The sequence below is a fragment of the Streptomyces sp. NPDC018693 genome (genome assembly GCF_044391385.1).
Taxonomy (GTDB): Bacteria; Actinomycetota; Actinomycetes; order Streptomycetales; family Streptomycetaceae; genus Streptomyces.
In genome coordinates this window covers 1-41,052 of sequence record NZ_JBIRZZ010000029.1, presented here as the reverse complement: position 1 = coordinate 41,052, position 41,052 = coordinate 1, and the positions used below count along the sequence as shown (strand labels likewise).

58 protein-coding genes are annotated in these 41,052 nt (G+C 71.4%); 4 read left to right on the top strand and 54 right to left on the bottom strand.

The genetic code is table 11. From position 1 onward, the window contains the following. On the top strand, positions 1-1,596 hold a 1,596-nt coding region (locus ACH5AC_RS37535; RefSeq protein WP_398866855.1), incomplete at its 5' end, for a recombinase family protein. 432 nt (positions 1,597-2,028) lie between these two features. After that, positions 2,029-2,268, top strand: coding sequence for a helix-turn-helix transcriptional regulator (locus ACH5AC_RS37530; RefSeq protein WP_398866854.1), 240 nt, complete (start codon positions 2,029-2,031; stop codon positions 2,266-2,268). 95 nt (positions 2,269-2,363) lie between these two features. Here ACH5AC_RS37530 and ACH5AC_RS37525 read toward each other — a convergent pair whose 3' ends face one another. From ACH5AC_RS37525 to ACH5AC_RS37385, 29 genes are all read right to left on the bottom strand, one after another. Beyond that, a complete protein-coding gene (locus ACH5AC_RS37525) occupies positions 2,364-2,528 on the bottom strand; it encodes a hypothetical protein (protein WP_398866853.1) in 165 nt (54 codons plus the stop codon). Then, positions 2,525-3,154: a hypothetical protein gene (locus tag ACH5AC_RS37520; protein ID WP_398866852.1), complete on the bottom strand. Its 630-nt coding sequence runs from the start codon at positions 3,152-3,154 to the stop codon at positions 2,525-2,527. The genes ACH5AC_RS37525 and ACH5AC_RS37520 overlap by 4 nt, the downstream gene beginning before the upstream one ends. A gap of 169 nt (positions 3,155-3,323) precedes the next feature. Beyond that, complete coding sequence (locus tag ACH5AC_RS37515; RefSeq protein ID WP_398866851.1) at positions 3,324-4,580, bottom strand: multiprotein-bridging factor 1 family protein; 1,257 nt, start codon at positions 4,578-4,580, stop codon at positions 3,324-3,326. 143 nt (positions 4,581-4,723) lie between these two features. Next, positions 4,724-5,017: a hypothetical protein gene (locus tag ACH5AC_RS37510; protein ID WP_398866850.1), complete on the bottom strand. Its 294-nt coding sequence runs from the start codon at positions 5,015-5,017 to the stop codon at positions 4,724-4,726. Further along, positions 5,014-5,385, bottom strand: coding sequence for a hypothetical protein (locus tag ACH5AC_RS37505; protein ID WP_398866849.1), 372 nt, complete (start codon positions 5,383-5,385; stop codon positions 5,014-5,016). The genes ACH5AC_RS37510 and ACH5AC_RS37505 overlap by 4 nt, the downstream gene beginning before the upstream one ends. A gap of 19 nt (positions 5,386-5,404) precedes the next feature. Next, positions 5,405-5,557, bottom strand: a complete 153-nt coding sequence (locus ACH5AC_RS37500) for a hypothetical protein (protein WP_398866848.1) — start codon at positions 5,555-5,557, stop codon at positions 5,405-5,407. Continuing rightward, positions 5,558-6,469: an N-acetylmuramoyl-L-alanine amidase gene (locus ACH5AC_RS37495; protein WP_398866847.1), complete on the bottom strand. Its 912-nt coding sequence runs from the start codon at positions 6,467-6,469 to the stop codon at positions 5,558-5,560. 68 nt (positions 6,470-6,537) lie between these two features. Then, entirely contained in the window at positions 6,538-7,041 is a 504-nt protein-coding gene (locus tag ACH5AC_RS37490; protein WP_398866846.1) for a hypothetical protein, read from the bottom strand. A 9-nt stretch (positions 7,042-7,050) separates the two neighbouring features. After that, the gene (locus ACH5AC_RS37485) at positions 7,051-9,837 is read right to left on the bottom strand and encodes a hypothetical protein (protein ID WP_398866845.1); all 2,787 of its coding nucleotides are present in this window, start codon (positions 9,835-9,837) and stop codon (positions 7,051-7,053) included. A gap of 5 nt (positions 9,838-9,842) precedes the next feature. Further along, positions 9,843-12,122, bottom strand: a complete 2,280-nt coding sequence (locus ACH5AC_RS37480; RefSeq protein ID WP_398866844.1) for a phage tail tape measure protein — start codon at positions 12,120-12,122, stop codon at positions 9,843-9,845. Between the two features lie 170 nt (positions 12,123-12,292). Next, on the bottom strand, positions 12,293-12,682 hold the full coding sequence (locus ACH5AC_RS37475) for a hypothetical protein (protein WP_398866843.1): 390 nt from the start codon (positions 12,680-12,682) through the stop codon (positions 12,293-12,295). Positions 12,683-12,704: 22 nt separating this feature from the next. After that, a complete protein-coding gene (locus ACH5AC_RS37470) occupies positions 12,705-13,211 on the bottom strand; it encodes a hypothetical protein (RefSeq protein WP_398866842.1) in 507 nt (168 codons plus the stop codon). Further along, a complete protein-coding gene (locus tag ACH5AC_RS37465) occupies positions 13,211-13,621 on the bottom strand; it encodes a hypothetical protein (RefSeq protein WP_398866841.1) in 411 nt (136 codons plus the stop codon). The genes ACH5AC_RS37470 and ACH5AC_RS37465 overlap by 1 nt, the downstream gene beginning before the upstream one ends. 34 nt (positions 13,622-13,655) lie before the next feature. Then, positions 13,656-14,393 (bottom strand): hypothetical protein, encoded by a 738-nt coding sequence (locus ACH5AC_RS37460; protein WP_398866840.1) that lies wholly within the window; start codon positions 14,391-14,393, stop codon positions 13,656-13,658. Continuing rightward, entirely contained in the window at positions 14,393-14,836 is a 444-nt protein-coding gene (locus ACH5AC_RS37455; RefSeq protein ID WP_398866839.1) for a hypothetical protein, read from the bottom strand. Before ACH5AC_RS37455 ends, ACH5AC_RS37460 begins: the two co-directional genes overlap by 1 nt. A gap of 13 nt (positions 14,837-14,849) precedes the next feature. Next, positions 14,850-15,710, bottom strand: coding sequence for a phage head-tail connector protein (locus ACH5AC_RS37450; RefSeq protein WP_398866838.1), 861 nt, complete (start codon positions 15,708-15,710; stop codon positions 14,850-14,852). Continuing rightward, entirely contained in the window at positions 15,707-16,597 is an 891-nt protein-coding gene (locus tag ACH5AC_RS37445; RefSeq protein WP_398866837.1) for an NAD-dependent epimerase/dehydratase family protein, read from the bottom strand. Before ACH5AC_RS37445 ends, ACH5AC_RS37450 begins: the two co-directional genes overlap by 4 nt. Further along, positions 16,594-17,223, bottom strand: coding sequence for a methyltransferase domain-containing protein (locus ACH5AC_RS37440; protein ID WP_398866836.1), 630 nt, complete (start codon positions 17,221-17,223; stop codon positions 16,594-16,596). Before ACH5AC_RS37440 ends, ACH5AC_RS37445 begins: the two co-directional genes overlap by 4 nt. Continuing rightward, complete coding sequence (locus tag ACH5AC_RS37435; RefSeq protein WP_398866835.1) at positions 17,216-17,941, bottom strand: hypothetical protein; 726 nt, start codon at positions 17,939-17,941, stop codon at positions 17,216-17,218. The genes ACH5AC_RS37440 and ACH5AC_RS37435 overlap by 8 nt, the downstream gene beginning before the upstream one ends. Then, on the bottom strand, positions 17,934-18,740 hold the full coding sequence (locus tag ACH5AC_RS37430; RefSeq protein WP_398866834.1) for a hypothetical protein: 807 nt from the start codon (positions 18,738-18,740) through the stop codon (positions 17,934-17,936). The genes ACH5AC_RS37435 and ACH5AC_RS37430 overlap by 8 nt, the downstream gene beginning before the upstream one ends. Continuing rightward, positions 18,733-19,068 carry a hypothetical protein gene (locus ACH5AC_RS37425; RefSeq protein WP_398866833.1) on the bottom strand — a complete coding sequence of 112 codons (336 nt, stop codon included), beginning with the start codon at positions 19,066-19,068 and terminating at the stop codon, positions 18,733-18,735. The genes ACH5AC_RS37430 and ACH5AC_RS37425 overlap by 8 nt, the downstream gene beginning before the upstream one ends. Positions 19,069-19,150: 82 nt before the next feature. After that, positions 19,151-20,608 carry a phage major capsid protein gene (locus ACH5AC_RS37420; RefSeq protein WP_398866832.1) on the bottom strand — a complete coding sequence of 486 codons (1,458 nt, stop codon included), beginning with the start codon at positions 20,606-20,608 and terminating at the stop codon, positions 19,151-19,153. Between the two features lie 6 nt (positions 20,609-20,614). Beyond that, positions 20,615-21,445, bottom strand: coding sequence for an HK97 family phage prohead protease (locus ACH5AC_RS37415; RefSeq protein WP_398866831.1), 831 nt, complete (start codon positions 21,443-21,445; stop codon positions 20,615-20,617). Between the two features lie 2 nt (positions 21,446-21,447). Next, the gene (locus ACH5AC_RS37410; RefSeq protein WP_398866830.1) at positions 21,448-22,632 is read right to left on the bottom strand and encodes a phage portal protein; all 1,185 of its coding nucleotides are present in this window, start codon (positions 22,630-22,632) and stop codon (positions 21,448-21,450) included. Then, a complete protein-coding gene (locus tag ACH5AC_RS37405) occupies positions 22,629-22,868 on the bottom strand; it encodes a hypothetical protein (RefSeq protein WP_398866829.1) in 240 nt (79 codons plus the stop codon). The genes ACH5AC_RS37410 and ACH5AC_RS37405 overlap by 4 nt, the downstream gene beginning before the upstream one ends. 47 nt (positions 22,869-22,915) lie before the next feature. Further along, the gene (locus ACH5AC_RS37400; protein WP_398866828.1) at positions 22,916-23,884 is read right to left on the bottom strand and encodes a hypothetical protein; all 969 of its coding nucleotides are present in this window, start codon (positions 23,882-23,884) and stop codon (positions 22,916-22,918) included. Between the two features lie 15 nt (positions 23,885-23,899). Continuing rightward, entirely contained in the window at positions 23,900-25,444 is a 1,545-nt protein-coding gene (locus ACH5AC_RS37395) for a terminase (RefSeq protein WP_398866827.1), read from the bottom strand. Beyond that, on the bottom strand, positions 25,407-25,958 hold the full coding sequence (locus ACH5AC_RS37390) for a helix-turn-helix domain-containing protein (protein ID WP_398866826.1): 552 nt from the start codon (positions 25,956-25,958) through the stop codon (positions 25,407-25,409). Before ACH5AC_RS37390 ends, ACH5AC_RS37395 begins: the two co-directional genes overlap by 38 nt. A gap of 166 nt (positions 25,959-26,124) precedes the next feature. Further along, on the bottom strand, positions 26,125-26,871 hold the full coding sequence (locus ACH5AC_RS37385; RefSeq protein WP_398866825.1) for a hypothetical protein: 747 nt from the start codon (positions 26,869-26,871) through the stop codon (positions 26,125-26,127). A gap of 48 nt (positions 26,872-26,919) precedes the next feature. Here ACH5AC_RS37385 and ACH5AC_RS37380 point away from each other — a divergent pair, with 48 nt between their 5' ends. Further along, positions 26,920-27,246 carry a hypothetical protein gene (locus tag ACH5AC_RS37380; RefSeq protein WP_398866823.1) on the top strand — a complete coding sequence of 109 codons (327 nt, stop codon included), beginning with the start codon at positions 26,920-26,922 and terminating at the stop codon, positions 27,244-27,246. A gap of 2 nt (positions 27,247-27,248) precedes the next feature. Here the strand turns inward: ACH5AC_RS37380 and ACH5AC_RS37375 are convergent, their stop codons facing one another. The 25 genes from ACH5AC_RS37375 to ACH5AC_RS37255 form a co-directional block, all read right to left on the bottom strand. After that, positions 27,249-27,542: an HNH endonuclease gene (locus tag ACH5AC_RS37375; RefSeq protein ID WP_398866822.1), complete on the bottom strand. Its 294-nt coding sequence runs from the start codon at positions 27,540-27,542 to the stop codon at positions 27,249-27,251. Positions 27,543-27,783: 241 nt separating this feature from the next. Next, positions 27,784-28,293, bottom strand: coding sequence for a hypothetical protein (locus ACH5AC_RS37370; RefSeq protein ID WP_398866821.1), 510 nt, complete (start codon positions 28,291-28,293; stop codon positions 27,784-27,786). Positions 28,294-28,449: 156 nt separating this feature from the next. Continuing rightward, entirely contained in the window at positions 28,450-28,713 is a 264-nt protein-coding gene (locus ACH5AC_RS37365) for a MerR family transcriptional regulator (protein WP_398866820.1), read from the bottom strand. A 140-nt stretch (positions 28,714-28,853) separates the two neighbouring features. Further along, positions 28,854-29,567, bottom strand: a complete 714-nt coding sequence (locus ACH5AC_RS37360; protein ID WP_398866819.1) for a hypothetical protein — start codon at positions 29,565-29,567, stop codon at positions 28,854-28,856. Further along, positions 29,564-30,292, bottom strand: coding sequence for a hypothetical protein (locus tag ACH5AC_RS37355; protein WP_398866818.1), 729 nt, complete (start codon positions 30,290-30,292; stop codon positions 29,564-29,566). Before ACH5AC_RS37355 ends, ACH5AC_RS37360 begins: the two co-directional genes overlap by 4 nt. After that, positions 30,289-30,411 carry a hypothetical protein gene (locus ACH5AC_RS37350; protein ID WP_398866817.1) on the bottom strand — a complete coding sequence of 41 codons (123 nt, stop codon included), beginning with the start codon at positions 30,409-30,411 and terminating at the stop codon, positions 30,289-30,291. The genes ACH5AC_RS37355 and ACH5AC_RS37350 overlap by 4 nt, the downstream gene beginning before the upstream one ends. Further along, positions 30,408-30,965 carry a histone-like nucleoid-structuring protein Lsr2 gene (locus tag ACH5AC_RS37345; RefSeq protein ID WP_398866816.1) on the bottom strand — a complete coding sequence of 186 codons (558 nt, stop codon included), beginning with the start codon at positions 30,963-30,965 and terminating at the stop codon, positions 30,408-30,410. Before ACH5AC_RS37345 ends, ACH5AC_RS37350 begins: the two co-directional genes overlap by 4 nt. Then, the gene (locus tag ACH5AC_RS37340) at positions 30,962-31,441 is read right to left on the bottom strand and encodes a hypothetical protein (RefSeq protein ID WP_398866815.1); all 480 of its coding nucleotides are present in this window, start codon (positions 31,439-31,441) and stop codon (positions 30,962-30,964) included. The genes ACH5AC_RS37345 and ACH5AC_RS37340 overlap by 4 nt, the downstream gene beginning before the upstream one ends. Further along, on the bottom strand, positions 31,438-32,055 hold the full coding sequence (locus ACH5AC_RS37335; protein ID WP_398866814.1) for a hypothetical protein: 618 nt from the start codon (positions 32,053-32,055) through the stop codon (positions 31,438-31,440). Before ACH5AC_RS37335 ends, ACH5AC_RS37340 begins: the two co-directional genes overlap by 4 nt. Further along, positions 32,052-32,399: a hypothetical protein gene (locus tag ACH5AC_RS37330; protein ID WP_398866813.1), complete on the bottom strand. Its 348-nt coding sequence runs from the start codon at positions 32,397-32,399 to the stop codon at positions 32,052-32,054. The genes ACH5AC_RS37335 and ACH5AC_RS37330 overlap by 4 nt, the downstream gene beginning before the upstream one ends. 25 nt (positions 32,400-32,424) lie before the next feature. Beyond that, positions 32,425-33,792: a hypothetical protein gene (locus ACH5AC_RS37325; protein WP_398866812.1), complete on the bottom strand. Its 1,368-nt coding sequence runs from the start codon at positions 33,790-33,792 to the stop codon at positions 32,425-32,427. 6 nt (positions 33,793-33,798) lie between these two features. Beyond that, a complete protein-coding gene (locus ACH5AC_RS37320) occupies positions 33,799-34,191 on the bottom strand; it encodes a hypothetical protein (RefSeq protein WP_398866811.1) in 393 nt (130 codons plus the stop codon). After that, on the bottom strand, positions 34,184-34,414 hold the full coding sequence (locus tag ACH5AC_RS37315) for a hypothetical protein (protein ID WP_398866810.1): 231 nt from the start codon (positions 34,412-34,414) through the stop codon (positions 34,184-34,186). The genes ACH5AC_RS37320 and ACH5AC_RS37315 overlap by 8 nt, the downstream gene beginning before the upstream one ends. A 7-nt stretch (positions 34,415-34,421) precedes the next feature. Next, positions 34,422-34,574 carry a hypothetical protein gene (locus ACH5AC_RS37310; RefSeq protein WP_398866809.1) on the bottom strand — a complete coding sequence of 51 codons (153 nt, stop codon included), beginning with the start codon at positions 34,572-34,574 and terminating at the stop codon, positions 34,422-34,424. A gap of 98 nt (positions 34,575-34,672) precedes the next feature. Beyond that, complete coding sequence (locus ACH5AC_RS37305) at positions 34,673-35,215, bottom strand: hypothetical protein (protein WP_398866808.1); 543 nt, start codon at positions 35,213-35,215, stop codon at positions 34,673-34,675. Then, entirely contained in the window at positions 35,212-35,478 is a 267-nt protein-coding gene (locus ACH5AC_RS37300; RefSeq protein WP_398866807.1) for a hypothetical protein, read from the bottom strand. Before ACH5AC_RS37300 ends, ACH5AC_RS37305 begins: the two co-directional genes overlap by 4 nt. After that, positions 35,475-36,692: a hypothetical protein gene (locus tag ACH5AC_RS37295; RefSeq protein WP_398866806.1), complete on the bottom strand. Its 1,218-nt coding sequence runs from the start codon at positions 36,690-36,692 to the stop codon at positions 35,475-35,477. Before ACH5AC_RS37295 ends, ACH5AC_RS37300 begins: the two co-directional genes overlap by 4 nt. 79 nt (positions 36,693-36,771) lie before the next feature. Then, the gene (locus ACH5AC_RS37290) at positions 36,772-37,149 is read right to left on the bottom strand and encodes a hypothetical protein (protein ID WP_398866805.1); all 378 of its coding nucleotides are present in this window, start codon (positions 37,147-37,149) and stop codon (positions 36,772-36,774) included. Further along, positions 37,146-37,523, bottom strand: a complete 378-nt coding sequence (locus ACH5AC_RS37285; protein WP_398866804.1) for a hypothetical protein — start codon at positions 37,521-37,523, stop codon at positions 37,146-37,148. The genes ACH5AC_RS37290 and ACH5AC_RS37285 overlap by 4 nt, the downstream gene beginning before the upstream one ends. Next, entirely contained in the window at positions 37,520-37,738 is a 219-nt protein-coding gene (locus tag ACH5AC_RS37280) for a hypothetical protein (RefSeq protein ID WP_398866803.1), read from the bottom strand. Before ACH5AC_RS37280 ends, ACH5AC_RS37285 begins: the two co-directional genes overlap by 4 nt. Further along, the gene (locus ACH5AC_RS37275; RefSeq protein WP_398866802.1) at positions 37,735-38,208 is read right to left on the bottom strand and encodes a hypothetical protein; all 474 of its coding nucleotides are present in this window, start codon (positions 38,206-38,208) and stop codon (positions 37,735-37,737) included. The genes ACH5AC_RS37280 and ACH5AC_RS37275 overlap by 4 nt, the downstream gene beginning before the upstream one ends. Next, entirely contained in the window at positions 38,205-38,867 is a 663-nt protein-coding gene (locus ACH5AC_RS37270; RefSeq protein WP_398866801.1) for a hypothetical protein, read from the bottom strand. Before ACH5AC_RS37270 ends, ACH5AC_RS37275 begins: the two co-directional genes overlap by 4 nt. Beyond that, positions 38,864-39,943: a hypothetical protein gene (locus ACH5AC_RS37265; RefSeq protein WP_398866800.1), complete on the bottom strand. Its 1,080-nt coding sequence runs from the start codon at positions 39,941-39,943 to the stop codon at positions 38,864-38,866. The genes ACH5AC_RS37270 and ACH5AC_RS37265 overlap by 4 nt, the downstream gene beginning before the upstream one ends. Before the next feature lie 89 nt (positions 39,944-40,032). After that, positions 40,033-40,224, bottom strand: a complete 192-nt coding sequence (locus ACH5AC_RS37260; protein ID WP_398866799.1) for a hypothetical protein — start codon at positions 40,222-40,224, stop codon at positions 40,033-40,035. After that, positions 40,221-40,451, bottom strand: a complete 231-nt coding sequence (locus ACH5AC_RS37255; protein ID WP_398866798.1) for a helix-turn-helix domain-containing protein — start codon at positions 40,449-40,451, stop codon at positions 40,221-40,223. Before ACH5AC_RS37255 ends, ACH5AC_RS37260 begins: the two co-directional genes overlap by 4 nt. A gap of 135 nt (positions 40,452-40,586) precedes the next feature. Here ACH5AC_RS37255 and ACH5AC_RS37250 point away from each other — a divergent pair, with 135 nt between their 5' ends. Continuing rightward, positions 40,587-40,985: a helix-turn-helix domain-containing protein gene (locus ACH5AC_RS37250; protein ID WP_398866797.1), complete on the top strand. Its 399-nt coding sequence runs from the start codon at positions 40,587-40,589 to the stop codon at positions 40,983-40,985. Positions 40,986-41,052 lie beyond the last annotated feature (67 nt).

The following is a 41,052-nucleotide window of genomic DNA, read 5'->3' as shown; positions in this document are numbered from 1 at the left end:
TCGCTCAATCTCCGGTACGCACCTACACTCTTCGGCATGGTGGTGAAGCCGAAGCAGGCAGCTGTGTACTGCCGTCTGTCGTACGCCCCGGACGGGTCGCTGGAAAAGGTGGAGCGGCAGGAAGCGGACTGCCGGGAGCTCGCGGCGCGGCTGGGCTGGAAGGTGTCCGAGCGGCACGTGTTCGTCGACAACTCACGGTCGGCGTGGCAGCGGCGCAGGAAGAGGCCGGCGTGGGATCAGCTCCTGGCGGCGGTGGAGGCCGGGGAGATCGACGGCATCGTCGTGTATCACGGCGACCGGATGATCCGGCAGCCGTTCGACCTCGAGACCCTGATCAACCTCGCGGACAACAAGGGGCTGCGGATCTCGTCTCCGTCGGGCACACGGAACCTCGACAGCCCCGACGACAGGTTCATCCTGCGGATTGAGGCCGCCCAGGCGTGCCGGGAGTCGGACAACATCAGCCGGCGCGTGACGCGCGGTGTGAAGGCCCGGGTGGCGAAGGGGAAGCCGGGCACGGCGGGCGGGAAACGCCCGTACGGGTGGGGTGTGCAGACGGGCACGCGGACGAAGACGGACCGGGCCGGCAAGGAGATCCGCGTGCCGGTGTTCGACACCTCCCTGCCGGTCGAGCGGGAGATCAAGTTCATCCGCAAAGGGGTCGAGCGGATGCTGGCCGGGATGGGCCACGCTGCGGTGGTGCGGTGGCTGAACAGCCAGGGCGCGGTGACGACCGAGGGCAATCCGTGGACGGCGAAGTCGTGGAGGAATGTCGTGCTGGCCCCGCGGGTGGCGGGGCTGATCGAGCACGACGGGAAGCTCCACAAGGCGGCATGGGACGGCGCCGTGTCGGTGGAGGTGTGGGAGGCCGTCAAGGCCCTGTACGCGGCGAGCGCGGCTGAGTCCCCCTACCAGGGGCGGGAGCGCAAGTACCTGCTGACGGGCATCGGGGAGTGCTTCCGGTGCCACAAGGGCGCTGAGGGGGCCTGCAGGGGTGAGCCTTGTCCCGGTCCGCATCACACCGTGAGGTCGAAGCCCACGGGCGGCCGCAACCGCAAGGACTCGCGGATCTACTTCTGCCCGGTGTGCAAGGGCGTCGGCCGTAACCTCGAGCTGCTGGACGCGTACGTCGAGGGCCGCGTCCTGAGGTTGCTGTCGAGCGACGGCTTCAAGGAGGAGCTGGCCCGGGTGACCGCGGCAGAGAGCGGCGCGGACGTGCAGACGCAGATCGCGGCGCTGAGGGCGCGGCGCAAGGCGGTGGCGGCCCAGTTGGAGGAGCTGGCCGACCATCCGGACGTGGATGCGACGCTGTCCACGCTGGCGGTGGCGTCGTTCGACCGGAAGATCGCAGAGCTTGAGGCCCAGCTGGCGGTGCCGGCGCGGCTGCGCAGGATCGCGGACCTGGTCGGGATCGGGCGGGACGAGTGGAAGGCCCGGCCGGTGGATGTGCGGTCGACTGTGGTGCGGGACCTGTTCCGGGTGGTCATCCTGCCGACCTCGTGGCGTGGTCCTGGGTTCGACCCGTCCAGCGTGCGCCTCGAGCGGCGTCCCCTGGGTGCTCCCAGCCCGGAGGAGGGCAGCCGGAGCCGGGGATGAGACGGAAGGCAGAACGTTTCTGCTCTGCGGCTTCGGCCGCTTCGGCCTCTTCGTAGTCCGTCCGCGCGGCTACCGTGGCCCGTTCCAGGACTCTGAGCATCCTCCCGCGTTGCTCAGAGTCGGATTCACCCAGGGCGGTGGAGAGAGCGGTTTCCAGCACGCTGAGGCGTGCCATGAGACGTGTGTCGGGCTGCATAGGCATCCTTACGCCGGTAGCGCTTACCTGCCGTCGTTGAACGGTGACCGATTGTGCCACTGGCACGTGTTTTCGGTCTACAAAATGGCTCGAAACATGCCCCGCACCCCGTTTAGCGGCGCCGAAGCCGTACCCACACCTGCAGCGGTGAGCATCCCGGAAGCCCCCCTCCAAGATCGAAAAAAGCGGAATAAATTCCGCTGACTCATGCTCACCCAGGTCACAGCGTTTGTCGAGTGCCCCGCGACCTGCCCACTGACGACGACTGGATCACCGAGCGCCTCATAGCCGCAGGCCGGAGGATCCAGGAGGAGCGGGCCCGCCAGAATCTGACCCAAGAGGCGGTCTACCTGGCCGCCCGCGTAGACCGGCGAACGTTTCAAGCCGTCGAGGCGGGCCAGGGCAACCCCACTGCCACCACGCTCCTCAAGCTCGCGTACGTGCTCGGGATACCGCCGGAAGATCTCTTCAGGTGAGCGGCCGCCCCACGACGGGGGCGCAGGGCGGCCGCGTTCATCCCGCTGCCGGCGCGGTCGGCGTCGCGGCCGGCAGCGGGGGCTGTGAGAGCCCGTCAGCCGCGCGGCGCGGGCGTCTGGTTGGTCTGCCGCGGGGGCTGCCGGCAAAGGTCCTTGTGCTGGTACACGGTGGCGGCTACGCCGGTTCCCACCTCGGGGATGTACGTGTCGTACGGCTCGTCGGGATCGATCGGCTCGTCGCAGCGACCGCAGTACCTCATACGGGCCTCACCACCCGGTGCGCGCGGGACATCGCCTTACGCAGGCCCTCGAGCGTGCCCGGGCACGCCGGACCGGTACCCGTGGGCTTGCAGTTCGGGCACAGCACGGAATGGTCCAGGAGAGCCGCGAACGCCGCGCGCTCGATCAGCCGCGCCACCAGAGTCGGCTCACACAGCACGCCCATCGACGGCATCGGCACCGCCCAGTACGGCGAGAACGAGTCCGGGCCCGTGCAGTCCGCCCGGGGCACGCCGAGGTGGGCGTCACGCCCGAGGACACCGACCTCAAGGGGCGCCCACGCGGGCGTAGCGTCCTGCCAGGCGTGGGGGGTGCCGGCGGGGACGAGGCAGTAGTACGCGAGGCTGCGCGGGTCACAGATGACCGGCCCCCCGCCGAGGACCTCGGCGAGGAACGCGTCCACGTCGCGCGACGGCGCCGTGTCCGCGTCCGTGAGCGGCAGCACCAGGCGGCCAGGCAGCCGTACGGCGGACATGATGCCGCCGAGGGACAGCAGCGCCACCCCCCTGTCGGTCCACTCCTGGCGGGCCAGCTCGCGGTCCCTGGCGGCAGAGAGCAGCCACTGCTCGACGGCGAGGTGCCGGTCGGCAGTGGAGTGAACCAGCACCCCGGGCTCTGTTTGCACGGGGCGCAGGGCCCCCTGCCTTTCTCCAGCGGTCACAGCAACTCCCCGCGTCAGTGATCGGAATGTCACCGACCGTAAGTGCGCGGAGTGCTGGCAGCAGGTACAGTCCCTACCCCCATACAAGGGGGTAGGGTTCCTACCTGCTAAACGATCACATGGGGACCCCGAGATCGCTCGCCAGGGTTCGTGCGTCGTCGCGCACCAGGCGCGGCCCGCTCTTCACCAACTCCGGCAGAACGCTCCTCGTGTGCAGGTTGAAGCGGATCGTCTCCAGCGACTCCTGACGCGCCTTACCAAGCAACGACACTGCGGCGACGCTTTCGCCGAGCATGTGGTAGGCCCGGGCGGTCTCGATCAGGTGGTACGAACGCCGCGTTGCCGACGGGATCGCGCTCAGCTGAAGGGCTTCCGCCGCCTCAAGCGCCTTACCGGGCTGCATCAAGTCGTTGTGGATCGTGATGGCGTAGCCGTCGACGACGCCCTGCCCGAAGATCAGGTAGGGGTGGGCGTAGGTCTTGCCCAGCTTACGGGCCGCATCACCAGCCTTGTCCCAGTAGCGCAAGGCGTCGCCCTGCTGCCCGGTCTTCGCGTACGACAAAGCTGCGGCGAGGTAGAGGAGCCCGCGGCGGGCGATGTGCTCCGGGTCGTCCTGCTCGCGCAGGAGTGCGGCCGCCTGCTCGGCGAGATCGACACGTGCCTCTGCCGCTTCACCGGCGTCACGGTGGACGTGGTTCATGTACCAGGCTGCACCCGCGATCGCCCTGGGACTATCCGCAGACTGCGCCGCCGCCATCGCCCGGTCACCGGTTAGCGTGACGAGGTCCGGGACAGGCTGGAAGGAGAGGTACAGCTGGGCAAGGTGGTACGTCTCGGTCAGAGCCACCAAGGCACGCCGACGATCGGCGCCTTCAAGGACGCGGGCGGAGTGCTGAGCGTCGGCCAGGAGCGACGGCAGGAGATCGGCGATACGGGACCGGTGCCCTTCAGTGCCGCGGCGGACGGGGTGCTCCTCGTCGGCGGCGTGCCAGAGCTTCCAAGCGGACCGGACGCGGGCGGCGAGAACCTCGGCGGGCTCCGGCTCACAGTCGGCGACCTTCAACTGATAGGTGGTGAGGGCTCGTTTGACGGTCGGCAGCTTGCCGTGCGTCGCTTTGGTGTAGGTGGCTGTAGCAATGCGGTCATCGCCGGTCAGCTCGGTGATGTCTTCGATGCCAAGGGCGTGAGCCAGGCGGATGAGCTTGGGAAGGCGGGGCATCCCGATACGGCCGTTCTCAATGGCCTTGACCCACTCCACTGACTGGTCCATGACGCTGGCTACGTAGGCGCGGGTCCTGCCGCTGCGTTCGCGGGCACGCTTGACGCGCTGACCGAAGGTGAGAGTGGATGCGGTGGCAGTCTGCTCGGGCATACTGGTGCTCTCCGTTCTGTGGTCGCACTCAGAACGGTACGCCGATCGGCCCCCGCTGTGCGGGGGCCGTGGCGTTTGTTGACGCCCAAACACGAGACGCCCCCTGTACGGCCCGTGGTGGGCCGTACAGGGGGCATCGTGGGTCAGGAACTGCTGTCGGTAGGAAGCCGGGTCTCCACCCGCGTGATCCGATCCTCATGGTCGTTCAGCCGCTGGTCGTGCTCACCGAGCCGGTGCATGACGCCGGGCCGCGCCGGAACACCAGGCCGGCCCTCCGACCCAGCCCAGTCCTCCCACGCCTGATCGACCCGGTCAGCGATCCGCAGCACGGCCCGCAGCACACGCCACAACAGCGTGCCCAGCCCTGCGATCGCGACCAGGCCCACGGACCATGCCACCACGGAGTCGACCGGCCCCACGCCGGTCGCGCCGCTCATCCCGACCGCCCTGCACCGTCGCCGCCGCCGCTGTCGCGGAGCGTGCGTCTCAGGAAGTCCTCGAACGACCGATCCCCGCACCCCAGCTCGACGGGCACCCGGCCCGCCGCCGGCTGCTCGTACGCCGGCGGCCGCGCCAACCCCAGCAACACCCCCGCCACGACCTGCAGGGGCCGCCACGCGAGCCGCTCGGCCAGGGCCTCGAGCCCGCGGAACGCGGCGTAGTAGACGGCGCCCAGGCCCACGGTGACGGCGGCGGCCGCCATGGTGCTGTCCACCGGGATCCCGAGCCACCCAGTAGCGGCCAGGACCAGGGCAACCCCCCACGGCGTCAACGTCCGTATGAACGACGTGAACAGGTTCTTCATAATCCAGCCCCTTCCCGGGTCAGACATCGATGAGGATCAGGAACGCGTAGCCGAGCCACGCCAGGACAGCTACGACGACGCCCACGATGAGGGCGAGTTGGCCGAGACCGGTGAGGGCATAGGTGCCGGCACCCGAGGCGCCTCCGAGGACCAGGCCGAGCAGGAACGGCATTCAGTCCACCACCTTGAATCCGTGCTTCAGGCCGAGCCGCCTGAGGCTGTCCCGTCCGGGGATCCCGTCCGCTGCGGCCCCCCGGTAGCCACACCGCAGCTGCCACCGCCCGTACGCCCGCACGGTCGCCGTCCCGAAGTGCCCGTCCATGTACGGGCGGGCGAGGAGCCCCTCGTCGACGAGCGCGGCCTCCACCAGCCGCACCCCCGCCCCGTACGTCACCGGCGTCCCCGCCGCCGGCGGGTTGCTCCTGGCGGCCGCGATCAGCCGCGACAGATCCACACTCGGCGTGACCGGCGCCGGCGTCGTCTTCGGCGGCGCACTCCCAAGCCGCTTCGCGATCCGCGCCCGCAACGCCTGCCAGTCGACCCCGCGCGGGTCGACCTTGCCCGGCTGCCAGTCCAGATGCCGCAGCACCGACCCAGCCGTCCACCCATGCGCACGACACAGCGCGGCCGCCGCCCGCTCGATCGCGTCCAGCTGCACCTCCGGCCAGGGGTCCTCGCCGTCACCGAGGTTCTCGCACTCCATGCCGTAGAAGTGCCGGTTCCCGTCGGTGTTGGCCTCGTCGTCGACCGGCAGCTGCTGCTCGGCGATCACGGCACGCAGGACGTCGTCGTCACCGAGGCCGGCATGGTTGGCGCGGCCGTTGCCGATCAGGTGCACGTCGCCGTCCTTGGTGATGACGATCTGACACAGCGGCCCCGGCAGACCGGAATAGCCGGTCTGGCAGATCGCCACCGTACGCTCCGCCCCCGAGGTCACCGTGTGGTGGACCATCACCCCGTGCACCGGCCCCCACGGGCCCTTGTGGTTGCGGTTGTGGGTGCGCCAGCCGTCGTGCTCGACGACGACCAGGCCCTCACGCTTCAGCGCGGTGAGCAGCTGGTCAGCGGACAGAGGGGTAGCCATGAGCCCTCCTCGAGGCATGAGAAAGCCCCGGGCCGGGTGGCGCGGGGCGGACGGCGGCCGAGCGGTGCTCAGGCGAGTTGGTAGGCGCGCAGCCAGCAGCCTTGCCGCAGGTTGGTGGCGGTGCCGGACGACGTGTTCTGTGCCCACTGGAGGGACAGGATGCCCGTTGTGGTGGTGACCACGGTGCCCTTCAGGTCCAGGTTGAGGAAGTTGCCGCCGTTCGTACCGGCAGCGACGCCGGTCCCCGCCATGGTGAACCCGGCCTGTGTCACCTGCGATGTGGAGACGGTGTTGATGGCGTTTATGCCGTACACGTCAAAGGTGCGGGTGCCGGTGAAGGCGGGGCGCACCTTCAGATCGCTGCTGCCGAGGGTGCCGCCTGTGTAGTTGAGCCAGACCTCGAACACCCACGTGCCGGCCCTCGGCAGGGCGACGGCGAGGTCAGGATCGTCGTCGAGCGTCGTCGTGGACGCCCTGGACGTGGCGGACGGCTTGATGGCCCATTCCGGTGTCATCGCGTTCAGCAGATCGGCGTCCGGGGTGAGCCCTGACCAGAGCGGGGGGTACTTCAACGGGTCCTCCTACAGGGGTACGCGTGTCGGCTGGAAGAGCGTGACTTCGTCGCCGGCGGAATGGGCCAGGACCGCTCCGTTGACGCTGCGGGTGACGGTGAACGTCTGCGGCGACGTTGTGCCGCTGATGTCGGTGACCGTCATGCGTTCCCCTCCGACGAGGATGTCGAAGGGGAAGTGGCCCGGGTAGGTGGCCGTATCGGCCCACCGGTACAGGCCGGTCGTGGCCACGCTCATCGACGTGGCGCTGCTGGTGATGTCGGAGGCCAGTTCGGAGCCGCCGGTGTGGAGCCGCCCGTAGGTCGGTGAGGCGACGGTGTAGACGTTCCAGGGGGCGGCGGGCACGCAGTTGAAGGTGATCTTCCAGGCGTCGGGTCCGGCCTCTTCGGTGTAGCCGTGGACGAGGATGTCGACGTCGTCGGGGCCGTGGTCGGGAGGCAGGTTCGTCAGCCGGATCTTGTCGCCGACGTCCAGGCGCAGGATGTCGTCGATCATCGCGAACACGCGCTCGTTGGCGAGGTCGAGGGTGAGCCGCGCGTACCGCACCCCGTCGTAGGTGCCGAGGTTCAGCAGCCAGCCGGCTGTGTCCGCGGCCTGGTCGTCGGTGTACAGCGAGTACTCGAACGGCTTGTCGTAGCGGCCCACACCGTCCGGAGGGTCCTGCACCGACATCCGCCCGGATTCCAGCACGCGGCGCACCGGCACCGCGCCGTACGTGCGCTTGACGCTTACGTCGTTCGTGGTGAGCAGGTCGTCGTCGAGGGGCCTGAACGGCGGCGAGATCAGCCCGGCGGAGAAGTCCAGGGTGAGGCCGGGAGGCTGGTTCTCCAGCGTGGAATGCGCCCGGTGGATGACTTCCGCGCGGTCCCGGGCGTCGAGGACGTAGCCGAAGTCGGTCGTGTTCGCGTCGTTCAGCAGCTGCAGGAGCGTACGACGGTCCTGGATGCCCATCCGTTCCTGTGCGGACTCCGGTCCGGCCGTCGTCGCGGTGAACCCGGCCTCCGCGGCGAGTCGCTCGATGCGGGTGCCGGCGCGCTCGCCCTGGAAGCCGAACGCGGCGCTGTAGACCTCGGCGGCGGTCGGGGCGATGGTCCCCCAGTACGTGTAGTAGCCGGTGGTGGGAAGGTCCGTGGTGACGGACGCGTAGAACCATCCGACGCGCACGAACAGCACCGGCTCTGAGCCATACCCGGTGGCTATGCCGCCCGCCCTGAGTACGCCGTCGACGTACACCCCCCAGGAGGCGTCGGATCCGCTGACGACGGTGGTCAGCCTGATGTGGTGCATGGCGCCGTCGAAGACGCCGGCGTTGTTGATGGTGGCCTGCAGGGTGACCGAGGATGTCGTGTCGCCGCGGGACGTGGTGAACAGGCTGATCGTGCCGGCGGACTGGTCGAGCTCGATGGACCACCCGATACGGGGGTCGGCGTCCGTGCCGTCGCTGGAGTCGGCGATCAAGACGTCCATGTCCTGCTTGCCGCTGTAGAAGAAGTCGACGGACCAGCCTGACCCTGCCGATGAGGCGCGGCTGGTGACACCGCGCATCGTGCCGTCGGAGCCGGCCGGCAGCATGACCGTCGGCTCGATCCAGTCGGCCAGTCTCCCGTTGCCCCACTCGGGCCGTGCCGTGCCGCTTGTGAGGACCACCCGCATGCTCTGCGAGCCGTTCAGCGAGCGGCCCTCCGTGGACTCCACACCGTCGGTGAGCGGCCACGACTCCAGGGCCCCGTTGGCCTTGATGTAGCGCAGGAGCGCGGAGTCCTGGGGCTTGTTGCCGGCGTCCATGCGGCGGGTGATGCCGGTCGGGTTGATGCTGACGTAGTTGTCGTTGCCGGACAGGTCGCGGGTGGGCGGCCAGGCGGGCACCTCGCCGGCCATGCGGATGTGCTTGTTGGTGAGGGTGGCGGAGCCGTTCACGGTCCACGTCTCGCCGGTGGCGCCGGTGAACGAGGTGGCTCCGGGGGTGCCTGCGGCCACGGCCATGGACACGACCGCGGTGCCGGCGATGCCGTTGAGGAGCTTGAGGGCGAACACCTTCCCGTTCACACCGCCTTCCGACAGGCTGGCGACGTGCCCCACCTCGATGCCGGCGGAACCGTCGAACACCGCCGTCGTCGCACCGCCGATGACGGGGGCGCCGAGCAGGCGCCATTCCTCGTCGTCGACGGTGCGGCCGGTGTAGAAGCGGAGCTCATACCCGCCGCTGCCGTTGTCGACGTCGAGGGTGACCCGTAGCGCGGCGCGCTGCCCGTTGTGGAACCTCACCTGTTCGGTCGAGGTCCTGGAGATCCGGTTGGTGAGCGTGCCGTCCGGGGACCAGAGGAAGCCGGCGTCTCCGGAGGGGCTGATGAAGATTGCCCAGCTGCGGTTGTTGCCTGAGATGGCGTACCGTCCGGCGATGTTCGCGGCCGCGGCCCCCCAGTCCTCCATGGCCAGTTCGACGCGCAGGTCGAGGTCTGTGACGGCCAGGGCGGGGCTGTCGGGGGTGGTGAGCTTGTTGCCCGCGGTGCCGGGGAGCTGCGCCCACGGGGAGCCGACCGTGTAGCCGGTCCGGAACGGCGTGTTGCGGCCGATCTTCCCGTACAGGCCGGAGGCGGTGTTGCGGGGGGCGTACTGGTGGTCGCGGCTGTCCAGGGCGCATCTGCAGGAGGTGGGCTCGGCGTCGGACGCCGACTCGGACGACAGTCCGCGGCTGATCGTCACCGGCGACGTCGTGACGCGGACGTCGTCGGTGATGTCGTTCCAGGTGCCGTCGTAGTGCAGCTCGGCCCACACGGGCGGGGGCAGGCTCGGCATGTCACCTACCCTTCCGCGAACTTGATGACGTCGCCGCCCGCGGTGACGCGGACTTGTTCCTGGAACCACTCCCGGAAGGCCCTGGAGCCGCCACGGAATTCGAAGACGACCTGCGGCGTCTGTGCTCCGCCGAGGGTGGACGCGAACGTGGTCTGGGGGATCCCCGCCGGTGAGGCGGCGGGCCGGTAGAGGGCCGGGTCGACCAGGCCGCGCATCGCGTCGTCGACGACGCCGGCGTTGTCTTCGACGCCCATGGCGACACCGGCCGGGATCCAGTGGCCGATCTCGTCGGCGGCCAGCTTGGACGGGGAGCCGATGTGCAGGAAGTTCTTGATCGGGTCGACGATGTAGTTGCTGGCGAAGTTGCTGACCTGCGACCACAGCCAGCCTCCGGCCGCGGAGATCCCGTTCCAGATGCCGAAGACGAAGTCCAGGCCGACGTTGTAGAAGCGGTAGCCCTGGCTGGCCAGGGCCCCGGCCAGCCGTCCGGGCAGGCCCCCCAGCCAGGTCAGCAGGGACAGGGCGCGGTTGATCGCGGCGTCCTTCATCGACTGGAACGCATCCCACGCCCGGGAACGCACGCTGCTGCCCAGCCCGGACAGGGCGCCCCAGGCCCGGCCGGGCAGCGTGCCGACGCTCCTGGTGAAGGAATCCCACTGCCGGCTCACCGGCCCCGAGACGTACCGGGACCACAGCCCGGAGAACCACACGCCGATCGCGATACCGAGGACAGCGAACACTTCGGCGGCCTCGGTCGCCTTGTCCGAGACCCAGCCCGTGAAGGTGCCCCACCAGCGCGGGACGTTGGCCTCCAGGCCCTCGATCAGCTTCGAGACGAAGCCGACCATGAGAGAGATACCGACCGCGCTGATCCCCACGGCGACCAGCGCCGGCAGCGCCGCGATGGCGAGGAGGATCGCCCCTGCGATCGCGGCGATCTTCAGGACTTCCATCGGGTTCGCCATGGCCCACTCCGCCACGCGCTGACCGGCGCCCCGCAGCCCGTCGATGGCCTTCGGGACGAGCTCCTGGACCAGCTTCTGGCCGAGGCGCTGACCGAGGATCACCACGAAGTCCAGGACCCGGTCGACGCCCTCCGTGCCGCCCTGCCCGGCGTCGGCCCAGATGCTGGCGAACTCCTTGTGGAACCGTTCCTTGAAGTCGACGACCGCCGGGAGTACCTCGCCGCCGAGGAAGTCGATGACGTTCTGCTGCACACCCCGCTTGAACGCCTCCATCCTCATCGCCGGGGACTTCTCGAGCTTCTCCACGACCTTGTCGGCGGCCCCCGCCACCTCGTCGAAGCCGCCCGCGGCCGCAGCCGACGCCGGGTCCAGCGCATACAGGGCGTCCGCCTGGGTGTTGGCGAGGTCCCCGAACAGGGCCTGCGCGGCCGTCAGGCGGACGGTGGCGTCGTCGGTGCCGCGCAGGGCGTCCATGGTGTCCTGCAGCGCCTGGGTGGCCTCGTCGCCGCCCGCCCGCATCATCCGGCCGATCTGCTCGCCGCTCAGGCCGATCGACTCGAACGCCTCGTTGACCTGCTCGCCGCCGGCCAGGGCCATCTCGCTGAAGATGCCGATGGCGTCGGCGATGGCGTCGGAGTCCCGGGCGCCGGCCTGGAGTCCCTGGCTGATCAGGCCCATGGCTGTCGCGCCGTCCAGGCCCACCCGCCGGAACAGCGTGGAGTACTCGTTGAACGTGTCGAGCAGGTCGTCGCTCTTGTTGGCGACGCTGCCGAGGCCGGCGGCGATGAGGTCCATGGCCTCTTCGAAGCTGTCGGCCATGCCGGTCTTCACCATCTGGCCGGCCGCCGCGGTGGCCTTGTTGAGGTCCTGGTCGAATGCCTTGGACAGCGCCAGGGTCTTCTCTGTCATGTCCTCCAGGCGGCCCTGCTCACCGGTGAACTCGTCCATGTTGAGGGTCACGGACTTGATCGCGTCACCGACCTCGGTGGCCGACTCGCCCCAGCCGTCGGTGAACACGTTCGTCATGGCGTCCGTGGCCGCGCCCACGTCGGCGGTGGTGTTGACCAGCTGCGCCTCGAGGCGGGTGGTCGCCTCGGAGATGTCCAGCGCCTGCCCGAGCGTCGACATCAGCGCGGCCGCCATCAGCGCGCCGGCCGCGGCGCCGGCCGCCGCCAGGGCGGTCCCCATCTTCGAGCCGTTGGCGGCGACGTCGTCGGCCATCGCCTCCGTCTCGCGGTTTGCCGTCTCCCGCGCCGAGCGCATCCCGGCGGCGGTGTTGTCCCGGGTGGACAGGGCGAAGACCAGACTGGTGTCCGTCACAGCGGCCCCCCTCTCTGTGTTCGAACGTCACCGCCGCTGCTGCGCGGTCTTCTGCAGCTGTTCGAGGTAGTCGTCCAGCCAGTCCAGGAGGTGGTCTGCTTCCTCGACGGTCAGCAGGTCCCAGTCGCGGGGCGTCACGTGGAGCAGGTGGGCGGCGTTGCCCAGATGCCTCAGACGGCGAAGGGCAGCCGGGCTTTTCCCTCGTCCTCCGGCGCGCCGTCGAACTCCTTGAGCATCGCCTCGATGAGGTCCTCGTCGCCGTTCTTCTCGCGGAGCCGGGCCACGGCGAGTTCGATCTCTCCCTTGGTCATCTCGACCTTGAGTTCGTCCCAGCAGAAGTCCACGTCGTCGAACGCGATCGTCGGGTGCTGCCGCTTGAGCAGGACGTGCAGCAGCGCCCTGCGGCACAGCGCGTTGCCCTTCAGCACGCCCATGGCGAACTCGTTGAAGGGCTTCCCGGTGCGCTTCTCCAGGGCCTCCCGCTCGGCCGACAGGAGCTTGTTCGGGTTGTAGTCGAAGACCTGCTCGTCGCCTTCGTCGGGGGTGTACGTGACCTTCACAGTGACTGCCTTTACAGAGAGTTCAGGTGGATCGGGACGCGATCCGGTTGACCATGTCGGCGAGGGCCGACTTCACGGCGTGCGTGTACTCGGGCTTGCGCCCCTCGAAGGCGCGGTCGAACCACTTCGTCTTGCCGTGCTGCTGGACCCACACCTCACGGTCGCCGTAGACGGGGTGCCGCCAGCCGGAGGCCCGGTTGGTGCGCTTGGCCGCGTTGGCGAAACCGCGCAGGTTCGGCGTCTTGAACGCCTTGATCTTGGCGCCGGGGAAGCGGCCGGAGATCCTGGCCTCGGGCCGGATCTTCCGGGCGATCGACGACTTCAGCGCCGGCCCCCCGTGCGGGGTCGAGGACGCCATCGACATGATGCCGCTCTTCGCGGCGGCCGCCCCCGGCTTCAGAGCCTCCCGCATGTTCCGGGTCAGCTCCTTGCGCAGCTCCTTGCCGTCCTCCTCCGCGCGCAGCGCACGGGAGATGTTCCGCAGGTTCTGCGGGGTGAGCTCCAGGTTGAGCGATGCAGTAGAGGCCATCAGGCGGTGGTCCGGTCGACCGCCCCGGACGTCGGGTAGCTGACGCTGACCGATGCCTCGTCGCCGACGCTGCCCTGGATCGGGTGCCATCCCTTGATCAGGACGTTGCCGGAGTAGGCCGGGTTCGACGTCGTGGTGGTGGAGTTGTCGAGCTTGGCCGTGAACGGCACGACGGTGCCGAGCAGCGGCCACATGATCGAGTCGAGTTCGGTGGCGGCGACGTCCTGCAGGAACTCCAGCCCCAGCTGACCGGACTTGAGGCCGCCGAGGACTTCCTTCCATCCGAGACTGGCGTAGGTGGTGACGTCCTTCTCCTCGACGTCCACGGTCAGTTCGATCTTGCGGGCGTACTCGGACAGGTCGTTGGAGTTCAGCAGCAGGTACGCGGCGAGCAGCACCATCTTGGGCATCGGGGATCTCCCTCGGGGAAGCGGCGGTGGGGCGTCAGCGGATGCCGAACGCCACGACGAACAGGAACGACGGGTCGGTGCCGGTGATGGTCCAGGTGGGCCGGTACCAGGTGTCGGCGTGCGCAGCGGCGTCGGTGCGCAGGAGCTGCCCGCTGCGCGCGGTCGCCGCGTCGAACGTCAGCCGGGTCTCGGGCGTGCCGGCGAAATCCGACTGCGAGTCGGACTCGATCGCCACGGTGATGGTGGGCGTGCTGGTCCCGGAGACGCTGAGGACGTGCAGCGCGGCATACAGGCGCTGCCCGGCGGCGATCGCCCCCAGCTCCTGCGCGGTCCCGTCACCGGTGCTGCTGCGGGCCGTGCCGGGCGGGTGCGCGACCACCCCGCGCACGAGCGGCCAGGCGCTCTTCGCGCTGCCGGTCCAGGGCGCGACCTCGCCCACCGCGTCGCCGAGCTTGTAGCTGGAGCGCAGCGCCTTCATGAAGTACGCCAGATCACCGACGGCGGAGCCGTCGGGGCCGGCCGTCCACGCGCCGACCGCACCGAGCTGCGCCCAGGAGGCGTCGTCGACCATCCCGTCGTGGCCTGCCTCCCACTGCCCTTCGCCCATGAGCTCGGCCGCGGCCAGGCCCCCGACGACCTCCTTCCACCCCTCGGAGTAGTAGTTCGTCGTCGGCTTCTCCTCGACCTCCGACGTGACCTCGACCTTGTTGCTGTTGCCGGTGAGGTCGGCGCCGCCGGCGAACAGCCGGGCGTTCAGCAGAACGAAAGACATCAGCCGCTCCCGATGACGTGGATGATCAGCTCGGCGCCCACGTACTGGGTGCCGTTGTGCTCGTACCAGCGGTAGCCCTGCACGCGGCGCACGTGCAGGTCGTCTGCCGCGCCGTCCAGGGCCAGCTCCCCGGGGGCGCCGCGGGCGGCCTCGATCGCTGTCTTCAGGGAGCTGGGGCCCGAGCCGGACAGCAGCGCGTCGAGGATCTCCTGGGCACTCTTGTCGTCTGCACGCCCGACCAGGACACGGGCCGTGAAGTCAGCGGCATCGAGGCCGCGCCGGTACGCCTTGTCGTACTCCACGTCGAACTCACCGATGAAGAAGTGCGGCGCGGTGATCCCGTCCGGCACGTACGCGGTACAGGTCAGCCCTGGCGCCCCCGTGGGCATCACCACGTTCTTCGCGGCGGCCGCGATCCGCTCGCGTACGACGGAGAACTGCACTGCCCCTCCCCTCTCAGGCCAGGCCCGTCAGGATGTAGCTCTGGATCAGCCCGTAGACGTCCGGGTCGGTGCGGGACAGGCGGATCACGCCCCACTCCGAGGAGCCGAGCACGCCTTCCGGGCTGTCCTTCCGCTTGAACAGGCGCGCGGCGAGGATCCTCGTCCCCTCGACCACGACGTCCGGATAGGCAGGGAACCCCCAGCGGGTCGTCACCCGGGCGCGCCAGCCCGCGCCGGTAGGCCAGGACCCGCCGATCCGCAGCAGCGAGGTGACCGGCTCGAGCTGATCGAGGGCATCGGTGGGCTCGGCCTCGACCTGGCTGGTGATGTCCGTCCAGGTCCCGCCGCGGCCGACCTCCACGATCATGCCGTCGGTGTCTCCGATGTCCGGCACCAGGAGGTGCGAGCCGTCTTCGTCGACCACCACACGGCGGCCGGGGTTGATGGTCCGCGCGGTCGCCGTGGTGTCGAGCCAGAAGCGCCTGCCGCAGGTCTTGTCGATGCTGCGTGAGGCAGCCGCAAGCTTGCTGGCGAGGAGGCTGTCTCTCGTCGAGTCGGTGACCGTGATCATCGACTTGAGGTCGGCGAGCGTGGCGTACACCGGCAGCGCCGTGACGTACACCTCGATCTCGACCTCGACCGGGTCACCGCCCGAGGTCCCCTCCAGCGTGGCGGTGTACGAGGCTTGTGCCTGCGACGAGGAGACCTGCCACACGTAGGTGTAGGTGGTGCCGTCGACGCCGAGGCCATCCGACGTGGGCCCGACGACGGCCGCGCCGCCTGCCGTTGGGGCGATGGTCACTGTGGGGCTGGTGAGCACGGCCCCGGCCTCGAAGACCAGGGCCACGTTGTCACCGGCGGCCGCCGTGATCATGCGGTCACCGCCCTGCGTACGGCCCGGGCCACGCCCTCCTCGAGGGACACCTTCGGCCGGTAGATGCACTGCAACATGTCCGGATCACCAACCCGGTACGCCACGCCCTCGGGCCGGTCCGGCGCGATGGCGATGGTGAACCAGTCGCCGGTCTGCTTGCGGATCATGTCGGCCAGGTCGTACATCCGCACGCCGCGCCCGGTGCACAGGTTGACCGGTGCGCGGACGTCGGCGTCGACGACGGCCAGGGCGCCGGCGACGACGTCGCTGATGTGGATCCAGTCGCGTACCTGGTCGCCGCTGCCCCAGATGACGAACGGGTCCTCACGGCGGCGTGCGCGGGCGATGAAGGCGGCGAAGGGCCAGTCCTCGCCCTGGTCCTCGCCGTACCCGGAGAACGGCCGTACGACGTGCACGGCCAGGCCCTCGGCGGCGGCCGCGGCCGCCGTCTTCTCTCCCGTCAGCTTCGTCCACCCGTACCCGGCGTCCGGCATGATGCCGTCGGCCGAGTCGGTGTCCGACTCGTGCAGCTTCCACCGCTCGCTGCCGTCCTGCAGCCGGACCGGGTAGACGGCCGAGCTGGACAGGTACAGCACCCTCCTCTGCCCGGTGCGCAGCGCCCAGTCGAACATCGCGGAGTCGAGCTGCAGGTTGTACGCCATGGTCGCTGGGCGGCCGTCTATCGCGGCCCGGTGCGGGGCCCGGGCGGCGGCGTGCACGACCAGGTCGAAGACGCGGTCGCCATGCTGGAAGACGTCGAGGCAGTCGATGGGGTGCTCGGGGTTGGCGATGTCGCAGCCGACGACGTCCCAGCCGCGCTCGCGCAGCGCGTGGGTCATGTGCCGGCCGACGAACCCCCAGGAGCCGGTGACGAGTGCGGTCTTCACGAGGCCCTCCGTCCGAGGATGAGCTGGAAGGGGCCCACCCGGTCGTGAACTTCGATGTCGAATCCGCCCTGCCGGATGAGGGCTTGGTATCCGGCGAGGTCCCACGCCCAGGCGTGGCACTCGTCGTGCCGGGCCGGGCGTTCCTGCCAGGGCGAGGAGGCGACGATCCAGCGCGCCCCTTCGGCGCCGATCCAGCGCACGGCGCCGTGCGGGTCGGCCAGGTGCTCGAGGACCTCGGTCATCACGGCGATCCGGCCGACGCGTACCCGGTCGCGGTCCTCGCCGAAGACGTCGTAGGGCCAGGCCCTCACGCCGCGTTCCTTCCAGCCCGCGGCGTTGGAGGGCTGGAAGTCGTAGCCCCACGCGTCGAGGTCCTCGTCGCCTGCGAGCAGGGACAGCAGGCCGCCGTCCCCGCAGCCCAGGTCTGACACGGTGACGGGCGGTGCGTCGTCGAAGGTGGCGACGGACGCTTCCCAGCGGGCCGCGTGCAGGACCAGGTCCCGCGCGCGTTCGAGGCGCGGCCGGTGGTGCGGCTGGTCCAGGTGTGGGGCCCGGTCGCGGTGCTCGTGGAACTCGAAGGTGGACACGTGCGGGACGTCGCCGTCGAACAGCTTCCACTCACCCATGGGGCACCTCCTGGCGGGCTCCACGTACGGCGAGGACGTCGCGGTCGCGGTGCGTCGACCAGTAGGCGGCGTACGCGGCCTTGTCCCGCTCGTACATGGCGGGCTGGTTGACGCGCCGGTGGCCCTCGTCCCAGTCGGCCTTGCCGGCCATCGGGTGGAGGTGCTCGACGATCACGCCGGGCAGGTAGCTGAGGCAGCCCGCGGCCGCGCCGAGGTCGCGCCAGTAGTTGTCCACGTACAGGTGCGTGAGCTCCGCCGGGGCCATGTGGCCCAGGGCGCGCACCACGTGCGCGGAGATGGCGCACTGGGTGGGCAGCGCGGGCCCCTGCAGGAGGTCGTTCCCGTAGACGATGCCGGGCAGCGCGGTCAGGGCGTCGAGGTAGGCGCGGTCCCAGCCCTTGGTGCGGGGCCGGTGGTCGTCGCCCATGAACCCGATCGCGTCGGGCCGCGTCCAGCCGGGCGCCTCGAGCAGAACGCTGGCCGCGTGGTTGAGGGCGCTGACCATGGTGCCGGCGGGCTGCACGGTGAGCTGCACGCGGCGGTGGGCGACGAACGCCTCGTCGACCGCTGCCCGGTACCGGGCGTACTCGGGATCGTCGGCGTCGACGGCGAACAGCAGCCAGGTGCGTTCGGTGCAGGTGTCGCGGAACGCCGCGGCGAGCTCGGCCACCGTGTGGGGCCGGCCGCGCGTCGGCACGATGACGGCGAGGCTATCCATGGGCGGCCGCCGTCTCGGCCGGGGTGCCGTCGGGCGCCGGCGTGTGCGCGGGGAGGGGGGCGTCGGCGGGCGGGGTGTAGTCGTCCTCGCCGCACCAGAACTGCTTGTGGTGGGTGGTCTTCACCCCTGTGTGGACGAACAGCGGGATCTGCAGGCGCGACAGCCGCCAGCAGAACGAGAGGTCCTCGGACACCCATCGGCCGTCGGGGTACTTGACCCGGTCGAACCAGATGTCGCCGTACTCGGCGCGGAGTTTCTCGGCCGCACCGCGGTGGATGAGCAGGCAGGCGGCGCCGGTGCCGGCGACCTGCAGCACAGTGTTCTTCGGGTAGTGCCAGCGGGTCGCGTACCCGACGCGGCCCTGGGCGTCGTGGGCGGGCATGTAGATGGTCGGGGCGGGGCGAAGGCGCCGTCCGCCCATGCCGTCGTAGGCCACTTCCTGCACGCCGAAGCACAGGGCGCCGATCACCGGGCGGTCGACGGGGCCGGCGGCCGCCAGGAGCCGGTCGACGGTGTCGGGGGCGAAGCCCATGTCGGTGTCGATGAACCACAGCCACTCGTGGGGGGTCTCGTCGAGCCACTGCCGGGTGACCTTGTTGCGGGCCTCGACGAGGCCGCCGGTGGAGCAGGCCATCATGAACGGGCCGCCGGTGCCGACCAGGCGGCCGTTGTGCATCTGGTCCCACACGGTCAGCCGCATCACGGACTCGTGGAAGTTGTGGCTCACGGTGTGGGGGTGCAGGTAGGCCATCTGCACCAGGCCGTCACCGGCCGGGCTCTGCGGGCGGTGGTCACTCATTGCCGGTGCCGCCCTTCGCGCCCGTCTTGCGGGCGGGGCCGCGGCCGGGCGTCGTGCGCTTCTGGCCGGGTTCGGCGGTGGCGCGCTCGATCACGGGCCCGGCCGGCGTCTTGGCCGGGTCCTCGCCGGTGTCGCGCTGCTCCTGGCCGTCGTCCTCGTCCGGCTCCTGGGGTGCGGGGGCGGACAGTTCGGCCGTGGGCGGTTCGTCGCCGAAGAGGTCGGGCCGCTCCACGACGAGCGGGTGATGGTCGTCGGCGGACATGCCGGCCCTCAGCTGGGTCATGCCCTGGGACCAGCGGACGTTGCCGGTCACCTTGGAGTACTTCATGGGGGTCTCCTCTCACGCTGGAGATAAATCCGGGCCGCAGCGCCGCGTGAGAGCGCCGCGGCCCGGGGTTCAGGCAGCGCGGTCAGGCGCTGCGGTTGGTGAGCAGCCGGAAGGCGCTGTCGTTGATGACGTCGGCGCCGACCCGGGCCCAGGCGAACCAGCCGCGCTGGCCGGTGGGCCGGTTGTTGGTGACGTCGAAGAGCATCGGCAGGAACTCGACCTGCATGCCGGCGCGCTGGGCGACCAGGTAGTTCTTGAAGTCGCCGACGACGAGCAGCGGCTCGGCGCCGGTACCCGCGACGAAGTCCGACATGAAGTCGTTCATCGGGTACTCGCGGCCGAACATCCGCGGGATCGCCTCTTCGGTGAGGTTGATCGTGAAGTTCGGGTCGGTCGTGCCGAGCTGCCGGATGTTGTTCTGGATGTTCGTCGACGACAGCCAGGCCGTCGTCATCTTCCGCCGGTACTTCTGCGGCAGCGCGTCCCACAGGCCATAGATGTCGGACGCCTGCAGCACGCTCGTGGAGGCGATCTCGATGTTCGCCGGGTTGGTCACCGCGTCCAGCGCGGTCACCAGGCCGGTCGGCTCGTCCGAGCCGGAGCCGGTGGTGAGCTTCTCGGCGAGCAGCTCGTCGTAGCCCTCGGACAGCAGCATGGACATCTGCTCGGCGAACCCGGGCCAGTCCATCCCGATCTCGATGCTGAACGGGATGAAGCCGTCCGCCCGGTGGGTGGGCACCTCGGGCTGCGCGATCGTCGGGCTGTTGTCCGTCGTCGCGGACGCCTCGGCCTGGAACTGCCAGGACACGCCGGCGGTGGACAGGCCCTTCCAGGTGTCGTTGGTGATGGTCTCCACGCGGGCCAGGCGCAGGATGTCGTTCTCCGACTCCTGCTCGGTGAGGATGATCGTCGGGTCGATCAGCACCGGCACCGCGAACCCGCCGCCGGCGTTCGAGCCGACGCTCATCGCACGCTTGATGAGGGTGACCTGCTCGATCGCGCGGGACTCCTCCGGCGTGAACACCGGCGCCGTGCTGGCGGCGATCTTCTGGAACGCGGAGCGGTAGTGCGGGTTCTCCGTGGCCAGCAGCAGTCGGCCGATGAGCTCACCGTTGGTGTCGCCGGTCTGCGTGCGCAGCAGCTTCTGCACGCGTGCCTTCTGGCTGCCGCCCAGGTGTCGGCCGCCTTCGGAGGAGTCCACGACGGCCATCGACCGGTCGTAGACCGCGCGGGAGTTGAGGATCCGCGGGTCCTCGCTGAACGGGTCCTGCTGCGGCGAGAACCGCGTGGAGCTCCACTTCTCGCGGGACTCGCGCAGCCGCTCCGCCCGCATCAGGGCCTTGTGCTCGCCCTCGCGGAACTTCAGCTCCGCCTCGAGGTCGTCCCAGCTGCGCTGGGCGTCCTCGTCGAGGGCCTCGCCCGCGGCCTCGTTGTCGAGGACGAGCATCTCCTCATGGATCTGCCCGATGCGGGCCTCAGCGGCCTCGATGTTCTCGGACCGCTGGTAGTCCTTCGGGTCTTCTTCCTTCTTCGGGGGCATCCCGGTTCACCTCTTCACGCCAAGCAGGGACATGCGGCGCTGTCGCTGCGCCGCGGAGAATCCGCTTGCGTGGCGGGCCGGCGAGGGGCCGGGTGCCGGGGCCTGCGGTGTGGGCGGTGCCGGAGCGGCGGGCCCGTCCTCGCGGGACGGGGTGCCGAGTCCGTGCAGTGCCCGGAAGGCTGCGAATGATCGTACGAGCTCCTGGTACTGGTCGCTATCGCGTTCGGCGAGCTCGTCCATGAGCCAGTCGACGCCCGACCTCAGGCCGGCCGTCGCGTCGGGGTTCGCCGGCCAGGTCACAGGGCCGGCCTCGAACAGCTTCACCTCGGTGATGGTCCGCTCGGGCAGACCCTCGGGGTTGTGGTCGGCCTGCCCGGGCTCGCGGTTCCACGACTCGCCGATCACCTCGAACATGAACGACGACCCGTACGCGCCGGCCTCCAGGCCGGGGACCAGGTCGCGGTTGTAGGAGGTGTCCAGAAGCGGCACCTCCATGTACGGGGAGGTGTCACGCTCCTCCAGCACGTTCGCGACACCGAGGACCTTCTGGTGAATCTGCATGTCACGGCCGTGGTTGAACAGCACCTTCACCCCGGCCGCCCCCTGGGACTTGATGGTCCGCTTGAACGCACCGCGCTTGGTCCGCTCGAGGAACCGTCCCTCCCACCAGGAGTCGATCTCGTACCAGGTGTCGAAGCGGGAGAACTCCACCGTCATCACGGGCATCTCGCCGCTGTCGCCGTCGGTGTCGTCGGCGCGCACGCGGGGGCGGCGCGGGGTCAGGGCGGGCGCCATCGCACCGCCACGGATCAGCTGCAGTCCGCGGATAGCGGGCATGGTCACTCCTCCGGCTCGTCGTCGTTTGCTGCGCCGGGGATGGCGTTGGGCCGGTCGCCCCACGGCACGGGTGCGAGCTCTTCCTTCTCGCGGACCTCGTTGACGGTCTTCCACTGCTTGTCGAGCGCCAGGCCGTGAGCCTGGTAGCGCTGCATGGTGTTGGTCTCCAGCAACGCGTCGCGGTTGTAGCGGGCGTACTGCGGGCGGGGCAGGAACTGGAACCAGATGCGTTCCATGCGGCGGATCCACCGGCCGATGGCGTACTTCAGCAGCGTCAGCTCGCGGTCCTGGATGTTGGCGTAGGTCATGCTGCCGCCGGTCTCGTAGCCGAGGATCTCGGCGATGCCGGCGCCGAAGATCCGCGCGCACTCGGCCTGGCTGTAGCCCTGGGTCGCGAGGAACTGGGACTCCTCGGCGGTGAGCTGGATCGGCTTGTAGTCCCAGCCCTTGCCCATGACGAGCGGCTCGCGGCGGCCGCGCAGCGTGGCCAGGAACCGGTCCTTCACGCCGCGGGCCTGGCCCTCGTCGATCGTGGCCTCGCTGTTGGTCAGCAGCGCGGTGGGGTGGGCGCCGTCCTGGAACCACTGCAGCCCGAACCGGGACGCGGTCAGCGACAGGCCGATCGTGGATGCCTGCATCTGGATCGGGGACAGGCCCTGCACGTAGCCGGGCACCGGGTTGACGCGCCGGTGGAACATCTCCCGCTCGGGCACGGGGCGCCCGTTGTGCAGCCAGTGGACCGTGCCGTCGTCGTTGAGGGACCCGCCGACGGCGTCCGGGTGGAACAGATCGATCTGCTGCAGGAACCCGCCGGCGTTCGACCGCTGCAGGATGTCCCCGTAGACGTTGCCGCGCATGAGCCAGGAGTAGACGGCCCGGTACGTCCAGTCCTCCAGGCCCTGCCCGCTGCCGTCGGGGTCCTGCATGTAGCCCGGCGTCCTCAGCTTCACCGGGGTGTCGCCGGTCTCCCGGTAGACGTCCAGCGGCAGCTCCGACACCACAGAGGCGATCAGGTCGACGGCCGCGTACACGGCGACCGACTGCAGCGCGGACTCTGCCGAGGACAGGTCGACCTCGGCGTACGACTGGGTCTTCAGCGACGCGATGACCTGCTCGAGGCTGGCCTCGGGCCAGCGCGTGCGCTCCTCCGCCTTCGGCTCCTGCCGGCGGGACCACCACAGACTCACGGCATCCTCCGATCCGCCCACAGCAGGAACCCACCGAGCGCCACGTAGCCGAGCGGTGCCCAGGCCAGCCACAGCCCGTACGACACGCACAGCGGCCCCGCCACCCCGGGGAAGTGGCGCAGCCCATGACCGGCGCCCGCGGCCGCCACCCCCGCCGCCTTCAGCCCCCGCTCGCGGGCCCTGGTGCGCGCGGCCTGCCAGCGCTGGCGCAGCTTCGTGCGTCGTGCCTTGCCCAATGCCCTGCTCCTCGCCCAGCGTTCGCTGCGGGGCCGGGACGGCCCCGTCATGTCCAGGTCCCTGGTTCGCCGCCGACGGTGCACAGATGCCAGCCGCCGGCGGAGTCGAGGACGACGTCACCGGCCTCCCATGTGCCGGTGTCCGGGGCCCCCGATGTCGCCTTGAAGCCGGCGAGGCGGAGCGCGGTGAGTCCGTTCTTCCCGCCGAGGGAGGCGACTCCGGTGGTGGGGTCGAGGGTGTGCACAGCCGCCCCGTACAGCGCGGCGACCGACTCGATCTTCCCCGCGGCCTGGATGTTCTGCGCGTCCGCGCTGAGCCGGAAGTAGGAGCGCTGCGTACCGCCGTTGCCGCCGAACGCGTCGTCGGACCAGTTCGAAATCAGCAGGTCGACGCCGGTCGCCTCCACGTCCAGGGCGTCCCCGCCCCGACGGAACCGGTAGCCCTTGCCGGTGCCCAGGACCGACAGGTCGGCACCGTTGATGACGACGGCCCCGAGGATGGTCACGCTGCCGTCGTCTGCGATGACGACGGTCGACGTCTGCAGGACTTTGCCCGTGGTGCCGTCGAAACGGGGCACCGTGTTGTCAGTCGACGACGCGGGGCCGGCGGTCGCGCCGATGTCGGCCGGGGTGACGCCTTCAAGGCTGACCAGCGTCGAGAACGAGCCGCTGACGGGGTCGGCCACGACGATGTCACCGAAGTCCACCGCGGGGCTCGCCTTGGGCAGGGACAGGTACCGAGTCCACGTCGCCTGCACCCCGGAGAGGTACGCCTTCACCTCGTACGTCCAGCCGGTCGGATCGATACCGGTGGCGTCGGTGGCGAGCAGCTCGACGCTGAAGATCCCCGTCGACGACAGGTCCACGCGGGTCGTGCCGCCCAGGACGCGGGTCCCCGAGGTGGTGACGATGGTCGGCGCGGCGAAGGTGAGGTAGGCGCCGCTCCATGCCGTGCCCTGCGGCTGCAGGATCCGCCCGCTGATCGTCACGGTGTCGAGACCGTCAAGTCCAGCCACAGTCGCCGCCTTTCCTCACCACACGTTGGCCACGGGGTCGTAGTCGTCCTGCACCAGCGGCCCGCGCGTCACCAGCGCCCACCGCGCCAGCGTCACCGTCACGAGCGGGGAGACGTCCGTCAGCGACGCCGTACGGTCCAGCACCCACGCATCCCCCACGCGCCGCGAGCGGGCACCGTGGACGGCGGACGTCAGGTCGCTCTGGTCGCGGTGGCGGGCGGTGCCCTGGGTCATCGCGTCGGCCAACTGCCCGCAGGCTTCGACGAAGTCGTTCGTCCGCACGATCGCCAGGTGCCCGCGGTGCGGGTGCTCCTTGTCCTCCGGCACGGTGATGCCGGCCTCGACCAGGTCGTCGATGAGCGAGCCGGCCGGGGTGCCCGTGGAGCCGATCGCCACGGCGACGGGATTCCACAGCCGCTGCAGCCGCACGATGGCCGGCACCACCCAGTCCGTGCCCGGGCGGCGGTCGACGAGCTCCCAGTGCATCAGCCCGTCCTCGCGCAGCGAGCACACGCCGATCGAGGAGTACTTGCGGTCCTGCGACACATCCACCGCGAGCGCCAGCTCGGCGTAGCGCGGCATCGACCCGGGATCGGCCAGCGACGGCCACGCCTTCGCGGGCACGTTCGCGTCCGGCGGCGGCGCCTTCTTCCGCGTCCGGTTCAGGTACGCCCGGTCGAACTCCGCCGGGTCCATGGTGTCGAACTCGTGCTGGATGACGTCCTGGGTGACGGTGAAGCCGAGCGCGGGCAGCGTCGCCCACCACGTCGCCGGATCATCACGCGGCAGGTCCTCCGGCGCGAACCACTCGAAGTACGCGGTGTGCGGGAAGACCCTCGTACGCCACAGCTCCTCGATGAGCGCACGCCCGGCCTTGCGCTTCTTGTTCAGCGGCACGCTCTTCTCCGTGCCGCCGGCGGACGCCCACCACAGCTGTGCCATCGGCCGCGTCAGCATCGCCGGGGAGAACGCCTGCTCCAGGCGGTCGTCGACGTGGGCGAACAGCTCGTCCATCACGCCCAGGTCGAGCGGCGGCCCGTGGCCGGCCTGCTCGGTGTTGGAGGTGATGCCGATCCGGGAGCGGGTCGCCCGGGCGATGATCGCCTCGTGCCCGTTGGCCTTGCGGATGGCGAACCGGCGGGCGAGACGGGATACCTCGATCGTCGCCCAGAACTCGTCCTCCCACCGCTCCCGGGCCATCGAGCGGTTCTGCGCGGCGTAGATGATCCGCTGCCGCTTGTACGCCTGCGCCCGGTGCACCTTCACCGCGAGCAGGCCCTGGGTCTTGCCCTGCTGCCGCGGCACGGACAGCCCGACGTGCCGGTACCAGAAGTGACCGGTTGCCGGGTCCAGCTCCAGGGCGACGTCCCACACGTACCGCTGCCACGGCATCGGCTTGTAGCCCAGCCGCTCCATGACCTTGGCGACCTTGCCGCCCAGCGTCGGGAACTCCGGCCGGCGCGGCGTACCCCACACCGGAGGGCAGGTCAGCCCGTACCGCTCACGCAGGTCGTCGGCGAACTCAGTCGGGGGACGCCAGATCTCCGAGGTCGTCGTCATCGTCCGGCTCCTCCGGCCCGAGGGAGCGCAGCTCGGCGAGGACCTGGCGCAGCTCCTTGGTCAGCGAGTGCAGCGAGTTGCCGAGGGAGACCGGCGCATCGATCTCGATGGCGAGCCGTACGGCCACCGCGGCGAGCGTCGGCGCCGTCGGGTCGAGGTCCTCCAGGTCACCGAGCGCGGAGATGTCGTCCAGGACGCGCGCCTTGACCATGCCGGGCCCGGCGGCCGCCTCGAACGGGTCGACGTCCTGATCCTCGGCGCCCTCGGCGTGGCCGGGCAGGAGCTGCGCGGGCGGGACCTCGAGCGCGCTCGCGAGCGCGACCAGGTCGTCGACGTCGACGCGGCGGGCGGCCGACTCGACCTTGCCGAGGACGGAGGCGCTCATCGGGCGGCCGGCGGCGGTGACGCGCTCGGCGAGGTAGCGCTGGTCCCAGCCGCGGCGCTGGCGGTGCTTCGCGACGGCGGCCGCGGCGTATCCGCCGGCCTCGCCAATCTCGATGGTGCGAGCCGCCATGATCGCCTCCTCTATACGCCCGGGGCCGGTCCGCGATCATGGCGGGGCCCTGGCCGGCCCGGGGAGAGAAAAATGAAAGGTGGGCGCGGGGTTGCGAAATGTCCGATTTCCAAAAATCGGAGATCCCGCCAGCCGCGTCGCCGCAGGTCAGACGCCTGCGCTCTGATCACGCGTGCTGCGCGCTCGCCTCGCTGCCGCTTGCCTCGCCGCCGTGTGCCTCGGCGACGTGCCGGTCGCGGGCGCGCTCAGCCCACGACTCGCTGCCGTGGCCCAGGGACAGCAGGCCCTCGCATCCGTCGTCCGCGCCCCAGCAGCGGAACACCCACTTGCGCACGCCGTGGTCGCTGTACGGCTGCACGACCATGCCGACCCCCGACCCGGGGGATTCGGCATCCGCCGGCCTGTACGTGTCGGCGCCCATCTGGCGCAGCACTTCGCGTGCGGCGCTGGCGTCGCCCTCGGTGAGGACGCCGTCGACCTTGACCAGGCGGGAGGAGGAGGGGGGTCCCCCCGGGGGGTTGTTGCCCCCCGGGGGGTGTTGCCGACCGGGGGGCCGGCCTTCGCGGCGCAGGAGGGTGCGGAACCAGTCGGGGTCGCGGCGTGCCTCGCGCTTGATGATCTGGATCATGGCGTCGTGGCGTGATGGGTGGGTGAGGTCGAGGGGTTGTCCGCCGTCGGGTGGGGTCCAGCCGAGGGTGAGCAGGAGTGCGGCGGTGGCTGCGGGGATGTGGACGTCGGTGTGGCCGTCGACGTCCCCGGCCTGGATGAGGAGGTCGAGGGTGAGCTGGTGCCGCTGACCGACGTGGCCGTCGAGGCGGAAGCCGCGGACGGCCTTGCTCACGTCCTGGCCGTCGATCTCGATGGTGGCGAGGCCGGGCGCGCCGAGGCGGATGCGGGCGGTGCGGTCGGTCATGCTGCTCCGTTCTGGGGTCCGGCGAAGCGTCGTGGGATGGTGGGCTGCATGGAGACAGGCAGCTCGACGTATGAGGGCCGCGGCATTCTGGCCGGGTGGGCAGAGGATCAGCGCGACGGTGCGGGCGCCGCGCAAGTTCAGGTGTCCCTCCGGGTGGAGGTCGAGCAGGAGAGTGCGACGGGCGTTCCGCTGCGTTCGTGGCACGGCACCGGGACGCTGGTGCACGCGGGTGCGACCCCGCCTGTGGGCCGCTGCTGGTTGAACTTGGGCGATGAGCGCACCGGGGAAGTCTGGTCCAGCACCGAGCTCACGGACGGCGCGGTCACCCTGGAGTTGCAGGGAGTCGGACGAGCGCCGTGGTGGCCAGCGGGCTGAGCCTACGGTCCGGCGTACCAGTCGACGGATGTGACGAGGCGCTTGATCTCGGAGAGGAGTTTGTCGCCTTTGTCGTTGTTGCATTTGCGGCCGCAGGTGGGGCAGCCGGTGACGCCGTGGATGGGGGCGAGGTTGTCGGGGTCTTTGCGGGCGCCGCCGCGTGCGACGGGGATGACGTGGTCGGCGGCGTCGGAGCCGGGGTGGCCGCACATGATGCAGATGTCGGATGCGGCGAGGATCCGGGCGCGGAGTTGGCGGTACTCGTAGCTGGTGAGTTCGCCGCGGTCGGTGGCCACGCTCACCTCCGGGAAGCTGATCGGCGCCCCAGGGTCCCGGGGCTGGGGCGCCGTCACGGTCCTTGCGGATACCGCATCCAGGGGGCTGTGCCGGGTGCACCACGTTGTGGGAGAGCGGCACTCCGTACTGGACCTCTGTGGGCGCCTGCACGGTGCAGGCGCGTCGTCGTAGTCGGTGGTGATGTCGTCCCGGCATGGTGAAGGCCCCGCTGGTGTGCGGAGCCTCGGGCGTCGGTTGCGCTTACTGCTGCACGGTGCCGCCCAGGGCTTCGGCGATCTTCGGGGCGAGGCGCTTGCTGTCGTCGCGGGCCTGGCCGTCGGTGGGGAGGCTGACTGCCCAGGTGTCGCCGGTGACGGCTACGCCTCCGAACTGCTTGGAGAGCGGGATCCACGCGGCGAGGGCCTCGGCGTTGGGGAACATGTTGATGAATGCCTCGCCGGGCGCCTGGCTCTGGTCGGTGACGGTGAAGTCGTAGGCGGCACCGCCGACTTGGCTGACGTAGTTCTGTTCGGCCTTTTCCTGCGGCTTGGACACGGTGAGCCCTGCGGCGGTGAGCGCGTCGGCGATGTCCTGTGCGCTGTCGTAGTGGCGGGCGCCTGCGGGGCTGTCGCTGGGCGGGGTGTTGGAGGCCGGTGTGCTGGCGGTGCTGGGCTTCGTGCCGGCCTGGTCGCCGTTGTCCTCGCTGCTGCAGGCAGTGAGCGTGAGGGCGAGTACGGCGAGAACGGCGGCGGTGATGGTGCGGGTGCGCATGGTCCCCCCTGGGAGCGGTGTGGCTGGGGGCACATCATCCGCCTCGTGTGCGGGGGGTGTTGGCGTTGTGACGGGACTGTGACGGGTGCCTGCCGCCCGGGCGCTGCCCTGTACGGCGCCCCGCACTGTGCGTCGTACGACCCGGGCAGCAGGCGGTCAGTGGGCGCCGATGCCGACGAGGCGTAGGGCGCGGTCGCGGGTGGCTTTCTCGGCGCGGGCGACGTCGTCGAGGCGGTAGAGGGCTTTGCCGTCGAGGCGTACGCGGGCGGGCTTGAGGTGGCCGCGTTTGACCCATTGGCGGATGGTGGCGGGGGTGACGGTGGCGCGGCCGCCGGTGAGGGCCTGGCGGCCGCGGCTCATGCGTTCGGCGGCTTCCTTGGCTGTGAGCCAGGTTGCGTCGGTGTCGGGGAGAACGGTCACGGTGCCTCCCTCCGGGTATGGGGAAGCCCCCGGTGCGGGTGGGGCGGCCGGGGGCTGTCTGGTTGTGGGCACACGTGTGGCGCTGCCCCCAGGGTGACGCTAAGTGGCGATCTTGTCCAGCGGGGGCGTTCCAGCGTGTGTCAGGCGGCGGTGTTGTCGGTGGCGGCTTGCAGGAGCTGTGCGGCGTGCTGGTCGTAGGTGTCGGGGTCCATGCGGTGGTTGCATGCCTCGCAGCGGACGCCCCACTGTCCGTCGATGGCGACGAGGGCGAGGTTGCCGCATTGCGGGCAGGGTGCGACTTTCTCGTGGTGGTGGGGTGTGGTGTGGGTGAGGTCGCGGAGGCGTCGGGTCAGGTTGCCGAGTTCGCGGTGGAGGTCGGTGACGGCCGGGAGGGTGAGGGCGTAGGGGAGGTAGGCGGTGAGCCATGTGCACCAGCCGGGGATGGTGTGGCCGTGGGTGGGCCAGGCTTGTTCGCAGGGCTGTACGTGGACGGTGGCGTGCCGGTCGCGGTGGGCGGCGGGGTAGGTGTAGGCGATGTGGCCGGCCCAGGCGGTGAGGACGGCTGTGATGGGTGGGGTGCCGTCGTCGTCGGTGCCGGGTGTGGGGTCGTAGCGGCCGGGGCCGAGGAGGACCAGGACGCGGATGTCGGCGGGGATGGGTGAGTGGGCGCGGCCGGTGCCGCCCAGGCGGCCCTCGGCGGGCCGGGCGGACGGCGCGACGAACTCCTCCAGGAGCGCGGCCTGGTGCGGGAGCTCGGTGAGCCAGGCGCGCAGTTCGTCGGCGCACACCTGGCAGGCGTGTTCGTCGGCGTGGTCGGTGGCGCGGTGGCGGCAGATGAGGCAGATGGCGGTCACGGCTGTGTCCCGTCCTGCCGCGCCCCGACGGCGGGCTGCTCCTCGAAGGTGCACAGGTTGTGCCCAGCTGGCTTCTGGCACTGGGGGCCGTAGCCGTCGAACTCCGAGTTGGGGCACTGTTCCGGCGGCCGGTGGGGGTTCATGAGGCAGGTGTCGGGGTCGACGCCCTCGCAGTTGCGGCAGGAGTGCGTCTCGGAGGTGGGCTGCGCCTCGTCGGCCCGGCGACGCAGCCCCATTACGACGTCTCGGACCGCAGTGCAGTACCGCGGATCACTGTCGGGGTCGAGGGACTGGTTCAGCACCCGCTCGTAGAAGTCGGCGGCCTCGAGCAACGCGGTGGGTCCATCGGTCTGGTTGGTGGGCTCGGGCAGCATCCTCAGCACCGCGTCCGCCATGACCAGGCAGTGCGGGAACGGCGGCTTCAGCTCCGTGGCCGCCAGCGCCTTGGCGATGAGCTGGCGGAGTGCGTCCCGGTCCACCGGCACCAGCTGCTCGACCGGGCACGTCAGCATCGAGTCCAGCAGCTCGGCGACGGCCGGGGGCTCCTCCTCGGCGGTCAGCCGGTCGGCGTGCAGCCCCAGCAGCTCAGCCCCGCGGTTGAGGCCGTCGCGGTAGCCGGGGAGGCCGGTGGAGGCGTCGGTACGGAAGTGGGTGGCGAGGACGTCGGCGTGGTGGGCGAGGAGTGCGGCGAGCTGGTCGCGGTTGAGGGTGATGGGGTCGGTCATCGTGGTGTGTCCTTGCTGGCGCGGTTGGCGAGGGCCCGGTATGCGCGGCCGAGGCCGAGGAGGGCGGCGGAGAGGAGGGGGCTGAGGGCGATGGCGGCCCCGATGATGCGGGCGGTCACTGGCTGGCCCTAGTGCCGGCGGCTGCGCGCCAGGCGTCGAGGACGGTCTTGGGGATCTGGCCGACGCGGGGACAGTCGACGCCGTTCGCGGCAGCCCAGGCGCGCACGGTGCGGGTGTCGTAGTCGCGGACGTACGAGCCGCTCTTGCGCTTCTTCGGCTTGGGCGCCAGTTCGGCTTCGCGTGCGCGGAGTTCGGCCAGGCGCTTCTCCAGCTGCTCGGCCTCGGTTGCGATGGCGGTCAGCTCCTGGTCGGCTGCGTGGCGGCGGCGGAGGCCGGTGAGGAGTACGCGGGCGCGGGAGGCTTGGTCCCGGACTGCGGGGTCGGGGTGCTCCTCGCCCCATTTCAGGAGCTGGCCGACGGGGATGGCCTGCGGCTCGGCGGCGGTCTTGATGGTCGGCTCGGGGATGGGGGCGAGCGGCGGTACGGGCTGTGCCACGGGGTCGGGTCCCTTCTGCGGGGTGTCGGGGAGGTGGAGGCGCCATTGGCGGGCTGCTTCGGGGCCGCCCTGGGTGTCGATCTCGTCGAGGAGGCGGCGCAGGGCGGCGATGGTCATGGCTCGGTGCGTCTCCCGTCGGTGGGCGGCGGGCATGTGTACTGGCGGGTAGGGGTGGGTTTCGCGTGCGCGCGCGTGCCTGCGATCGCGCGCGCGGAACGCAGGCGCGCGTACGCGCGTGCGAGGGGGCCGAGGTGGGGGCGGGTGTGGTAGCCGCTGCTGGCGAGGTACATGTGGATGTGTTCGGCGGCTGCGGTGGCGTCGTAGGGGTGGGCGGGGTCGTGGTGGTGGTGCCACCAGTCGTTGAGGGCGGCCGCGGTGAGGGCGACGTGGGTCGGGCCGTCGTACGCCTGCCCCCGGGCCGGGCGGGGCCGTACGGGGCGGGCGCGTCGGACGAGGGCGACGGCGGTGCGGAGGGCGAGTGCGGCGAGGAGGACCAGGGCGAGGACGGCAAACAGGCCCGCGGCGATGCCGGCGCCGGTGACCGTGTCCGGGTGGTCGGGGCAGAACGCGGTGGGCGCGCAGCTGTCGCTCATTGGGGTTGCTCCGGTCCGAAGATGGCGGTGTAGGCGGCGTCGAGGGTCTTCTCGGCTTGGCGGGTGCGGCGGTCGGTGAGGTGGGCGGCGGCGATGCAGTCGGGTTCGGTGCAGCCGGGGAGGACGTGGCCCTGGGGTGGGCGGCCGTGGTGGAGGCGGAAGATTTCGCGGCGTGCGCTGCGGTTGCGGCCGTCGGTGTAGACGGTGGGGGTTTTGTCGGTGAGGGCGCCGGTCCAGCGGGCGTGTCCGTCGCCGTAGGGCTGGGTGTATGTGGCGAGGGACTGGGCGAGGGTGCGGGGGTGGCGGCCGGGGCGGCGGGCGGGCAGGCCGAGGTCGACGCGGACGCGGTAGATCGTGCTGGGGTGGGCTCCGGTGGCTGCGGTGATCTCGTGTGTGGGGGCGCCTGCGCGGATCATGGCGGTGATCTGCGGGTGCCGGCGTTCGGCGCGGGCGGCGAGTTCGTCCGCGGTGAGGCCGGTGCGGCACCGGGGCGGCATGCCGAGGGCTTTGCGGGTGGCGGTGACGGTGTCCTTGCTGACGCCGAGCTGGGCGGTGATCTGGCGGAAGGTGGCGCCCTGTTGGAGCATCTGGGCGACGTCCTTGCGGATCTTCATCGGCTGCCCCACTTCGGGTTGGGGCGGACGCCGCGGCGGTGGCGGGGTGCGGCGGGGCGCTTCGGCCTGGACGGCTGGGGGGCGGGGTTGGGGCAGGTGGCGATGTGGGGCATGTGGAGCTGTTCGGCGCCCTCGGGGGTGGGGCGTTCGTTGTTGAGCTGGCGGACGAGCCAGCGGCCGGTGTGGTCCTGGCGCAGGGCCTGGTTGCCCTTGGGGTTGCGGTCGGGGTCGATGGGCTGGGTGCGCTGGTGGGCGGTGGTGGCCCAGATGACGGGCCGGTAGCAGCGTGGGCAGGTGCCGGGCCCGTTCTTGGGGGCGGGCGGGCGCGGGGTCGGGTAGGGCATCGCAGGAGGTGTCCTCTCGGGTGGGTCAGGCGGTGGTGGGCAGTGGGGTGTGGCAGAGGCGGCAGTTGGGGTGCCTCAGGGGCGGCCGGTAGGGGGCCTCGCAGCCGGGGCAGGCGAGGAGGGGCACGGGGGGCGGCCGGTCGCGGCGTGGCCGGTTGTCGGGGTGCCGGCCGGACGGGAGCTCGCAGGCTTTGCAGGGCAGGCCGGTGTGGCGCTGGAAGCCGTAGTGGCAGTCGGGGCGGCCGCAGCGGCCGGGGCGTGCGGGCAGGGCTGCGCCGAGGAGCCAGCGGCCGGTGTCGCGGATCGTGTCGGGGGGTGTCCAGGCCCGCATGCGGGTCAGCTGGTCGCGGATGTCCTCGGGCCAGATCCCGGTGTCGAGCTGGCGGCCGATCTCGCGGGCAATACGCCGCAGCACGAACGGGCGCAGGCCGGGCAGCAGGTCGTGGACGGGTTCCAGGACGGCCCACACGCGGGGGCTGAGGGCCAGCGCGGGTCCGTCGTACGTGCGGGCTGCGGCGGGGCCGCGCAGGGCCTCGGGGACGTCCGTGACGGGCGCGGCCGCAGGGTTTTCCACAGGCAGGCCGGGCTTACTACGGTCACCTCGCCTACGGCGGAAAGAACCACCGGCCTCGGTGCTTCTCGCGTCAGTCAGTCCAGTGTCTTCCTTGATCGCGAGGGATCCGCCATCTGTGCTCGCACCGGATCCGCCATCTGTGTCCGGTCCCTGCGGGGCCTGGTCGACGAGGCGGAGGGGGTGGTCGTGGACGTCGTAGAGGTGGCGGCCGTGGGCGCCGGCGCGGCGGTGGACGGTGATCCAGCCGAGGGCCTCGAGCTCGCCGGTCATCCGCCGGGCGGACCGCTCGGTGACGCCCAGGAGCTCGGCGAGCTCGGCCGCGGTGACCGGGGTACGGGTCGCGGCCGCGTACGCCAGCGCGCAGTACAGGGCGAACAGCGGATGCCGCAGGGCCTTCGCGGCTGCCACGGGGACGTACGCGAAGTGCTCGCCGCGCGTGCAGGGGCGGGTGCGGCGCTCGGCGGTCTCGCCGTCGCCGTCCGCGCCCGTACGGCGGATGGTGTCCAGCTCGGGGATGCCGTCCGGGCCGGGCGCGGTGAGCTCGGCGAGGTAGCGCTCGCAGGTGCGCTTGGAGTCGCCGAGGTAGCCGGCCAGCGTCGCGACCGACGCACGGCAGCCGTCCGCCCGCAGTGCCAGCGCGGCGATCTGTACCCAGTACGCGACCGCGCCCGGGCTGTACCGGCCGGCCCCCCACACCCTGCGGGGGATCTTGACTTTCTGGCTGTGCCAGGGCGGCAGAACGGTTTCTGCCCGGGCAGCACCACCGGCCCCGCCACGACGGTGGCGGGGCTCGGCGGCGGGCGCGGGCAGGCGGGTCACGGTGTCCTAGGCGGCGGGGATGGTGGCGGGCGTGGTCGGCAGGGTGAGGGTGATCGGGCGCGGCTTGTCCTTCGGCACCCAGGTGGCGGCCGGCGGCCGTGTGATGAGCCCGGCCTTCTCCAGGCCGCGCAGGCAGGTCCGCACCTTCTCGGGGGACAGGCCGGTGCGCTCGGCCATCTGCACCGTGTGCTGGACACCGCCTGCGGGCAGGTGGCCGTCCAGGGCGTAGTGGGCGAGCGCCAGTCCGGTCAGCCGCACCGTGAAGTGCAGGTGGCTGTCCAGTACGGCGGCTTCCCACGCACGGCGGTCGAACGCGGGCCGCCGGCGCGGGGCCGGGGGCGGGGGCGTGGCCGGGCGAGTGGCCAGGATGCTCGGGTTCGGTATCGGGCGGTCAGGCACGGCTGTTCTCCTTCGTGGTGGGCTGCCCGGGGCAGCTGCGGGCGTGGGAGGCGGTGATGTGCGCGGTGAAGTGGGCGACCTCCTTGACGCCGACGGCCCTGTGGTGGCAGCCGTGGCGGCAGGTGAGGGTCGCGGTCGGCAGGTGCACCCGGCGGCCGTCGCTGTTGCGGCCGGAGTCGATGTGCAGGCCGAACAGCTCGGTCGGCGGCCACCGGTCGGCCACGGCGCGCCTACCGGCCGCTGAGGGTGGCCGGGGCGGTCGGCCGCGGCGGGGCCTGAGGGCTCGGGTCGGGCTCGGCGCCGGCCGCCGGGCCCTTGCACCCGGCCAGCGCCAGCACGGTGGCGAGCAGGGTGGCCGACAGCAGCAGCCATGTGCGGTACACGAGCGCCTCCAAGGGGGTGTACGGGGTCGGGTCGGGGGTGGTGGTCCGGGCGCCCCCTGGGTGGGTGTGAGCGACTGGGCGCCCGGACCACCTGCTCATCAGCCGCCCACCGCGGGCGGTGCGGGCTGCGGGCGGCGAGGGCCGAAGTGGGCGGGCAGCGGCGGGCGGACGGTCATGTCCGGGACGACGAACCGCTGCCCGGGCCTGATGTCGCCGCGCTCGACGCCCTTGCGGTACGCGCGCTTCAGGACGAGTACGGCCTGGGTGATCAGGGCCTCGGCGGGGAGGCCGAGTTCGGCCAGCTCGGCCAGGTCCCGGCTCAACGCCCGGTTCTGGCGCAGGTCGATCTCGATGCGCTGAGCCGACACCCTGCGCGGCAGCCGGGCAACGGCCACCGGCTCAGCCACCTCGGCCACCTCGTCAGCCACCGGCTCAGCCGCGGCCGACGGCCGGTCAGCCACTTCCTCGGCCGGTTCAGCCACCGGCTGTTCGGCGGTCGGCCCCGGCTCGGGCAGTGGCTTGTCGAGGAGCTGCTCGGCCCTGTACCGGGTGATGCCGAGCTCCTTGCCGATCCGGCGGGCGCCCCAGCCGTGCTCGGCCCGGAGGCGGTGCGCCTCGGCGTGCTGGTCGACGGCGCTCACCGCGTCACCTCCCCGGCGGGCGGTCCGCAGAGGCAGTCCCCGTCCTCGGCGCCCTGGCCGTTCGCGCAGGCGCAGTCGGTGGCGCGGTGGCCGTCGACGGTCCACCCGTAGCAGTGGTCGCACTCTCCGGGGTGCCACTCGTCCGGGCTGCCGGGGCACTCGCAGCCGCAGACGCAGCCCTGGCCGCAGTCGCAGCGGCACATGCCCTCACCGCACGGCTCGTCGACGCCCAGCACGGCCTCGTCGTAGTCCACGGTGCTCACTCGTCGTCCCGGTAGTCGTCGTCGTAGTCGGCGGCGTAGTCGTCCGGTCCGAGGGCGGTGTCCGTGCCCTCGGCCGCCCACTCGTCCTCGGCGCGCGGGTCGGGGAGCAGCGGAAGCGGCACGACGACGGCCAGCTGCACGCCGGTCGCGGCGAGTTCGTTCTCGGCGGGCAGCTCGAGGACCATCTCGCCGGGCGCGCCGGGGGCGGGCTTGACGTACCGCTCGGTGAGGTCCTCGCGGTAGTTCCAGGGGGAGAACCCGGCGGCGTGGTCGGCGGCCGCGTCGCGGTCCGCGTAGAGGCCGGCGAAGTGGACGTCGGTCACCTTGGCGCCGACGGTGACGACGGCGTGCAGCTGCTCGGGCAGCGTGGGGCACTCGTGGGGCGGGTCGGTGTAGTCGGCGTCGTCACTGCACGCCCCGGCATGGCCGCGCGGGCGGGCGCAGTCGGGCTGCTCCGCGGTGAAGCCGGGCGCCCCGCACGGGGGCAGTGGCTTGTACGACTTGAGCCGGGCCAGGGCGAGTTCCGGTTCGCCGCGCTCGAGGTAGCGCTGCGCCTGGGTGCACGTGAGCCCGAAGGCGAGCAGCAGCTTGCCCGCCTGCTGAACCGGTCCCTGGCGGCGGCCGCCGGGGCCGTCGTGGACGACCAGGCCGTCACGGACGATCGTCAGCCGGTGCGGTCCGGCCTCCATCCAAAGGTCGTAGATGGGGCAGTCCGCGGCCTCGACCACGAAGAAATCGACGGGTTCCGTGTCCTGGGGGCTGCCGTCGGCAAGGAGCTGCATGCTCATCAGCCCGTCGCCGGCGTCGCGGACGATGTAGGTCTCGCCGCGCGCGGGGATGAGGGGCACGTCGCCCACGGCCTCGTAGTGGACGTGGACCAGGTCGCCGGGGCGGCACGGGTACCAGGGCGCGGACTCCAGCGCGGTCCCGGCCTGCATGAGCGCGCCGAGCTCACCGGCGAGGTCGCGGCGGCGTTTGGCGTCCTCGGCCTGGGCGAGCGGGGACAACGCCGGCGGGGTGCCCGGGCGGCCGTACAGGCGGGTGAAGATGCGCTCGGCGACGCTCTCGACGCGCCCGGTCCAGGTGTTGGTCTGCTCGCCCGTACCGGGCAGCGTCTCGGTGAGGGTGAGGGACAGGAACGCGGGGGTAGCGCGGGGGATGAGGCTGTGCAGGGCCTCGGTGATGGTCTCCAGTCGCGGGTCATTGCGACGCATGTTCGATTCCTTGGTTGGGTGGTGCCGGGCGACCGGACCGGACGGGTCACGGTCCGGCCGCCCGGAGTACGAGGGGTGGTCAGGCGGTCGCGCGGGCGAGAGGCAGGGCGAGGGCGGTGTGGCGTTCCCACGGCACGGCGAGCGCGTCCAGGGGCTTGCCGGGGTGGGCGCGGCCGAGGGGGGTGCCGCACTGGCAGATGCCGACCAGGTCGGTGCCGTCGTAGTGCACGACCAGGGCGTGTCCGGCGCCCGGGCCGGCGGCGGCCGCCGCGGCGTCGTGCCGGGTGACGGCGGTGTCGATCGCCTCGGCGAGGAGCTGCGGGGTTGCCGTCCACGTCGGGGCCGTCGTGCCCGGTGCGAGGAGCTGCACCACGGTGCCGCCCAGTTCGTAGGCGAGGAGGTCGCGTACGGGCTGGGGGTGGCGCAGGACGGCGGTGATGGTGTCGGTGCGGGTCATGTCCATGCCCCCGCCCGCTGCAGGGCGCCTGCCAGGGCCTCGAGGGAGCCGATGCGGGTCTCGCGGTGGTGGTGGCAGGTACGGCAGTCGGTGAGCAGGGTGAACCACATGCCGCCCTCGATGTGGGCCGTGTGGAGGAGGTAGATGCCGGGCGCGATGACGGTGGATGCCTGCATGCAGTCGGCGTCCATGATGTCGAGCGGCAGCCACGGGCCGAGGGTGGCCGCGGCTTCCTCGCCGAAGGTCCGTACGGCCTGGCTCTCGGCCCACTGGACGGCTTCCGCGTTGGTCGCCTTGTCGGCCTCGCGGGCGCGCTGGTCGGCGCTGGCGATCTCGGCCATGCACAGGTTGAGCAGGTGGGGCAGGTCGCTCACTGGGGTGTCCCTTCTCGGCGGTGGCGGCGTGCGGCGCGGGCGAGGGTCATGTCGACCTGCAGGCGGGTCGGCGGGGGCGGCAGGGGGCGGGCGGGGACCGGCTGGCGGATCCGGCCCGGGGTACGGCGGGCGTGTGCCTCGTCGGTGATGCCGGCGGCGAGGAGGACGGCGCCGATGACCACGCCGAGGGCGATGACGCCGAGGAGCGCGGTCATCCGATCGCCCCCTCGGTCCAGCGGGCGTCCGGGTCGGGCGGCGTCCAGGCGAGGACGAAGCCGTGTTCGGCGGCGTGCAGGGCGGCGTCGGCGATCGTGTCGGGCGCGGCGTACTCGTCGACGTCGAGGAGGACGAGGTCGCGGTCGGTGCCGATCTGCACCCCCCACCCCGTCGAGGGCGACCACGCCAGGGACAGGCCGTCGTCGCGGCCCTCGGCGGCGAGGTCCTCGCTCCCCGGGACCCACACCAGCCGTAAGAACGCCTCCGCCCTGCTGCCGGTGGTGCGGATCCCGGCCTCGAGGACGTTCGGCGGCATCTCGACCGCCAGGAGCGCGGCGTGGACGGCGTCCCCGTACCGCAGGTGCACCGGCGCGCTCTGGGTGGCATCGCCCACGGGCAGCTGGTCGCTGCCGCGGGTGCTCTTCCCAGAGGCGGCCCCCGTGTTCGCGGTCTCCTCGATGGCGGTCACCGGCTCACACCGCCCGCCGTCTGCTCGGCGAGCCGGGCGCCGATCCAGCGGGCGGCCGCCGCGACCGTGCGCAGCGCGCTGCCGCCACGGCCGCGACCGTCGTTGGCGTACGCCCACCGCAAGTACTGCCCGTAGCCGAACTGGCCCTGCGGGTCGGGCACCGCGAGCGCCGTCCAGATGACGCCCATCTGCCTGCCGCGGCCCTGGGTGATCTGCCCGACGATGTTGTCCTCGGCGGGCTGCTTGATGCGGGGACGGGTGACGACGAAGTCGTGCGGCTCGTCGTCGTGAGCACGGCCGATGTTCAGCCACGGCTCACCCGGCCACAGCAGCAGGCCGGCCGCCTGGCGCGGCGCCAGGCCGTAGCCGAGGTAGCGGGTGCTGGTCGTGGTGGTCCCGGTGTCCGGGGTGTCCTCGCCCGTGACTACCTGAGCGGCACCGCAGGAGCGGCAGACGATGCGGACCATGGTCCGGCCGAAGCTGTTGCCGTGCCCGCAGTCCTCCTCCGGGCAGTCGTGCTTGAGCGGCGGCTCACCGTGCCAGTGGCGGCGGTAGATGGACTCCTCCTGGCGGACGGCGACGTCCCAGGCGGGGCGCTTGCAGTCGGCGAGGTGCTGCGGCCGCTCCCAGCCGAGGTAGCTGTCGAGGGGCGAGGTCACCACGCACCCCCGGCGGCCTGCTGGTGCGGGTCGACGGCGGCGGCGCGGTCGTCGGCGGCGAGCTGCTGGCCGGCGCGGGCGATCGCGGTCTCCGCGCAGCGCGGGGTGCAGTACCAGCGGGGCATGTCGCCGAGGCCGGCGACCTCGATACGCACCCAGCCGACCGGGGCCCGATCGGCGGCGTCGTAGTCGGCGGTGCCGCAGCCGTCCGTCGTGCACGGCTCCTGGTCGTGCGCCTCGCCGCCCAGGAGCAGGGCTACGTGGAGGCGCTCCTGCGGGGCGAGGACGAGGCAGGCGCGGGCACCGTGCGCGGTGACGCACTCGACGAAGGTGCGCTGATCGGCCGCGTTGGGGTCGGGGACGTGGGCGGCCTGTGCCCAGCCGAGGGTCATGGGCGGCATCGGGTCGTAGGCGGTGGTGACGTACTCGGCGGCGGCCGCGATCTCGGCGGCGGGCAGGTGGTCGGTGCCCGGGCGGCCCTCAATCAGGCGCATGACCGCGTTGAGCTTGCGCTGGGCGCCTCCGACCACGGCAAGGTTCCTGTGGGCCTCGTCGAGCTGGTCCTTGAGGTCGGCGAGCTCGGCCTGGTCCTCGGCGCGGGCCTGGTCGGCCGCGCCGTTGGCGATTTCCTTCGCGCGCTGGGCGTCGAACAGGACCCCGGTGTCGTGCTCGGCCCAGGCCAGTTCGCGGGGGGTCTGCAGGCCGTTCTTCATGGCGCGGGCGAGGACGCCCTCGGCGGCCCGTACCGATGCCGGCGGGGGGACGCACTTCGGGCAGTAGAGGACGGGGGCGCCGGAGTCGTAGCGGCGGCCGTCCGGGCACGCCTGCAGCGCGTTCTCGTGGGTGCCGCAGGTGAAGCACTCCGGGACGGCGGGCTGCGGGGCGCGGACGCGGAGGTGTTGGGGCACCGCCGGGTTCACCCTCGGCAGGTTGAGGGTGGTGTCCGGGGCGGGTGTCGGGGGGCCGGCGGGGGCCGGGACCGCGATGCCGAAGGTGGCGTAGGCGGCCGCGGCCTGGGGTGTCGGCTGGGTCTCGGGGGGCTGAGCCCCGGGCGGGTTCTGCGATGATGCGGTCACGGTCTTCCACTCCTGTTCGGGTGTGTGGATGTGCCGGAGGGGTCGTGCGCCGGGGACAGCCGGAGCGCGGCCCCGTTCATGTGTGGTGGTCAGGCGGCTGCCGGATGGGCGCCGCTCTCGGTGGTCGGCTCGCTGCGCAGCAGGACGGCCAGGCGGCGGATCTCAGCGGCGGACAGTCGGCAGTCCGGGCAGTCGTTCGGGTCCGGCACCAGGTGCTGGCACGGCTCCTCGAACCCCGCCTCGAACGCCTCGTCCACCGACAGGCAGATCCGCCGGCTCATGCCGCCGCGCTCGCCTTCGCCTGTCGCTCGATCAGCAGGTCGCTGACCTCGCACTCCAAGACGCTGGCGGCGTTGCGGAGGAAAGTGGGGCCGGCGTTGTTGTTGCCGAGCTCGACCTGACTCGCGTGGTTCAGCGTGTATCCCGTCAGCCGTGCGAACTCAGTGAGCGAAAGGCCCTTGAGCACGCGGCGACGGCGGATCTCGTATCCGTTCGACCTAAGTGCCATACCCAGAACCTAAGCAGAATCTAATTAGATTCGCAAGCGAGTCGCTGCCGTCGAATGAGAAACTGTCCCGAACCTCAAGCGATCACTTAGAGTCCGCGTAGATTTCTTCGAGAGTGAGTGCCAAGCTTGGGATCCATGAGCCATAGCCCGGGCCCCACCTCGGTCGGCGAACAGCTCGCGCGACGCCGCGAGGACCTCGACCTCACGCAAGAAGCCCTCGCCAGACGGATCGGCATCTCGGCGCCAACCGTCAGCGTCACCGAACGCGGGCACACTCAGATCAGAGTCGGCAAACGGCCAGACTGGGAGAGAGCGCTTGGCCTCAAGGCCGGAACGATCACCCGCGCCTACCGCGACGGCACGCCGATCGAGGTAGCACCCCAGGATCACGAGGCAGAGCGCCCGTACGCCGACATGTCGGATCAGCTGGAGCGGACGGCGTGGGAGATGCCGCTGTCCGTCGAGGACCGGATTCAGATCGTCGACATGCTGCGTGAGGCGAAGCGGCGGGGCCAGCAGCAGCGCAGCGCTTAGCACACCCCTGTTGACCTGCGGGTTTACCTATGCGCGGAGTGTTGGTGCGTACTGGGGGTTGAGTTCG

Excerpts from the sequence above, each read along its gene's own strand:
- ACH5AC_RS37525 (WP_398866853.1), bottom strand. The coding sequence starts at position 2,528 with ATGAGGTACTGCGGTCGCTGCGACGAGCCGATCGATCCCGACGAGCCG.
- ACH5AC_RS37515 (WP_398866851.1), bottom strand. The coding sequence starts at position 4,580 with ATGCCCGAGCAGACTGCCACCGCATCCACTCTCACCTTCGGTCAGCGC.
- ACH5AC_RS37510 (WP_398866850.1), bottom strand. The coding sequence starts at position 5,017 with ATGAGCGGCGCGACCGGCGTGGGGCCGGTCGACTCCGTGGTGGCATGG.
- ACH5AC_RS37505 (WP_398866849.1), bottom strand. The coding sequence starts at position 5,385 with ATGAAGAACCTGTTCACGTCGTTCATACGGACGTTGACGCCGTGGGGG.
- ACH5AC_RS37500 (WP_398866848.1), bottom strand. The coding sequence starts at position 5,557 with ATGCCGTTCCTGCTCGGCCTGGTCCTCGGAGGCGCCTCGGGTGCCGGC.
- ACH5AC_RS37495 (WP_398866847.1), bottom strand. The coding sequence starts at position 6,469 with ATGGCTACCCCTCTGTCCGCTGACCAGCTGCTCACCGCGCTGAAGCGT.
- ACH5AC_RS37485 (WP_398866845.1), bottom strand. The coding sequence starts at position 9,837 with ATGCCGAGCCTGCCCCCGCCCGTGTGGGCCGAGCTGCACTACGACGGC.
- ACH5AC_RS37470 (WP_398866842.1), bottom strand. The coding sequence starts at position 13,211 with ATGGCCTCTACTGCATCGCTCAACCTGGAGCTCACCCCGCAGAACCTG.
- ACH5AC_RS37465 (WP_398866841.1), bottom strand. The coding sequence starts at position 13,621 with ATGCCCAAGATGGTGCTGCTCGCCGCGTACCTGCTGCTGAACTCCAAC.
- ACH5AC_RS37460 (WP_398866840.1), bottom strand. The coding sequence starts at position 14,393 with ATGTCTTTCGTTCTGCTGAACGCCCGGCTGTTCGCCGGCGGCGCCGAC.
- ACH5AC_RS37450 (WP_398866838.1), bottom strand. The coding sequence starts at position 15,710 with ATGATCACGGCGGCCGCCGGTGACAACGTGGCCCTGGTCTTCGAGGCC.
- ACH5AC_RS37440 (WP_398866836.1), bottom strand. The coding sequence starts at position 17,223 with ATGGGTGAGTGGAAGCTGTTCGACGGCGACGTCCCGCACGTGTCCACC.
- ACH5AC_RS37435 (WP_398866835.1), bottom strand. The coding sequence starts at position 17,941 with ATGGATAGCCTCGCCGTCATCGTGCCGACGCGCGGCCGGCCCCACACG.
- ACH5AC_RS37430 (WP_398866834.1), bottom strand. The coding sequence starts at position 18,740 with ATGAGTGACCACCGCCCGCAGAGCCCGGCCGGTGACGGCCTGGTGCAG.
- ACH5AC_RS37425 (WP_398866833.1), bottom strand. The coding sequence starts at position 19,068 with ATGAAGTACTCCAAGGTGACCGGCAACGTCCGCTGGTCCCAGGGCATG.
- ACH5AC_RS37420 (WP_398866832.1), bottom strand. The coding sequence starts at position 20,608 with ATGCCCCCGAAGAAGGAAGAAGACCCGAAGGACTACCAGCGGTCCGAG.
- ACH5AC_RS37415 (WP_398866831.1), bottom strand. The coding sequence starts at position 21,445 with ATGCCCGCTATCCGCGGACTGCAGCTGATCCGTGGCGGTGCGATGGCG.
- ACH5AC_RS37395 (WP_398866827.1), bottom strand. The coding sequence starts at position 25,444 with ATGACGACGACCTCGGAGATCTGGCGTCCCCCGACTGAGTTCGCCGAC.
- ACH5AC_RS37390 (WP_398866826.1), bottom strand. The coding sequence starts at position 25,958 with ATGGCGGCTCGCACCATCGAGATTGGCGAGGCCGGCGGATACGCCGCG.
- ACH5AC_RS37385 (WP_398866825.1), bottom strand. The coding sequence starts at position 26,871 with ATGACCGACCGCACCGCCCGCATCCGCCTCGGCGCGCCCGGCCTCGCC.
- ACH5AC_RS37380 (WP_398866823.1), top strand. The coding sequence starts at position 26,920 with ATGGAGACAGGCAGCTCGACGTATGAGGGCCGCGGCATTCTGGCCGGG.
- ACH5AC_RS37370 (WP_398866821.1), bottom strand. The coding sequence starts at position 28,293 with ATGCGCACCCGCACCATCACCGCCGCCGTTCTCGCCGTACTCGCCCTC.
- ACH5AC_RS37355 (WP_398866818.1), bottom strand. The coding sequence starts at position 30,292 with ATGACCGACCCCATCACCCTCAACCGCGACCAGCTCGCCGCACTCCTC.
- ACH5AC_RS37345 (WP_398866816.1), bottom strand. The coding sequence starts at position 30,965 with ATGACCATCGCCGCCCTGCGCCGCCTCCTCGACGAGATCGACACCCAG.
- ACH5AC_RS37340 (WP_398866815.1), bottom strand. The coding sequence starts at position 31,441 with ATGAGCGACAGCTGCGCGCCCACCGCGTTCTGCCCCGACCACCCGGAC.
- ACH5AC_RS37335 (WP_398866814.1), bottom strand. The coding sequence starts at position 32,055 with ATGAAGATCCGCAAGGACGTCGCCCAGATGCTCCAACAGGGCGCCACC.
- ACH5AC_RS37330 (WP_398866813.1), bottom strand. The coding sequence starts at position 32,399 with ATGCCCTACCCGACCCCGCGCCCGCCCGCCCCCAAGAACGGGCCCGGC.
- ACH5AC_RS37295 (WP_398866806.1), bottom strand. The coding sequence starts at position 36,692 with ATGCGTCGCAATGACCCGCGACTGGAGACCATCACCGAGGCCCTGCAC.
- ACH5AC_RS37290 (WP_398866805.1), bottom strand. The coding sequence starts at position 37,149 with ATGACCCGCACCGACACCATCACCGCCGTCCTGCGCCACCCCCAGCCC.
- ACH5AC_RS37280 (WP_398866803.1), bottom strand. The coding sequence starts at position 37,738 with ATGACCGCGCTCCTCGGCGTCATCGCCCTCGGCGTGGTCATCGGCGCC.
- ACH5AC_RS37260 (WP_398866799.1), bottom strand. The coding sequence starts at position 40,224 with ATGAGCCGGCGGATCTGCCTGTCGGTGGACGAGGCGTTCGAGGCGGGG.
- ACH5AC_RS37255 (WP_398866798.1), bottom strand. The coding sequence starts at position 40,451 with ATGGCACTTAGGTCGAACGGATACGAGATCCGCCGTCGCCGCGTGCTC.
- ACH5AC_RS37250 (WP_398866797.1), top strand. The coding sequence starts at position 40,587 with ATGAGCCATAGCCCGGGCCCCACCTCGGTCGGCGAACAGCTCGCGCGA.